General features: G+C 61.9%; 42 protein-coding genes and 1 pseudogene. 19 read left to right on the forward strand and 24 right to left on the reverse strand.

What is annotated here, in order from left to right; all coding sequences use genetic code 11:
• Nucleotides 1-435: 435 nt before the first annotated feature.
• On the forward strand, nt 436-735 hold the full coding sequence (locus tag CHB69_RS19795) for a hypothetical protein (protein WP_141134000.1): 300 nt from the start codon (nt 436-438) through the stop codon (nt 733-735).
• A gap of 323 nt (nt 736-1058) precedes the next feature.
• On the opposite strand, the pseudogene CHB69_RS14675 reads toward CHB69_RS19795, so the two are convergent.
• Nucleotides 1059-1376: pseudogene (locus CHB69_RS14675) on the reverse strand (ATP-binding protein); the annotation flags it as partial.
• 342 nt (nt 1377-1718) lie between these two features.
• On the opposite strand from CHB69_RS14675, the gene dmeF reads away from it, so the two are divergent.
• The gene (dmeF, locus tag CHB69_RS14685; protein WP_089216765.1) at nt 1719-2681 is read left to right on the forward strand and encodes a CDF family Co(II)/Ni(II) efflux transporter DmeF; all 963 of its coding nucleotides are present in this window, start codon (nt 1719-1721) and stop codon (nt 2679-2681) included.
• A 143-nt stretch (nt 2682-2824) separates the two neighbouring features.
• On the opposite strand, the gene CHB69_RS14690 is transcribed toward dmeF, so the two are convergent.
• From CHB69_RS14690 to CHB69_RS14725, 8 genes are all read right to left on the reverse strand, one after another.
• The gene (locus tag CHB69_RS14690) at nt 2825-3739 is read right to left on the reverse strand and encodes an Abi family protein (protein ID WP_089216766.1); all 915 of its coding nucleotides are present in this window, start codon (nt 3737-3739) and stop codon (nt 2825-2827) included.
• Between the two features lie 214 nt (nt 3740-3953).
• Complete coding sequence (locus CHB69_RS14695; RefSeq protein ID WP_089216767.1) at nt 3954-4880, reverse strand: HEPN domain-containing protein; 927 nt, start codon at nt 4878-4880, stop codon at nt 3954-3956.
• A gap of 65 nt (nt 4881-4945) precedes the next feature.
• Nucleotides 4946-5887: a DUF2493 domain-containing protein gene (locus CHB69_RS14700; RefSeq protein WP_089216768.1), complete on the reverse strand. Its 942-nt coding sequence runs from the start codon at nt 5885-5887 to the stop codon at nt 4946-4948.
• Nucleotides 5888-6204: 317 nt separating this feature from the next.
• The gene (locus CHB69_RS14705) at nt 6205-7251 is read right to left on the reverse strand and encodes a DUF7146 domain-containing protein (protein ID WP_089216769.1); all 1047 of its coding nucleotides are present in this window, start codon (nt 7249-7251) and stop codon (nt 6205-6207) included.
• Between the two features lie 245 nt (nt 7252-7496).
• Nucleotides 7497-8459: a M28 family peptidase gene (locus tag CHB69_RS14710; RefSeq protein WP_089216770.1), complete on the reverse strand. Its 963-nt coding sequence runs from the start codon at nt 8457-8459 to the stop codon at nt 7497-7499.
• A gap of 4 nt (nt 8460-8463) precedes the next feature.
• Nucleotides 8464-10062: a hypothetical protein gene (locus CHB69_RS14715; protein WP_089216771.1), complete on the reverse strand. Its 1599-nt coding sequence runs from the start codon at nt 10060-10062 to the stop codon at nt 8464-8466.
• 218 nt (nt 10063-10280) lie between these two features.
• Nucleotides 10281-12368, reverse strand: coding sequence for a ParB/RepB/Spo0J family partition protein (locus tag CHB69_RS14720; RefSeq protein WP_089216772.1), 2088 nt, complete (start codon nt 12366-12368; stop codon nt 10281-10283).
• Nucleotides 12369-12491: 123 nt separating this feature from the next.
• A complete protein-coding gene (locus CHB69_RS14725) occupies nt 12492-12893 on the reverse strand; it encodes a DUF2958 domain-containing protein (RefSeq protein ID WP_089216773.1) in 402 nt (133 codons plus the stop codon).
• Between the two features lie 238 nt (nt 12894-13131).
• Here CHB69_RS14725 and CHB69_RS14730 point away from each other — a divergent pair, with 238 nt between their 5' ends.
• The 12 genes from CHB69_RS14730 (at nt 13132) to CHB69_RS14785 (ending at nt 24739) form a co-directional block, all read left to right on the forward strand.
• Entirely contained in the window at nt 13132-13323 is a 192-nt protein-coding gene (locus tag CHB69_RS14730; protein ID WP_089216810.1) for a DUF6771 family protein, read from the forward strand.
• Nucleotide 13324: 1 nt separating this feature from the next.
• A complete protein-coding gene (locus tag CHB69_RS14735) occupies nt 13325-13654 on the forward strand; it encodes a hypothetical protein (protein WP_089216774.1) in 330 nt (109 codons plus the stop codon).
• 11 nt (nt 13655-13665) lie between these two features.
• The gene (locus CHB69_RS14740) at nt 13666-14175 is read left to right on the forward strand and encodes an SOS response-associated peptidase family protein (protein ID WP_089216775.1); all 510 of its coding nucleotides are present in this window, start codon (nt 13666-13668) and stop codon (nt 14173-14175) included.
• Nucleotides 14176-14189: 14 nt separating this feature from the next.
• Entirely contained in the window at nt 14190-14840 is a 651-nt protein-coding gene (locus CHB69_RS14745) for an SOS response-associated peptidase (protein ID WP_089216776.1), read from the forward strand.
• A gap of 254 nt (nt 14841-15094) precedes the next feature.
• The gene (locus tag CHB69_RS14750; RefSeq protein ID WP_245836830.1) at nt 15095-15856 is read left to right on the forward strand and encodes a helix-turn-helix transcriptional regulator; all 762 of its coding nucleotides are present in this window, start codon (nt 15095-15097) and stop codon (nt 15854-15856) included.
• Between the two features lie 97 nt (nt 15857-15953).
• On the forward strand, nt 15954-16580 hold the full coding sequence (locus CHB69_RS14755) for an acyl-homoserine-lactone synthase (protein ID WP_089216777.1): 627 nt from the start codon (nt 15954-15956) through the stop codon (nt 16578-16580).
• On the forward strand, nt 16577-17455 hold the full coding sequence (locus tag CHB69_RS14760; RefSeq protein ID WP_089216778.1) for a phytanoyl-CoA dioxygenase family protein: 879 nt from the start codon (nt 16577-16579) through the stop codon (nt 17453-17455). Before CHB69_RS14755 ends, CHB69_RS14760 begins: the two co-directional genes overlap by 4 nt.
• Nucleotides 17452-18063, forward strand: a complete 612-nt coding sequence (locus tag CHB69_RS14765; RefSeq protein WP_089216779.1) for a GntR family transcriptional regulator — start codon at nt 17452-17454, stop codon at nt 18061-18063. The genes CHB69_RS14760 and CHB69_RS14765 overlap by 4 nt, the downstream gene beginning before the upstream one ends.
• A gap of 255 nt (nt 18064-18318) precedes the next feature.
• On the forward strand, nt 18319-18927 hold the full coding sequence (locus tag CHB69_RS14770; protein ID WP_170935579.1) for an RNA polymerase sigma factor: 609 nt from the start codon (nt 18319-18321) through the stop codon (nt 18925-18927).
• On the forward strand, nt 18924-19913 hold the full coding sequence (locus CHB69_RS14775; RefSeq protein WP_089216780.1) for a FecR family protein: 990 nt from the start codon (nt 18924-18926) through the stop codon (nt 19911-19913). Before CHB69_RS14770 ends, CHB69_RS14775 begins: the two co-directional genes overlap by 4 nt.
• 99 nt (nt 19914-20012) lie before the next feature.
• Nucleotides 20013-22544, forward strand: a complete 2532-nt coding sequence (locus CHB69_RS14780; protein ID WP_089216781.1) for a TonB-dependent receptor — start codon at nt 20013-20015, stop codon at nt 22542-22544.
• An 11-nt stretch (nt 22545-22555) separates the two neighbouring features.
• A complete protein-coding gene (locus tag CHB69_RS14785; RefSeq protein ID WP_089216782.1) occupies nt 22556-24739 on the forward strand; it encodes a prolyl oligopeptidase family serine peptidase in 2184 nt (727 codons plus the stop codon).
• Here CHB69_RS14785 and CHB69_RS14790 read toward each other — a convergent pair.
• Nucleotides 24729-25865: an asparagine synthase-related protein gene (locus CHB69_RS14790; protein WP_170935580.1), complete on the reverse strand. Its 1137-nt coding sequence runs from the start codon at nt 25863-25865 to the stop codon at nt 24729-24731. The genes CHB69_RS14785 and CHB69_RS14790 overlap by 11 nt on opposite strands.
• A gap of 60 nt (nt 25866-25925) precedes the next feature.
• On the opposite strand from CHB69_RS14790, the gene CHB69_RS20210 reads away from it, so the two are divergent.
• The gene (locus CHB69_RS20210) at nt 25926-26477 is read left to right on the forward strand and encodes a hypothetical protein (protein WP_170935581.1); all 552 of its coding nucleotides are present in this window, start codon (nt 25926-25928) and stop codon (nt 26475-26477) included.
• Here CHB69_RS20210 and CHB69_RS14795 read toward each other — a convergent pair.
• Together CHB69_RS14795 and CHB69_RS19800 are read right to left on the reverse strand one after the other, a co-directional pair.
• Nucleotides 26456-27097, reverse strand: coding sequence for a lasso peptide biosynthesis B2 protein (locus tag CHB69_RS14795; RefSeq protein WP_089216784.1), 642 nt, complete (start codon nt 27095-27097; stop codon nt 26456-26458). The genes CHB69_RS20210 and CHB69_RS14795 overlap by 22 nt on opposite strands.
• 53 nt (nt 27098-27150) lie before the next feature.
• Complete coding sequence (locus tag CHB69_RS19800; protein WP_141134001.1) at nt 27151-27294, reverse strand: benenodin family lasso peptide; 144 nt, start codon at nt 27292-27294, stop codon at nt 27151-27153.
• An 822-nt stretch (nt 27295-28116) separates the two neighbouring features.
• Between CHB69_RS19800 and CHB69_RS14800 the strand changes: the two genes are divergently transcribed.
• A complete protein-coding gene (locus tag CHB69_RS14800) occupies nt 28117-29379 on the forward strand; it encodes a tyrosine-type recombinase/integrase (protein WP_089216785.1) in 1263 nt (420 codons plus the stop codon).
• Between the two features lie 514 nt (nt 29380-29893).
• Here CHB69_RS14800 and CHB69_RS14805 read toward each other — a convergent pair.
• The 10 genes from CHB69_RS14805 to CHB69_RS14850 all read right to left on the reverse strand — a co-directional run bounded on the left by CHB69_RS14805 (nt 29894) and on the right by CHB69_RS14850 (nt 38800).
• A complete protein-coding gene (locus CHB69_RS14805) occupies nt 29894-31540 on the reverse strand; it encodes an FAD-dependent oxidoreductase (RefSeq protein WP_245836832.1) in 1647 nt (548 codons plus the stop codon).
• A gap of 26 nt (nt 31541-31566) precedes the next feature.
• Entirely contained in the window at nt 31567-32988 is a 1422-nt protein-coding gene (locus CHB69_RS14810) for an efflux transporter outer membrane subunit (RefSeq protein WP_089216787.1), read from the reverse strand.
• A complete protein-coding gene (locus CHB69_RS14815) occupies nt 32985-33887 on the reverse strand; it encodes an efflux RND transporter periplasmic adaptor subunit (protein ID WP_245836835.1) in 903 nt (300 codons plus the stop codon). Before CHB69_RS14815 ends, CHB69_RS14810 begins: the two co-directional genes overlap by 4 nt.
• A gap of 9 nt (nt 33888-33896) precedes the next feature.
• Nucleotides 33897-34106: a DUF1656 domain-containing protein gene (locus CHB69_RS14820; protein WP_089216813.1), complete on the reverse strand. Its 210-nt coding sequence runs from the start codon at nt 34104-34106 to the stop codon at nt 33897-33899.
• On the reverse strand, nt 34103-36079 hold the full coding sequence (locus CHB69_RS14825) for an FUSC family protein (RefSeq protein ID WP_141134002.1): 1977 nt from the start codon (nt 36077-36079) through the stop codon (nt 34103-34105). The genes CHB69_RS14820 and CHB69_RS14825 overlap by 4 nt, the downstream gene beginning before the upstream one ends.
• A complete protein-coding gene (locus CHB69_RS14830; RefSeq protein WP_212541939.1) occupies nt 36076-36528 on the reverse strand; it encodes a MarR family winged helix-turn-helix transcriptional regulator in 453 nt (150 codons plus the stop codon). The genes CHB69_RS14825 and CHB69_RS14830 overlap by 4 nt, the downstream gene beginning before the upstream one ends.
• A 35-nt stretch (nt 36529-36563) precedes the next feature.
• Entirely contained in the window at nt 36564-37133 is a 570-nt protein-coding gene (locus CHB69_RS14835) for an MFS transporter (protein ID WP_141134003.1), read from the reverse strand.
• Between the two features lie 125 nt (nt 37134-37258).
• Nucleotides 37259-37879: a glutathione S-transferase family protein gene (locus tag CHB69_RS14840; RefSeq protein ID WP_089216791.1), complete on the reverse strand. Its 621-nt coding sequence runs from the start codon at nt 37877-37879 to the stop codon at nt 37259-37261.
• Nucleotides 37880-37902: 23 nt separating this feature from the next.
• Nucleotides 37903-38364 carry a MarR family winged helix-turn-helix transcriptional regulator gene (locus CHB69_RS14845; RefSeq protein ID WP_170935582.1) on the reverse strand — a complete coding sequence of 154 codons (462 nt, stop codon included), beginning with the start codon at nt 38362-38364 and terminating at the stop codon, nt 37903-37905.
• A gap of 10 nt (nt 38365-38374) precedes the next feature.
• Nucleotides 38375-38800, reverse strand: a complete 426-nt coding sequence (locus CHB69_RS14850) for an organic hydroperoxide resistance protein (RefSeq protein ID WP_089216792.1) — start codon at nt 38798-38800, stop codon at nt 38375-38377.
• A 304-nt stretch (nt 38801-39104) separates the two neighbouring features.
• On the opposite strand from CHB69_RS14850, the gene CHB69_RS14855 reads away from it, so the two are divergent.
• The 3 genes from CHB69_RS14855 to CHB69_RS14865 are packed head-to-tail and all read left to right on the forward strand — an operon-like array spanning nt 39105 to nt 40154.
• On the forward strand, nt 39105-39437 hold the full coding sequence (locus CHB69_RS14855; RefSeq protein ID WP_089216793.1) for an ArsR/SmtB family transcription factor: 333 nt from the start codon (nt 39105-39107) through the stop codon (nt 39435-39437).
• Nucleotides 39434-39691 carry a hypothetical protein gene (locus CHB69_RS14860; protein WP_089216794.1) on the forward strand — a complete coding sequence of 86 codons (258 nt, stop codon included), beginning with the start codon at nt 39434-39436 and terminating at the stop codon, nt 39689-39691. The genes CHB69_RS14855 and CHB69_RS14860 overlap by 4 nt, the downstream gene beginning before the upstream one ends.
• 1 nt (nt 39692) lies before the next feature.
• Entirely contained in the window at nt 39693-40154 is a 462-nt protein-coding gene (locus CHB69_RS14865; protein ID WP_141134004.1) for a hypothetical protein, read from the forward strand.
• An 803-nt stretch (nt 40155-40957) separates the two neighbouring features.
• Here CHB69_RS14865 and CHB69_RS14870 read toward each other — a convergent pair.
• On the reverse strand, nt 40958-41551 hold the full coding sequence (locus CHB69_RS14870) for an outer membrane protein (protein ID WP_089216796.1): 594 nt from the start codon (nt 41549-41551) through the stop codon (nt 40958-40960).
• A gap of 306 nt (nt 41552-41857) precedes the next feature.
• Nucleotides 41858-43276 carry an efflux transporter outer membrane subunit gene (locus tag CHB69_RS14875; protein WP_089216797.1) on the reverse strand — a complete coding sequence of 473 codons (1419 nt, stop codon included), beginning with the start codon at nt 43274-43276 and terminating at the stop codon, nt 41858-41860.
• Nucleotides 43277-43477 lie beyond the last annotated feature (201 nt).

Raw genomic sequence — 43477 nt, forward strand, 5'->3', positions numbered from 1 at the left:
CCTTGCAGCGAGCGGCTCGCGTTCTTTAGTGAGCGCTCCGATCTCGCATTGATGCACGTGCGTCAGCGGACCATGCTCGATGGAGCGATCGGGCGCTTTCGGTCCCCTTCGCCGGTGCGGAACATGATGGGACGAATTGAGGCTGCCACGGAGATGTAATTATCACTTCAATCGAGAAGATCGCGAACCAAAGGCGCATGTCCTTCCCCTCGGCATTTCGAGGGAGTTCTGACCATCGATCATTTCTTTCTATCGCATCCCTCAAGCCAACATGGAGCTTCCGAGACTCTATCGGCGATTGGCAAACAGGGCAGAGCCCCCTATTTGCCATCAATGATATTATCCTGCTCAGAATGAGTTAGAGCCATCCTAGCTACGTTAAAGACATCGAGGACCGGACGCCTGCTGCTATTTTTTGCGGCAGCGTTTCTCTATGTGCTGCAGCCCCTCGATGCTGCCGGGCATCTCGGTGCCGAAGCTGTTGCTGCAGGTTCCAACTCTACGGCTGCCAAGGTCGTCAGCAGCTTCGACGTGCTCGAGGATTCGCTGGATTTCTTCCCTTCGAACAAAGGAACGAGCGAAGCCCATCAGCATCAATTCCATTTCGATCTTCGCTTCGAAGATCGCTCCGTTGCAGACGCAGATTATCGAGCTGCAACGATGGTCGTCGACTTCATCGAAACATTCTTAGCCGAATCGCCGACAGGCTCTCTGCTGCGACCGCCCCGAATCTGACCTCACGCGACGCCGCGCGAACAGCGTGGTCGACGAGGTCCAGATTCGGAGTTTCAAATGCACAAAGGCTTGGCGCGCATGGTCGCGATCATCGTTGCGGGTTTTGCAACCACGTGGTGTGGTTACGCAAACGCGCAAACAATAACATTGTCAAACGGCGTTCAAAAGGGACCCCCGATCGGCGTCGAAGAGGGACCCCCTTTGAGGATATGCTGAGGGTTTGTTGAAGATGGCCTTGCGCTGCGTGCGGCGGAGGGCGGGCGTAGCCCGACCGGAGGCGCGCGCAGCGCAAGATAGATTTTTGAAGGCGCCGAAGGTGGCTGTCAGCTGCGGTTTTTGAAGCGCCAGCTGTCGTTGCCCGTCTCGACGATATCGCAGTGGTGGGTGACGCGGTCGAGCAGCGCCGTGGTCATCTTGGGATCGCCGAACACGGTCGGCCATTCGCCGAAGGCGAGGTTCGTGGTGATGATGACGCTGGTCCGCTCATAAAGCTTGCTGATGAGGTGGAACAGCAACTGCCCTCCCGAGCGGGCGAACGGCAGATAACCGAGCTCGTCGAGCACGATCAGGTCGAGCCGCGACAGCTGCGCCGCCAGGGTCCCGCCTTTGCCGATCCGGGTCTCCTCTTCGAGGCGTGTCACCATCCTATCGGCCCGCAACGATGTCCTGGCCAACATAGCCATTATCGCAGCCGGCATCGTCACGGCGATTACACTCTCCTTCTGGCCTGATCTAATCGTTGGAATCGGTATCGCGTTACTAAATCTCGACGCTGCCAAAGAGGTCTGGGAGGCTTCGGATTCCGAGACCTCGGATCTCGAGGCCGAGGCTTGAACGTGCCAAGTCCAGACGCCTGTCGCGAGGGCACCAAAGACCTGCCCTGTGCTATGTCTGATGCCTTAAAGCGAAGGCGTCAGTCTCCCTCGCAACACTGCGGTCAATCGTCGTTGACCGCCTGTCCTTCTGTCTAATAGGTCGACGCCATGCATCATGATCAGACCCACCCCTCCGTCCATAAGCACGATTTTCTCGGATCGTCGCACGACATTCACGCCCGCCGAACTCGATGGGTCGTAGCGCTTACCGCGGCTATGATGGTCCTCGAAATCGCCGCTGGACTGTGGACAGGTTCCATGGCCTTGTTGGCGGACGGCATTCACATGGCGACACACGCTGGCGCTCTGGGTGTGGCAGCCTTCGCATACTGGTTCGCGAAACGGCATGTCGGCAATCCCCGCTTCACCTTCGGAACGGGGAAGGTCGGCGACCTCGCGGGGTTCGCGAGCGCCTTGCTTCTCGCGGTCTTCGCGATCGGTATTGCGGTAGAATCCTTTCAGCGTCTGCTCGCCCCGGCCAATATTGCCTATTCCGAGGCGATCTGGGTGGCTGTCCTCGGTTTGCTGGTCAACTTGGCCAGCGCATGGCTGCTAGGCGGAGATCATCATCACCATCATCATGGTCATGATCATTCGCACGATCACGGCCACGCGCACTCGCATACCGACAACAATCTTCGTTCCGCTTACCTCCACGTTCTCGCCGATGCATTGACCTCCGTCATGGCGATCGTCGCGCTACTCGCCGGCCGCTATTTGGGATGGGCCTGGATGGACGCTGCCATGGGTCTCGTCGGCGCGTTCGTTATCGCTCGGTGGTCTTGGTCGTTGATGCGCGATACGGCAAGTGTCCTCATTGACGCGGAAGCTGGCCCGGATCGTCTTGCGGAAGTTCGCGAAGCGATCGAGGACGGAGATGCGGTGGTGAACGATCTCCACGTTTGGCGGGTCGGCCCCGGGCACTATGCCGTCATCGTCTCGCTGGTTGCCGATCGTCCACTTGCGCCGCAAGAATATGCCGATCGGCTGGCAATCCATGAGGAATACGCACACGTAACCATCGAGGTGCACTCCTGTGAGGGCGCGCATCGGCTGCGACACGCGGCGTGAAGTGATGCTGCGGTCTACTGCTTCCAAGTCGCTCAGCTTTTGCGCTGCTTCCGCTTAGCTCTGCGAACGACGGCTTTTAGGACCCCATTATATTAGCGGGAATGACCGATGAGAGGCGCAAAGCCGACCAGTCGTCTTGCCAATCAAACTTGCCAAAGTGGCCGCCGCTGCCAGTTCGCAGGAAAGCCCATCGATCGCATGTCGCCCTCGGGATGGGTCACGATGTGCGCCGCCACATCGGCAAGCCAGGTGGATTCCGGCGCCACGGTATTGATGACGTGGCCGATCATGCAGATGCCATTGTAAAGCTTGGCGGGTGCCTGAGTCGCGCTCTGATCGATGGTCGCCTGTAGGGATTTGGGCTTTTGCGCGAGCTTTGGAGGGGTAAGGAAGCCCCGGTTCCACAACCGGCCGTGATGCGCGCAGATGTTACGAATATCCGTCACATGACGGACGAGGGGCACCAGAACCGTCTCCGGCAGACCGAGGGGCGCAGCAATTCGTGTTCGAAGAGCGCGGTCTGCGAGGCTCGAATACCAGCGTGAAAGGTGACCGAAGGACATCATTTCTGCGACCATCCAGACCGGCGGCAAAGCGGGCAGATCGTAGTTTTGCCGATAATGCTTGATATAGGTCTCGTTCGAACGCCCTACTTCGCCGGCCAGTTTCGAGAGGCGAAGATGATAGTCGGTGCGGTCGCTATAAAGACTGGCGTCGAGATAGCTGTGCCCGTCGCCAAGCCCGGCGAGGTGATAAGCCCAGCTCCCGCGCAAGGCCACTTCGACATGCTCGGTACCGCGCATCAGGAGGCGCCGGAGTAGCCGGTCGAAATCATAGAGGGCGGTGACTCGTTCGAATGTCGTGCCGGGAAGGAAGCGCGGCCCCGCCTGTCCCTTCGGATGTTCGAAATAAAGCCAGTAGGCGCTCAGCCGGTAGTAGCTCACATGGCGGAGCCACGCCTCGGCCGCCGGCTCGTCGGCGACGATCATGCCGTTTGCCCGGAGGTGAGCGATTTGCTGCGCGTAGGTGAGAGTCGGTTTGGAATAGGCGCGTGACATTGACCATCGTCATGCGTCAACGGCGCCCAAAATAAAAGACCCGCCCAGTGTGCATATCCTTGCGGACAGAGGCCGGGCGGGTGCGATTGATGCCCACATAGGGCAGACAAGCGAAGAAATCAATAACAAGCGTTGCAGCGCAACACGAAATAGGACCCTTCCACCCCGGCATCATCCGGCCAAGGGAAGGCCGCCCAAAGGCCTCCACTGCATGTCAGGCCGCCGGAATACGAGCCTCCAGTTCGGCGATGCGCTCCGAACAGATCGCATGCACCGCGCGGCCCAGCTCCTCGACATGCGCAGCGAGCCACAGCAGGTCCGTCTCGCTGATGCGATAATGTTTCGAATAGCGGGCCTTCACATAAGCTTCTTTCAGCTTCTCGAAGCGTGAGCGATCGGCCTTCAACGCGCGGGGCCATGCGTCTACCAACCGCATATCGATCCGTTCCGCCTGCGTTCGCAGGAAGCCGAGATTATGGACGTGTGGCGTGTAGAAAGTGCAGACCAGCAAGACGCAGTGGTACAGAAATTCGGAAGATTGGTGCAGATCGAAAGCGGCTGGCTTTAGGTAGCCCTTTTCGCGTCCCATTGCAGACAATTCGAACCGCTGCATGGCGAGCGGAAACCACTCCTCAAAATACTCCCGCGCCATCGCCAATGCCTGCTCGGGCGTCTTCGGCTTCGGCTGATGCAATAACTTGTCGTCATATTCGTAGAGCGCGATCCCGTCGCGCGCGACGTCCATGAAGAAATAGCGCCCGTGCGCCAGCCCGTCGTTCACCTCCTGCAAGGTGTGCACGATGAAGTTCACCGGCGTGTGCAGCGTCTTGTCGATCGCCAGCTCGCGGGTCAGCCGATCCTCGAGCTTCGACCAGAAGTCGATCTTGTCGGTGAGGCGCTTGTCGTTGACGATGATGAGCAGATCGAAGTCGGAGCGATAGCCCTTGGCGGTGTGCGGCTCGTCGACCCAGCCTCCGCGCGCATAACTTCCGTACAGGATGATCTTGTCGATCCGGCCCTTCTTCTTCCAGCCCATCGTCGAAAGCGCGACGGCATCTTCGAATTCTTCGAAGATGATTGCCTTCACGCGCTCGAGTTCGCGCTGCTTATTGGCCGGGAGATGATCGAGATCGATACGCATCGTTCCTTCCTTCTGTGGTCACAAGCTCGCCCGATAGCAAGCATGGTCGGGTCCAGATCGACACCTCATGGCGCCTCGCGGATGCGGAAATCCCAGACCGGAATACCGAACGCCCGCGCCTTGTCGACGAGATTGTCCTGGATGCCGGTGCCCGAGAAGACGATGAGCCCGGCGGGCATGGCGTCGATCATGCGCTCGTTGCGCTTGAAGGGGGCGGCTTTCCGGTCGCGGTTCCAGTCGGGGCGGAAGGCCACCTGCGGCACCTTGCGGGCGTCGGCCCAGCAGGCGGCGGCGCGTTCGGCTCCGGTCGGCGTCGCTCCGTGGAGCAGGACCATATCGGCATGGCGGGCATGAACCTTGTCGAGCGCCGACCAGATATGCCGGTGATCGTTGCACGCGGGTCCACCGCTGAATGCTATGCGCGTCCCCTCGGGGATCAGCGCCTTGGCCTTTTCGCGGAGGCGGCGGTCCATGAAGTCGCGGCTGTCGATCATCGCCGCGGTCATCGTCTGATGGCGGATACGCGACCCGGTGCGCGGGACCCAGGCCTTGCGGGCGTGAATACGATAATGTTCGGCAGCGCATTCACGGAAAAATTCCATCGCGTCGCGCCGCTCGATCAAGGTGATGCCCTCGGCGATCGCACGTTCGAGTTCGACCGAGCGAATTTCGCTGCCATCCTGTTCGCGCTGGAGATCGCGCTGCGCCGCCTCGTTGCGGTCGAGCTCGCGCTCGATCCGCGTGCCGGCGCCGTGGAAGAGATTGACGACGCCCCAGAGCAAATCTTCGAGATCGGGTTCGATCCGCGTGTCGACGAGACAGGCCGCGAGCGCGTCGAAGATGTCGGCGACGGCGCCGCCGGCGAGCCGATCATCGGGTAGCGGCCGCCCATCGGGTTCGTCCTCGAAGGGGCGATAGCCATAGAGCTGCATTTCCTGAAGGAGATATGCGCTGGCGCCGGGCTCGGCGAGCTCGCCGCGTTCGGAAAAGTCTGACAGGTCGGTCATGTCATGCCTCGTTTCTGGTGGCCGCGCCTCTCGCGGCCTTCGCGGCGACGCCCCCGCGGCGGCGGGTGCGGGTTCGCACCGCGCGGCACGCGCGGCCGAAGCACCGGCGGAGGATGGCGAGGGCGCGGCTATTTTGCCTCGCGATGCAAAGGGGCGAAGCCCCGGCGGAAAATAGCCGTGCACCCGCCATTGCGGTGCCCGGACCCGTTGCCGCAGTCGCCCTCCAGCGAAGGCCGGAGGCGCTGCCGCCTCAGGAAAGCAATGGCCAAAACGGCCAGTCGAATGAGGAAGCGGTGATCCCGATGTCCGAAATAGCACTATATATTTCGGACAAGGAAGCGATCTGCGTCGAGCGGCAGCATCCGGGCACGAAGCCGGGCGGCCATCTCTTCCCGGCCCATCCGAACAAGATCGCTGTTGAAATCGTCGAGCCGCGGATCGAGCGGAACGATCGCGATCCCGAGCGGCTCGGCGCGCGCGGCCAATGTCTTCGTCGCCCAGGACCCGGCGGCGTCATCGTCGCGCGCGACATAGAGACGGCGCAGCGGCCCGGGGAAATGGATCGCGGCAAGATGCGCGGCCGACAGACCCGCGATCATCGGGAGGTCCGGCAGCACCTCGCGAAGCGAAAGGATCGTCTCGATACCTTCGCCCGCGGCCATGACGTCCCCTGCAGGTCCGAAACGCACGCCATGTCCGAGCAGAGTCCCCATCGCGCGGCGGGGGCAGGCGACCGGCGCCTTGCCTCCCGCCGGATCGAGCCAGGTGCGATGAACGCCGGAGATTTGACCGGCGTCATCGGTTACCGCGGCGATCATGGCCGGCCAGGCGGTACGGACATCGGGCGCATCGTCGCTCGATGCCCGGTAATAGCAGCGCGGGTGAAGGCGGATGGCGCCATTGCCTGGGTCGATATCGATCCCGCGCGATGCAAGATAAGCTGCGGCCAACGTCCCGGCGACTGGCTTCGACGCAGCCCAGAGCCGCCGCGCCGCCGCAGGCGTTCCCATCATAGCCTTGCGCGTTCGCGGCGATCGCGACCCTGTCGGCTCCGGCATCGGCATGCTCAGAAATCGCCGCGCCTCGGCGAGCGTCTCGCGCAAATCGATGTGACCGCAGCTGGCGGCGATGACATCGAGCAGGTCGCCATGTTCGCCGCTCGCGGCATCGGTCCATTTGCCGACTCGACCGCGCGCGTCATCCGACGACGACAGGAGAAGATAAAGGCTGCGACCGGGCGTACCCCGAACATCGCCGACAAGCCAGTAGCGGCCTTCGCGGCGACCGTTCGGAAGATAATGTCGGCAGACGGCCTCGGCATTTTCGGCGAGGCGGCGCGCCAATTCACGGGCTGGACTTTCCATGCGGGGCTCCTTCCAAGGCCTTGCGCCCGCGCAGATGTCGATCGAAGGGCGATCCGCACGGACAGCTCGGCACCGGCAGCCCCTGCCAGCGCGTAGAGCGTCATTTTCTCACATACGGGATTTTAGATTCAAGCATGATTTGCCCGCCCATCCAGCGGCGGGACCCGCGGGACAGGCGGTGTCGCTGCCGATCCAAACATGGCGGGCAGTATCGGCCCGCAGGCTATGTCGGCGAATGCCGTGCATCAGGTCGGCATGAGCGGACGATAACCCCGGTCAGCGTCCATTTCCTCGGCCCAGAGCGCCATCTGGAAATCATCATAACTGACCCCGCACTGCTCGAGCATCCACGCCGCGAGCGCCGGATGATCGGCGACCGCTTCGACGAAATCGTCGCCATGCCCGCGCCCGCGGTCGAACCACCAGCCGACCTCTTCCTGGACGGCAGGATCGCGCTCGATCACCAGCTGCGACGCATCGAGTTCGAGCATGGCTTCGAGCAATTGCTCGCAATGGACGACATCGAGCGTCTCGCGCGGCCCGTGCTGACGCTGATAGCCCACCGACAGGTTGGTGCATTCGGCGACGATGCCGGCATATTCGTTGGTGTCGGTGTAAACCCCCGTGTCGTCGGGCGCGTAGCGGAACCCCATATTCTGGTGGTTGAGCGCGGCCGCGAGGCTGGTCGCAAAGGCATCGGAGCATGTGCGCCCATAGCTTTGGTGGGTGATGACGTCGCCAAGTCCGGCGCGATCGAGGGCGATCGCCGCGTCGATGTCTGCGAGCAGTTCGGGCGTATGGCGCTCGATCCAGCGCGAGCCGAGGCAGCCCTGCTCCTCGCCGCGGTGGAAGAGGTAGAGGCCGGGACGCGCGGCCGCGATCATGCCGAGCATGATCCACAGCCCCGCGCCGTCGTCGGCGCCGAGCGACATGCCAGCCTTGCCGTCGCACAGCTGCGCGATGCCATGTTCGTCGACGCCCACCGCCTGATGCCCGCCGACGGCCGCGACGGTGTCGACATGGCAGCTCCACAATGTGCGCGGACGATCGCCGATTTCCAGCATCCGGTTGCCGAAGCCATCGGCGCGCATGCCGGGAACTGGATCGAGATATTCGCGGCAGAAGGCGCGTTCGGTCGCACTGTCATGGGGCCGTGCCCAGGACAGTATTTCGAGGAGGCCGGCGCGGCCTGAAAGGTCATGAGACATGGGATCAGGCTCCTGTCTGGCAAGGGGCGGCAATCGCAGCCACGGGCGCTGGGGTGGCGGCATCGAGGCCATCGGCCAGGTTCGGCGTTTCGGGAGAATTGCCGTGGGCGCATCCGCAGGCGCACGGTTCGAGCGGCGGGGATTGCATTGTTTCGAGGCGAAGGCGCTCGGCCGCCTCTTGCTCGCGCCTCAGCCGTTCTTCGCGGGCCCGCTCCCCGGCTGCCTGCCATTCGGCGACCTCGATTTCGATCGCGGACATTTCGTACCGAAACCAGTCGCGGGCGAGGACATGCGCGTTGGCGAGCGATGGATCGTCATCGTCGATCGGATCGGGCAGATAATCTGCGCTGAGCCATTCACCGTGATATTCGGTGAGATCGGCGGCATGAAACCATTCGCCCGAAGCAGCGCATTGCCGGCAGCAGGTCGCGAGCCACCATTCGCCGCGATCTTCGAGAAAGACCGCACCGAAGGCCTCCACATCCTCTTCGAGGACGTCATGCTCGTCGCCATCGGCGAGTATGGTGATGAAGGTTTCGGTAGCGCTATAATTGCGCTCATTGTGGGCGCAGAAGACCGTGTAATCGGTGAAGCATTGATAACACCATTCTTCCGACGAGCCGTCGCGGTAGAAGACGATATCGTGCGGACTCGTGTCGTGATCGCACCGCGGGCAGTACCAGCATCGATCGCCCAGCCCGTTGGTATTTTCGGACGGGATCTCACCATGACCGATGATGAGATATTCGCCGTCGTCGGCGAGGTCATCGCCGGCATCGATATAGGGCACGACGAAGCTGCCGCCGTCGACGAGCCGCCGGATGCGCGCGCCATTGAGGCTGCCCTTGGCATAGCCCGCATTTTCGAGCAGCAGCTTGAGCCGCGATACATCGCCATAGATGCTGGTGTAGATTTTGAGCTCGGGCCACACCACGCTGCGTGCGCGGGCATCGTCGCGGGCGCCGATATAGGCGAGCGCCGTGTCGGGTCCGGCATAGACGCGCACCGGATGGCAGTAGCTTTCGAAGTCGCTAGCGCCATGTGACATGCAGCTCCCGGGGCCGCCGACATAGACCTCCTCGATTTCGTCGGCGTCCTGCGTGATCTTGAGCGCATCTTCCTCGAGCTGAACCGAGAGCCGGGCACACCAGCCCTCGATCGCATCGTTGTCGAGATGGGCCGAGAAGAAGCGTTGGAGATAGCGGCCCGGCGACATGACGAGCTGCCGGTCGACCTCACCCTTCGCGGCATTCTCGGTGAAAGCGATCTTGCCCGCCTGCTCGGTCGAGACATGGCAGAAATGCTCGTCATGCTTCTCCTGATACCAAGGCTCCTCATGCCAAGGCGTCGGCGCATAGGTGCCGTCGGCGAAGCGCAGCTTTTCGCGGACCGGCCAGTCGACGTCGCCGATGTCGGCACCCGCGAGCGCGATACGGAGCTGCGCATCGGGCGCGCGGAGGAGAAGCTGCTTCCGCGCGGCTTCGGCTTCGTCGAACGAGGGCCAAAGATATTGCTGGTCGCCATTGGGCGCGAAAAGAAATTCGATCGTGATCGGCCGCCACTCGGCTTCCGAGTGCGGGCAAAGGATTTGAAACTGTGCCATGGATGGGACTCCGCGCAGCCGCGCGCGTGCCCCCAAAAAGGAGCGAGCGCGGGCTGCATTGTGTTGGGGTGGCGCAGGGTCAGCGAGGGTCTGGGTCCGCGTCCGGACTGCGGGCCGTACTGGCCTCGGATCGCGTCAAGCCGTCAGAGCGCGACTTTGCCGGCCACCGCTGCGCCGTGAAGAAAGATCTGGCGGGAGCTACGCCCCCGCCAGATGGCTCACTCGGCCGCTACGGGCAGCTCGGCGTCGCCGGGATCGCCCCCGTCGGCATCGATGGGCACCGCCGTTTCACCGCCGTCCGGATCGATGCGATCCAGACCCGGCGTTCGCATCGGCGCCGGGAGCCAGGTCGTTTCTGCGACCAGCCTCTCGGCTTCGCGGGCTATGTCGGCTTTCTTGAGATGGCCGATCATCCGGGCAGCTTCGCCTCCGCGCGCCTCGGCGACATCGGCGAGGATCTGCGGTTTGGTCACGTTGCTGAAATAGCCTTCGGCGGTCGGCCGCCAGCCCGCGCCATGCACGTCGAGCCCCGCGGCCAGCGCGAGGACGTGGCTGTGGGCAATCCGGCGCTCGACGCCGTGCGCCGAGATGCGGCCATTGTCATATTTGGGGACGACCTCGGCTTGGGCGTTGACGCAGAGCGACGCGCAATGCGCCAACAGTTGGGACTGCTCCTCACCATCCAGGGTGAGCAGGAAGCTCCACAGCTCCTTGTCGGATTGCGGCAGCCGTGCCTTCCACGCCGCCGCGCGTGCGTCGAGCGCTTGCGCCGGCGCGCAATCGCGCAAACCACTTGGGGCGTTGGAAAAGGAGACCCGGTTCGCCGCGATCTGGACGCAGCACTCGCGGCTGAAGCTGTAGAAACAGCCGAGCACGAGGACGTGAAGCACTGCGGCGAAGGCGAGCGCTGGATCCTGCGCGACCCTGTCCTGCAGCGCGAGAGTGCGCCAGGCCGTGAGGTCCGAGACCAGACGGTCCGGAAGCGGCAGTAGCGCGCCCGGTTCCTCCGTACCGCTTGCATCATCCTGCGACTTCGCGGCTCCGTCGTCGCTGCGGTCCGCCGAAGAGCGGCCATCGTCGCCCGCTTCGGACGCGCCGTCGTCGCCAAGCCCTTCCCGCGGCTGATGCTCGGGCTTCACGAATCCACGCTCGACGCGAACCGACCCATCGCGGTCGATCGAAACGAACGCTCCCGCCGTCGCCATTTCTTCAGCTTTGAAGATCAGCGGCCGGTCGACCAAGGCACCGAGTTCGGCATCGATCGCCTCGATCCGCGCATGGACCTCGTCCGGCACATCATGCACATCGGCCCATTCGTCGCCGAGTTCCTCGCCTTCGGCTTCAAGCTCGGCGACGCGCGCTGCTTCCGCTTCGGTCAGCGCGACCTCTTCGCGGTCGATCTCGCGAAACCCGCGCGTCGCGTCCCACGGCAGGTCGATAGCGGTCGTCACCCATTTCCAGCCCTCGGCGAGGATGCGGGCGCCTTCGGCTTTGAGCTTCGCGTCGACGAGCCGGTCAAGAAGCGCGGGATCGGTGAGCCAGCCGCCGCCATCGGCTTCGAACAGGTCGCGCGCGATGCTGCCGCCCGCTTCAAGATAGGTGTCGAGACCGACGAAGCCGACCCTTTTGTCGCCCGCGCGAACGCTGTTCTCGGTGAGTTTCTGGCGGATCCAGGTCGCCGACTTGTTGAAGCTGTGTTCGAGCTGCTCCCAGACTTCCTCCTGCCGCGCATGGTCGTCGGCGATGGTGAAGGCCATGAGCTGATCGAGCGTCATCGCCTCTTCGGCGTAAAGCGCGTGCAGCTTCGGCGAGACACCGGCGAGCTTCAGGCGCTGGCGCACCGCGGCGGGGGTAGTGTGAAAATGCGCGGCGATTTCCTCGATCCCGGCTTCCTTGTCGACCATCGCCTGCATCGCGCGAAATTCATCGAGCGGATGCAGCGCCTGGCGAAAGCTGTTTTCAGCGAGGCTGTCCTCTTCGGCGAGTATGTCATTGGCCGCACCGCCCACGACACAGGGGATCGGCGCGTCCTTCGCGAGCCTTTTCTGCTTCACCAGCAGTTCGAGCGCGCGAAAGCGCCGGCCTCCGGCCGGAATTTCGAACTGCCCCGTTTCCTGCCCTTCGCCATCGAGCAGCGGCCGCACGTTGAGGCTCTGGAGCAATCCGCGGCGGGCGATGTCCGCCGCCAGCGTATCGAGCGATACGCCTGCCTTCACGCGCCTCACATTGGCCTGCGACAGGCGCAAGCGGTCGAGAGGAATGTCGCGCGACGGGGCGAGGGTGATTTTCGGAAGCGATTTGGCCATGGGCCTTCTCCATGACGGGCCGCCGCGAGACACTCTCCCGGCTCCTGAAACCCGTCACGAAGCCCCGGCTTCCCTCTTCCTCGAACGGGGCCGCCACCGGCGGCCCCGAACAAGTCCGCGGCCTCAGCCCCGCCGCGAAGGCCGGCGCGCCGCTGCGTGCAGGCGCTGCTCGCCAAGGATGATCGAGCCCGCCGCGCGCGCCGCTTCGGCATAGACCGACAGGGGATGGCGTGCTTCGAAGTGGAGATCGCGCTCGATACCGAGCCCGAAGGGCAGGCGCACGCTCTCGAGTTCGGCAACCGAGAAGCTGCCGAGTTCGGGACAACCGAACCCCAGGTCCGCGAGGCCGAACAATATGCCGTCGGCATCGATCTCGGTTGCGAGCCAGGTGGCAGCGCCGACCGGGCTGAAGAAGCGCACGACGGGTCTGGGATCGGGCTCGCGCGCACCGCGCGCAATCGCATCGTGCCGCGCGGCAGCGTTGGCAGCGAGCGCGGCGGCGATGTCGGGAGTGAGGAGTTTCATGCCGCGATCCTCCCCCTGAATTCTTTGCCGCGGCGGCAAGGCTTTGTTTGATGGTTCATTTCGCTTCTCCGCGGGGGACCGGCAGCAAGCCTCTCTCGCCGCACTCCGTCCGCCACGCGGTCCGGCAACGCTCGCGCTCGCGCGCGGCGGCCTGCCGCCGCGGGACCGAGGATCATGGACAGGCCCAGCCGTGCGCAGCGGGCTTGCCATGTTGTTCTTCCTATGTTCTCATATGGACATGGATAGAATCGATACCGCCCGAGTCGCCGAAACGCTCCTCGCCGCTCCCGGCTGGGCGCGCGTGGGCCTCACCGCACCTACCAGTCACATGCGCGTCGAAGCGGCGTTCGAACTCGCCCGCGTCATCGTCGAGAGCGTGGGTGGAAGCCCCGAGCCCGCGCATATCGACCAGCTCGGGCTTTCGCTGTGACGTGGGCGGTTGGACCAGAGAAGGCGGGCGGCGCGCGACGCACCTGTTCGAGGCAGCGGCATGGTATCAGGCGGTCAAGCCGGTGTGCCGCTGCGGCCATAGTGCGACCTTCGATCCTTATGGTCTGTGGTGGAAGTTTCAGCGCAAGATGTGGGACGATGATCTTGGCAAGGCGCGCGACAAATTCTGGTGCGCGCGCTGCAAGGCCCGCACCGGCAAACGCGTTCGGCCGATCCGGCTCGAACTGGTCGCGCCGAGCAAGGACGATATCCAATTGCCCATGCCCGACGAACGCGAATGGAAGCGCGCGCTGAGCCGCTTCCGGGCCTAGGAGACTGTCCGATGGACATCGAGAATGACGACGCGCTGGTGGGGATCGGAAAGCCGCACCGAGTCATGATCTGGGACGGCAATCAGGAACGCGAGAAGGAGCTTCACTGGGGCCTGCCGTCGCGTGATCCCGACATCTTCCAGATCCCGCTGCTCAAGTCCGAGACCGCGATTATCGACCGTCCGTGCCTGCTGCTTGCCAACGAGTTCGGCTTGGTGAAGCGCGGCAAGACGGTCTATTCGGCAAGCCTCATCGGCGAACCCTTCCTATGCATCGCGGCGACATGGCGTCCAGGGAGCCGCGATTGGCCCGACAGTTTCGCGGCACTCACGGTCCCCGCCTATGCCGATCTTGCCCATCATAAAGACCGCCATGTCGGGGTGGTTCATCCCGACGATCTTTTCGACTGGCTGATGGGAAGGCGGCCGCCGCTGGACTTGTTGCGACCCTTCCCCAAGGATAGCTTCAGGATCACGCCGCCGATCCAGCAGAATTTCGACGACCTGCTCGGAGCGGCCTGACGGAGGGCCGCCCGATGTGCAACCTGGTGACGCTGAATTCGACGGTCGACGAGGTAGCATCCTATTTCAAATCGCGTCGGCCGCTGGCCACCAACGCCTCGCCCGGCGATGTCTATCCCGGCGGACAGGGTTTCGTGGTGAGACAGGACGGCGGCGAACGCGTTCTTCAGGCCATGACCTGGGGCTTCCCGGTGCGCCTCAAACATATGAAACCGACCAGCAAGCCGAAGCCGGTCAACAATGCGCGTGACGACAAGCTGATGTCCTTCTGGCGCCCCTGGTTCACCACCCCCGCCAATCGCTGCCTCATCCCTTTCACCTCCTTCGCCGAAGCCGAAGGCGAGAAGGGCAAGATGACGCGAACCTGGATCAGCGTCACCGACCAGCCGCTTGCCGCATGGGCGGGGCTCTGGCGACCGACCGACGAATGGGGCGATTGCTATACCGGCGTGATGGTCGATGCGACCGAGGAACTGTTCCACATCCATGATCGCATGCCGGTTATCCTGCACCCCGAAGATCATGATGCCTGGCTTCACGCACCTGCCGAAGTGGCGATGGCCTTGGTCGCCAAATATCCCGCCGATCTCCTCGCCGTCGCGCGGACCGATGTGCCTTGGTTCAGCCGCAAGGCGCCGCCCGCGGATGCGCCGACCCTGCTCTGACAACGCGCCGTGTCCTGCCGGAATAGATCCAGAAGCGGGTCCAATTGTCGGGGCCGGGCCCTTTACCCGGATTATCAGCCTGTTACATCTTGCTCACCGATTGATCGCCGTGCGCCAGGCTGCGGGAACAGCGGCCGGACATGGCGTGAGGACCCGTCGGAAATTCCCCCGTTCGCCCGCGCCGAGAGGAAAAGGCCCGCGGCGATAGTTGGAGCGGACCGCAGGCGAGCGGGTCGGGAACGCGCCGGCGGCCGATGAACGACGTGAAGCATTATTATCTGACAGAGGAACTCGCACAGGAATTTACAGGAGCAGACCGAGAAGAGCAGCTCTTCGCCGCACTGACCAAGGCTGCGGGCCGAATGGGGTTCGACCATTTCGCGCTTGCCTTCGATCGGCGCGGAGCCGGCGAACCGGCGTCGATCCTCGTGCACAATTATCCCGACGCCTGGGCCAAGGTCTATGTCGGCTTCGATCTCAGCGGAACCGATCCGATCCGCCGCGCCAGCGAGCGGTCGCTGACCGGCTTCGAATGGCGCCACGTTGATCGCTATATTCCGCTGAGCCGCGGTGACCGCCAATTGCTCTCAGTGGCGCGCGAGAGCGGTGTCGGCGACGGCTTCACCGTTCCCCGCCATTTGCCCGGCGAGGCATCGGGGACCTGCTCCTTCGCAGTCCGTCCGCACGCGGACATTCCGGCCGACATGCTCCACGCAGCCGAAATCCTCGGCGCGATCGCCATCGCTTCGGCGCGTGAGTTGATCGGCTCATCTCCCTTACGGCCACGCCCGATACTTACCGAACGGCAACGCGAATGCGTGCTTTGGTCGGCGCGCGGCAAGACCGCCGGCGAGATCGCCGATATTCTCGGGATCAGCGAAGAGACGGTCGTGCGCCACCTGAAGATGGCGCGCGACCGCTATTCGGTGCATTGCCGCTCGATGCTGATCCTGTGCGCGCTGTTCGACGGATTGATCGGCTTCTCGGACATATACGACTGGTGGCGCCCGAACTGACGCGCCGCACATAATCGCAAAATCCTTGCCCAGAAATGGGCATAGCCGCTGCAACGGATCGATGGTCTGATTCCGGCTCCACAGCCAAGGAATCATCATGATCGAACAATCCACGCGGGCGCCGGACGCGCCCGGGAATGCCGCGCTGCGCGGCATGTTTGCCGCGCGAAAGCAGGTCTTCATCGACAAGCTCAAATGGGATTTGCCCGTGCTCGACGGCCGTTTCGAGCTCGACCAGTTCGACACGCCCCACGCCCGTTATCTGATCCTGCTCGACCCCGACGATCTGCGGCACCGCGCATCGGCGCGGCTCCTCCCCACCACGGCGCCGCACCTCCTCGGCGACATCTATCCGCACCTCTGCGCCGATGGCCCGCCGTCCGGCCACCATCTGTGGGAAATCAGCCGCTTCTGCCTCGACCCCGCACAGACGCCCGCCGAGCGCCGCGACGCGCGCAACCAGCTCGTCACCGCCCTCGCCGACCATGCGCTCCACAATGGCATCAGCGATTATGTCGGGATCGCCGAGGCAGGCTGGTACCACAGTATTAGCAAGTTCGGCTGGGCGTGCCGCACGCTGGGTCCCGTCCACCGGGACAGTGCTTGCCGGATCGTCGCGCTCAATATCGCGATCGACGAGGACACGCTCCCCGGCCTCAAGCGAACCGGGACCTATGCGCCGCTCATGCTCAAATATGAGGAAGCCGGGGAGCCGGCGTTATGAAGAAGTATCTCACCGAAGCCGATGTCAGCGCGATGCTGGTCGAGGAATTGCGCCGCACCGGCTATTGCATCCTCCGCAACGAGGCGATCGCCCGCGTCCACGCACTGGCGAAGGATCTCGATCCGATCTTCGACGCGACACCCTTTTGCGATGGCAATTTCTATGGTCGCCGCACGAAGCGCTTCGGCAGCCTCCTCAAGCGATCGGGGCATATGGTCGCACTGGTGCTGAACCCGGTCATCCTTCCCGCGGTCGAGACGATCCTTGGAACGGGGTGCGACCGGATCCAGCTCAACCTCACCCAGGCGATCGAGATCCATCCGGGCGAAGTCAGGCAATATCCGCACCGCGACCAGGAAATGTGGCGCGGCGCCAATGGCACCCAGGAATATCTGGTCAATATCCTGTGGCCGCTCACGCCCTTCACGAAGGAAAACGGCGCGACGCGCATCTTCCCGAACAGCCATGGCGCGGCGGGAATGGCAAAGACCGATCTTGGCGCGCCGATTTTCGCCGAATGCGAACCGGGATCGGCGATCTGTTTCCTCGGATCGACCGCGCATGGCGCAGGCACGAACATCAGCAAGGAGGTGAGACGCGGCGTGCTGGTGAGCTACAGCCTTGGCTGGCTCAAGCCCTATGAGAATTTATGGCTCGCCTATCCGCCCGAGGTCGCGCGACATTTTCCGTCCGACCTGGCTGCGCTCGCAGGCTATGCCCAGCACCGCCCCAATCTCGGCAATTATGAAGGCCAATGCCCGTCGGTCTTGCTGCGGGATGAACGGCCGGCCCATCTCGGCGCGATCGATGCGCTGCGCCCCGACCAAGCCGAGGCGGTCGCCGCCTTCGCCGCTGCCGAAAGGACAGGCGCATGAGCCCCGCGCATGTGTTCGAGCCGACCTATGAGGCGATCAAGCGCCGGCTGATGACGGGCGAATGGACGACCGGCGCCCGGATCGAAGCCGCACGCCTCGCCGATGACCTTGGGGTGAGCATGACGCCGGTGCGCGACAGTCTCCACCGCCTCAATGGCGAGCGCATGGTCGATTTCACCCCGGGCGAAGGCTTCCATGTGCACCGTCTTACCGAGACCGAGTTTCGCGACCTGCTCGAGTTGCACCTGATCCTGCAACTCGCCGCGCTCGCGACGGCGCCGAATGGACTGGCAACCCCGGTTAGCACCGATCAGCCCTATCCCGATCGCATCGCCGACCTTTTCCTCGCCATGGCGGATCGATCGTCGAACTCAGAGATCGTCGCCAGCATCGCCGCAATCGGCGACCGGCTTCAATTCTCGCGGCATTTCGACGCCGCGATCCTCGGCGATGTCGAGGCCGAATTTGAATTGCTCAAGGCCGCCATTCTCGACGCCGCGCCGCAGACCGAGATGCGGGGCCTGCTGCTTGGCTATCACGAGCGGCGCGCGCGTGAGGCCACTGCCTATGCGCGCACGCTCGCAGCGCATCGTGGCCGCCAATCCTGAGCGGGCATTTTTGCCGCATCGATGCTTTTACTTGTCATATGCAACCTCAATTGACATGATTCAGCCGCGCGGGAGCAATGCTGGCAGCTTTCGCGCGGACTAGTTCGCCAGGCATCAAATGCGCCAGTCCTTGACCGGACCGGCGGCCGCACCGGACCCTGGATCGCATCGGCGACCGAACGGCGGCACAGCACTGGGAGACGAGCATTTCGCTTCGGCGGGATCGCTCGGCTCGTGCCTTCGGGACAATTTGCTGTGTCTTCCTGCACCTGCTGCGAGAGCGCCCCGCCGCGTCATCCCTTGTCGGTGTCGTCGGCCTGCCATGCGCATCCCCATGATCGTCCGCCGACGGTCGAAGGACGGCCCGTCATCGGACAGGATCTGGAGACGGTCTATCGCACGCACCGCTCGTCGCTTTTTCATTTTCTGCGCCGCAAGGCAGGGCCCGAGGAAGCGCCCGATCTGGTGCAGGAGGTCTTCGCGCGTGCGGCGGGCAGCGAGCAACGGCATCACCTCGTCAACCCGGGCGGTTTTCTTCGCCGCATTGCCCAGAATCTCCTGATCGACCGGGCGCGGCGCCGCAAGTCGGCGCCGATCGCCATGTTTTCGCTGCGCGAGGAGAGCGATGCCGTGACCCCCGCCTCACAGGAATGGAATCTCGAGGCGGCGGACCTTTTGGAGCTTTACGAAAAGGCCGTGGACGCGATGTCGCCAAAAACGCGGCGCGTCTTTCTGATGCACCGGGTGGACGAGCTTTCCTATCGCGAGATACATGAGCAGCTCGGCATCAGCATCGCGACGGTGGAATATCATATGATGAAAGCGCTCGGTCAGATCGCCAAGGTGGTGGACAGCGGAAAATGACGAAGGCCGGCGACGACGAATATTCGGTCGACGAGGTCGCGCGGGCGTGGCTCGTCAAGCTGCGCGGCGAGGATGCGGAGGCGCTGCGCGACGAGTTCGACGCGTGGCTGCGTGCGTCGGCAGAACATCGCGAAGCCTATCGGCGCGCCGAGGCGCGGATGGCGGCACTTGCGATCCTCAAGACCTCGCAGCGCCACGGAACGACGCATGCCGAGGCGCGCCGCGGCCGCATGCGCGGCTGGTTCACATGGGGAGCAGCCGCCACCGCGCTCGCGCTCCTGATCATCGCGATCGGGGCCGCAGGTGCGCCCTTTCCCGGCCAGCCAGGCGGCACCGCGACGGCCTTTGCCGCTGAACCCCTCGAGACGCAGCGCGGCGAGATCCGTACTTTCCGGCTCGTCGATGGTTCGCGCGCGACGCTCGACACCGACAGCCGGCTCGACGTGGCCTTCTCGCATGGCGAACGAAGCGTTCGTCTCGTGAGGGGCCGGGTAAGACTGTCGGTCGCGCCGGGCGATGTTCCACTCCGGATCGAGGCTGGGCGCGGAGGGGCGACGGCAAATGATGCAGAAATCGATCTGAGTCTCGCCGCATCGGGGAGAGTGGTCGCGTCGCTGCGCCGCGGCGCAGCAGAGGTGCGCGCCGATGCAAACCTCGATCAGACCATGCCCCTCAAGGCGGGAAGCGCTCTCGCCTATGGACCCGGTAGCCGGTTGGAGCCTGTCGCGGCGCCGGCGGCCGTCATTCAGCCAGACTGGACCGAAGGGTGGGCAGAGTATCGATCGATCAAACTCGGCGCGCTCGTCGCCGAAGCCAATCGCTACGCCGCGGTGCCGATCGTGATCGACGACACCGACATAGCCGCGCGCGAAGTGTCGGGTCGCTTCCATATCAGCCAGACCGAGGCGTTTGCCGAACGGATCGCCATATTGTTCGGCCTCGCCGCCGAACGGAGGACTGACGCCATCCACCTCCGCCGCCGATAATTTTTTCACCCAGCGACTAAGGTCGCTCCCATCTTCCCGTCATCGCAACCCCACTGGCCGTCTGCCTGATGCACGGCCCAGAATATTGGGGGAGTGAAAATGTCGATTAAATCCCGTTCGCTGGCCGCGCTGCTCGTCGGCACAGCAGCCTTGCTTTCGCCCGAAGGCGCGCAGGCCATGCAGGCGCCGCGCCAATCCTATGATATTCCGGCGCAGGATCTGGGCGACGCACTGCGCCGCGCCGCCGCGCTCGCCGATATCGAACTCTATGTCAGCTCACAGGACATCGAAGGGAAGAGGGCGCCCGCCGTGCGGGGTCAGCTGACGCCGCGCGAGGCCATCGAGGCGCTACTTGTCGGCAGCGGCCTCACGGCGCGTTTCGAGAGGCGGTCGGTCATTATCGTGAGCGACGCCGCCGTTCCGGCCATCACCGCGGGCGATCCCGCCGTCATCATCGTTACCGGTTCGCGCATCGCGGGCGCTCCTGCCGCCGCGCCGGTTATCGACATCAGTGCCGAGGATATTCGCAATGCGGGCCATGCCGACCTCGGCGAGGTGGCGCGTAGCCTGCCGCAGAATTTCGGTGGCGGGCAAAATCCCGGAATCGGATCAGGTCAGGGGGTCCAGAACCAGAACGTCAATGTGAACGGGGCATCGACCTTCAACCTCCGGGGCATCGGACCGAATGCGACGCTGACTTTGCTCAACGGCACCCGCTTCGCTTACAGCGGAACGCAAAGCGTGATCGATGTTAGCGCCATTCCGACCGCCGCGGTCGAGCGGATCGAGATCGTTACCGATGGCGCTTCCGCAGTCTATGGTGCCGACGCCGTTGCGGGCGTCGTCAACATTCTCCTCCGCAAGGATTACGAGGGCGTCACCACGAGCGCCCGGATCGGCGGTTCGACCGATGGCGGAAACTTCCAGCAACAATATAATGTCGTCGGCGGAGCCAAATGGTCGAGTGGCGGCTTCCTCGCCACCTATGATTTTTTCGACAACAGCGAGATATTAGCCCGCCGCCGCAGCTATTCGGCGACGAGCAATCCGCTCTCGACCTTCTATCCCGATCTGAAGCGCCACAGCGTCCTGCTTAGCGGTCATCAAGAGCTGGCATCTGGTCTCCGCGCCAAGGCCGATCTGATCTACAAGCGCGGCGACATGACGTCGGTGCTCGGGCTGTTGGTTGACCGGCCGATCCGGACGCGCGGAATTGTGGTCCATAATGAATTCGAGACGCTTGGCTTCGCGCCGACACTCGAGGCCGACCTTGGTGCCGACTGGAGCGCTCGTATCTCCGGCTTCTACGGAACGGACAAGACCCGTGGCCTCACTCAGAATTTCACCAACGACGTTGCGCGATTGTCGCCTCGGATTTTCAACAACCGCAGCCTGAGCGTCGAGGCGGGTGTCGACGGACCCCTCTTCGAGCTTCCGGCGGGAAGCGTCCGCCTCGCGGCAGGGGGCGGCTGGCGCAGCAATCATTTGAACGCCCTGATTGCAGGCCGCGCGTTCGCGCCGACGCGCGAGAATCGCTACGCCTATGGCGAGCTCTTCGTCCCGCTCGCCAGCCCCCGGCAGCAACTTCCCCTTGCGCACCGTGCCTCGCTGACGGCGGCAATGCGTATAGAGGATTATTCGGACTCGGGCAGTATCGCCGTTCCCAAGCTCGGCTTCGTCTATGCGCCCTCGCCCGAGATCAGCCTTGGCATTTCGTGGGGCAAGTCTTTCAAAATGCCGACGCTGAACCAGCAGTACAGCGGATATACGCCGGTCCTTCTGCCCGTCACCGGCTATGGATCGATGTTTCCGGCAGGATCGACCTATATCTATCTCGGCGGCCCCAATCCGGAAGTCGGCCCCGAACGATCCGAAAATATTACGCTCAGCGCGACCTTCCGGCCGTCGGGCCGGTTGCAGATCGTGACGAGCCTCTTTCGGATCGATTATCGCGACCGGGTCGCGCCACCGTTCGGGTCGCCGCTCGGCATTCTTACCAATCCCCTGTTCGCCAATCTTGTCACCTTCAATCCCTCGCCGGCCTTGCTGGCGGCTGCGATCGCCGGGGCATCCGATCCGCTCGGCAATGCCACATCGGGTCCCTACGACCCCGCCAATGTCATCGCGCTGATCGACGGGCGCGACCTCAACATCGCCTCGCAGCGGTACGAAGGCGCGGATTTGTCGCTGCGCTATCGCGCGCCGCTCGGCTCACAGACGCTCACGCTGACCGCCAGCGGCACCTGGCTCGACAGCCGGCAGCAATTGCTGCCGGACCTTCCAGTGACCGATCTCGCCGGAACTATCTTCAACTCGCCGCATTTTCGCGCCCGCGGCGGCGCATCCTTCGGCGATGAACGGTTCAGCCTCGCGTCCTTCGTAAGTTTTACGGGCGGCGTCACGGATCGGCGCCGCGCGGTCCCGGTGAAAATTGCGTCGGTCACGACACTCGACCTGTCGGCCCGTGCAAGGATCGGCACATTGGGCGAGATCAGCATCAATACGCTCAATGTCTTCAACGCAAAGCCCGACAGGATATCGGTGGCGTCGCCTAGCGACACACCCTTCGATTCCACAAACTATTCGGCGGTCGGACGTTTCCTCGGCGTCACGATCAGTCACAGCTGGTGAGGAGGATTTCCATGCGGAACCACCTCCGAGCCGGCCTCCCGGTCGCGGCGCTCCTTGCAGCTGCGGCGCTCTCCCCTGCCAGCGCGGCAGGGGAGAGCAAGGGCAGAGCCTGGACGCTGGAAGACATTCTCCTCGTCCCCGAAGTCACCGACATCGCGCTTTCCCGCGACAAACGGTTCGCAATCTATTCGGTGGAGGCGGCCGATTCAACCGCCGGTCGTCCTCGGGTCGCCCTGCGCCTCGTCGATGTCACTGCGCGAACGCAGCGAACCCTGCTGACCGCGGATGCGGTGAAGCTGCTGCGGCCAATCCCAGGAACTGACGACTGGAGCGGCTTGATGGATTTGGGAGAAGGGCTTCAACTCTACCGCATTATGGCATCGGGGGCCGTCGAGCCGCTGCTTGTCAACGTCGACACCGTGCCGGTAGGCCGCGCCGATTTGTCTTTGGCCATTGGTGGAGGAACCGTCCCGCATAGAGTTGGCGTACTTGCCTATGATTGGGCGCCGGACGGCCAATGGCTCTGGTACGCCTTGTTGAAGCCGGTCCCGAACGCGCGTCATATTCGCTTCGACGAGGAGGTTCGCCCGCTCCAAGCACGACGGCGATCCTCGGTTGAAGCCGAGATCGACTATTATTTGCGCGGCCCGGATGGCCGCAGCGACAAGGTGATGACACGGCCTTCAAGCGATCGCATGGCACTCCACGCCGCGGGCAATATCCTTTGGCACGGGGACGAGATCCAGTTTCGCATCGAGACGCCGGGCTCCAGTGCCGGCGGGACCTATGAGGTTCGCGCCTGGAACCGCGTCACAGGAAACATGCGCACGCTCGCCGATGAACATGATCTCCAGACGCTCTGGATACTAAGGGGTCCGCGCGGGGGCACATTGGGAACCACCGAGACCGGCGACAGGCTCGAACTTGCCGAAACCTTCGCGGACGGCAGGCGATATAGTTACGGCCATTTCGGCTTCACGATCGGCGATCTTCGTTCGGCGGGCATCACGGTGAACGCGAAACTGCATCGCGCGGTGCTCGGAACGCGCAGCCTCGGCAATCCACGCTACGGGCTCGCTGTCATCGACAAGCGGGGCGTACTCGAAATCCGACACGACGCGAGTCTCACTCGTTGCGGGTTCGACGCGGCGCTAACGGTCGGCATATGTGTCGAGGAAGGCATGTCTCGTCCGCCTTCACTTGTTCAAGTCGATATCGCGAAGGGCTCGGTTACACGGCTCGTATCTGTTTCACCGCGCCACGACGAAATCGCGCCTCTCGTTGCGCGGCCGCACATCTGGCGCAATCGGGACGGATACAGGGCTGCCGGCTATGTCGTGCTGCCGCGCAATTATCGCGCCGGCACGCGCTATCCTGCGATTGTCGTAACCCATGGTGGAGACGCCGATGATCGCTTCTCCGAGATTGGCAATCAGTGGAATTACCCCGTCCAGCTATTTGCCGAGCGGGGCTATATCGTCCTTCTCGTGAACGACCCCTGGCCGCAGCAGTCCGACGAGCTTATGGCCGCATACAATGCCTGGATCCGCGGCAGCGGGCCGCCCGACCCCGAAACGCTGCAACGTCTTTTATGGATCAACGGGGTCCGCAGCTTTGAAGATGCGGTGCTCGATTTGTCTCGTGAAGGACTTGTCGATCCTGGCCGGGTCGGGATTGCCGGCTACAGTCGCGGTTCCCAGCTGGTCAATGTCGCAGTGACGCAATCGAAGCTCTTCCGGGCGGCATCCAGCGGCGACGGAGGTTTCCTCGAGCCCGCAGGCTATCTCTATTCGGCCGCAAGCTACGATCCCGTTTATGGAGGAGGACCGCTGAGCGATCATATCGACGCGTATCGCAAGTTCGCGCCATCGCTCAACGCCGCGAAGGTCTGTACGCCGGTACTGCAGCAGGTCGCGTCCGCCTCGCCGCCGCAAATCGAGCTTTACGATGCCCTGCGCGCGGCAATGGTGCCGACACAGATCAGCTATTATCCGGGCGCAAGTGCGGCGTCGGATGAAACGCATATCTTCCATATCCCGTCGAACAGGATGCTGGCCATGCGCGAGAATATCGCTTGGTTCGATTTCTGGCTGCGCGGGATTGGCGATGGCGATGCCCCCTTTCCCGGGCGCCTGGGACAATGGGAGCAAATGGCGGCACGGGCGCAGCCCTGCCCCCCACCGGTCACGCCGTAGGTCCGCTCCACCAGTCCACCCAGTTTTCCGCCGCAGCCAGGTCGAGGATTCGCTGGATTCTCTCGGTCCCACGCCAGGTCGGATCTTCGGCTTGGTCGAGCAGGGCAGGGTCCAGAACCCCTGCCTCGGCGAGACGGCCGTGGCGAAGACGGTCGATAAGCGTCGCGCGGTGGCGCTGGTAGATGGCAAGATCGAACCCGCCCGGCCCGCCCTTCTGTGTCCGCCGCAGAATGAGCGGGGGGAGAATTCCCTCGAAGGCCAGTCGGGCCACCGCGCGATTCATGCCCTCGGCGACCCACATCCAGGTAGGTATCGAGAGACAAAGTTCTACGATCGGTTGCGACTGCAGCGGTGCGATGTGCGGGGGCGATTCGTCACGAGGATAGAGTTCGATCCCCTTCTGGCTCCGCATCAGATAGGCAATGTGTACCGATTTCCCCGGCAGCGCATCCGGCGGTACTACGAGCCATGGATGGCTCGGTCCCTCAGACTCGATTTCCGCCAGAATATTGGCGGCGATCCCCGCGCCATTATAGCGCGCGTTATGGAAACCGCCGTTTCGCCGGTAACGATCCCACGCATGGCGGAGGACGGTCGTCCGGTCGGCGCCCGTCACCAAGCATATATCGCGCAGGGTATCGGCAAGACCGAGGCGGGGTCCTTGGGCAAGGTAACGGTCGAGAAACGGCACTGCACTGCGGATGCTGCAGAATATCCCGTCACCTCCATTACCTGAAAAATGGGCATCGATCGGAAGCCCCTGCGCAATACGACCGTGGGTCGCTTCATTGGTCAGCTTTCCGATCGACGCGACCGGCCATGGATGATGGGGCGACGGCGCGCGCGTAACGTCGATGTCGTCGATCAACCGCGGCATCTCCAGCAAACCGAGGCCAAGCGCCTCAGTCAGTGCGCGGGCATATTTACGTTCGTCACCAGCGGGGTCGGGTCCGAAAAGGGTGAGGCAATTAAATTGGCACGCCCTTGGTGCCGCAGCAGCAGCCACGATCGACGAGTCGAGGCCGCCTGAGACACCAAGCAGGATCGACGGAAAGCAATCCGCCCAGGCTCCGACGCAGTCGGTGATTGTCTCACGGAGACTGGCGGCGGCCTCAGGGGCTGCCATGCTTCTCGTCGGCGCCACATGGTGCCATGGCGTCCACCAGCATTCTGTCCGGATGTCGCTTTGGCTGACGACAAGACATTCACCGGCGATCAGTTCATCGACGTTTTCAATGCATGTACGTCGGCCTCGAGCGTCCCCGCTCGCCAGAAGCCTCGCCACCTCCCGAAAATCCACCCGTTCCGGTCCGGGCTCCGCCAGATCGGCGACGTCACCGGCTATCGTTACACCAGCGTCACCGCGCCGGACGTAGCAGGGCAGGATTCCGGAAGGATCACGCAAGACCAAGATCCGCCCGTCGGCGCTTTGGTGGACCAATACATAGCCGCCCCAATAGTCGGCCAGCAGCGCGCGGCCGCGATCCGCCAGAAGCTTTTCTCCCCCGATCTTCTGCAGGTCGGTGACGCGCCGACTGGGAGGTCCTCGCCTGAAGAGGTGGCCGAGAAGGACCGTATGCTCATCGATGGCAAGGAACGGCTCGGTGGCTCGGATCTGGAGATTGCCACTTGTCAGGATCTGCGGCCTCTTTGGTCCGCAATTGCCGGCTGTCGATCCAGGTCGCCGCGCGATGTGAATATGGAATCCTCCGGCCATCAGATCGCGAAGATCGGCTGATAGCGAAGGACAATGTCGAGGGGATCGGTCAGTACCGTATCACCGACCTGCACCCAGCAATGGGCCGCGAAGGGCATGGTAACGCCGAAGACAAGGATCGAGGCGCGGCCGCGCGCCAAGAGAAGTCGCTTCATGGCGATGCTTCGGGCGAGGCATTGATCGGCGGCAGGCAGATAGCGAGCAGCGCGCAAGAAAGCTCCCGCAAGATCGGTGCAATCAATTGAATCGGGCGACCCTGCGCCGGCAAAATCTGAATGCAATCCCCCGATGACGTGGGCGAGCTCGTGTCGACGCAAATCACGTCTCGCCGAAATCTGGGCCGTCAAACTGGCGATCGTCGCGCGAACACTGCCTTGCGGCAGCGGGTTATCGACGAGGCTCCGAGTGGGCGGAAGAACTTGGTGGTTCTTGGGACACGATCGGCGGTCCGCCGACGATATCAACCCTTCGCTTTGCAGCGCCTCGATATCGTCTTTCCGCCCCCTCCCCGCCACGAAGCGTTCGAAACGCTGCGCCCGGCTGCCGCTCAGCATGAAATAGCGATCGAGGGGTAGGTCGAAGAACAGGATGATGTTTTCGAATTGGCGAAAAAAGAGACCAGGGCGAAGCGCGGGAGTCATAGATGTGGACCTAGCGGTCGGCGTGCCGCGGTGAGGCGGCACGCCGCTCGCAGTCAGTCGTCGGCCGTGATGCCGCCCGAGAGGAGGAAGTGATCGCCCGTGGCTTCGTCGCGCGGACCGACAGGCTCGATCCCGCGGGTCTCGGCGCTGATCGCGCCGAGTTCGATCAGTTCATCGCTGGTATGCAGTTCCTTCATGGCAAATTTCCTTTCCAAACAAGCGACCGGATGAGTCGCCATCAGAAAGTTATGCCTCGATGAAATCGACTGCCATTTAATAATCGGATTATTATTCTCGGGTGATTACTCAAAAATGTGACCGAGACAAGGAAACGTGCGTCGAGAGCTCGTACCGCCACCTTTAGCATACGCCTGGACATACGTGGCGGATCCCGGTCACTCACCCGAGTTAGATGCGGGCGATCGCAGTTTCTTGGAACCGCCACAGCATTTTGCAACGCCAACTGGAACCGATTATGGACGCATTTCATTGTTCGACGGCGTCGCTCGGCGCCATCATTGCTTTCTGAGCCTTTACAAATCGAGGATCGGCCCCGCTAGGGTCCCTGCCTTTGCCCGCCGGGCCTCCTCTGCGAGACGTGTCACCATCCCGCTCGCCGGCGGCGTTACGGCCAGCCTTGCAGATTCTTTCCGATGCCACGACCCCACGCGGTGACATTATGGGGACAAACGTCCCCACAGACAGCTTTGTCACCAACTGCGACAACGTGCACGGCGATCTAAATGTCTGAAAAATAAGGAAAAACTGGAGCGGGCGAAGGGATTCGAACCCTCGACCCCAACCTTGGCAATATTATCTGGTGCGCCGTCGGCAGCCACCTAGTCATGCGCAGCTCTACTATTATCTTTGATAATACAGATATTTGCTACGATCTCGGTTACTTTTCTACCGCCGTCCACCGCCCTCTCTGCGATTCAATATGGATACGAATTGGATATGAGGGTATAAGGGGTGGATACGAACCTTCGAAGGTTTTACTCAAGGCTTAGGAAGTTTGGATGACCGGCTCGCAGCGCTTGACGAAGAAGATGATCGATGAGGCAAGGCCGGTCCCTGGCAAGCCGACGTTCCTTTGGGACAAGGAACTTCGCGGTTTCGGATGTAAGATCGAAGGCGCAGGGACCAAGTCGTTCGTGCTTCAGTATCGAAATTCCGAAAAGAGGAAACGTCGGCTGGTCCTCGGGCGCTATGGAGTCATGACGTTGGAGCAGGCGCGCTCCGAAGCTCGCATCAAGTTGGGTGACGTCGCGGCTGGCATGGATCCTGCGGATGAAAAGCGAACCGCTCGGGATGCTGCGACAGTCGGTCAGGTGTGCGACTGGTATCTTTGTGAAGCCGAAGCAGGAAGGATACTGGGACGCAAACGGACACCGATTAAAGCGTCCACCCTCACGATGGACCGCAGTCGCATCGAATCCCATGTCCGCCCACTAATCGGCCAGCGAAAGGTCGTCGCTCTTCGGCTGCCAGACATTGAAGCAATGCAACATGACATTGCCGCTGGAAAAACAGCAAGGCCTCGAGGCGAAGGGCGCGGTGGGGCCACCCAGGGCGGCAAGGGCGTGGCGGCCCGATCAGTATCGATGCTGCACAGCATCTTTGCGCATGCGAAGCGCGCAGGATTGATAGAAACGAATCCTGCTGTTGGAGTCCGAAAGTTCCCAGACCAGAAAAAAACACGAAGGTTGAGCCGAGATGAGCTGCGAGAGCTTGGCCAAACAATGCGCGACGTTGCTGACATAGAACATCCGGTCGGCCTCGCGATCATACGCTTACTCGCCTTGACCGGCCTGCGATTGAACGAAGCTCAAAGCCTCGAACGCAGCTGGGTCTTCGACGACGGGTATATTGCATTCGGCGATACGAAGTCCGGCCCGCAAATCAGACTGATAGGCAGCCCCGCCTTACAGCTGCTGCGGGATCAACCATCCATAGGTGATGAGCCGTTCATCTTTCCGTCAGACGGCGGGCAAACCCATTTCGTTGCAGCGAGCGGCGTACTCGGCAGGATAAACCAGAAAATAGGTTGGGCCGACGTGACCCCGCACACCTTAAGACACACGTTCGGCAGTATTGCGGGCGAGTTGGGTTATTCCGAACTGACGATTGCCGCTACACTTGGGCATGCCGCAGGGTCCGTCACCGGACGATATGTGCATATAGATGAAGCCGTCAGATCGGCCGTGGAACGGGTTTCGAAGGAAATTGCTCTTCTATTGAATAGTGCTCCGCTTAATGAAAGTCAGCCGAGCCAACTTTAAAATACCGCATTTGGATCGTGATCTCACTTACACCGTGTTCGATTTGGATCGATCGCTTCCCCGTTAGGACGGACTAGCCGACTTATTCTTCGTTTGCGAGTGGACCACCCTGATGGGGCGGCCACCGCCGCCGCGCGCAAGTCTGGTCTGTAGGCTCGATGCCTCACGGTTCCTGTCCCGGGTAGCGCATAGCGAGCTCGAACGGCTCGAGGAAGTGCTGAAGTAGAGTTGAAGTGTTTAGGGACGGAGTATTTTGCTCCGTCCCTGTTCTTTTTAAGCCGGGCATAATATCTGTAAAGCGCCAGATTTTCGTTCTGGTCGGTGGCAAATCCGGATAGGGTCAAACAGCAGCCTGACGCTGCCTCTGGGCGGTAACAAGCAGGGACGCACGACGCCTTCCCATATATGAATAATTGGAAACGCGCTCCACAGCTATAGGTCCTTTTCGATAAAGAGAGGGTCGGCTAAACTTGCACGCGAGACGCGCTTCATATGCACGGATGATCGCGGTATTTCACCGGCAGCCAATCGTTCGGTCTAGCTTGTCCGCGAGACGGAGCGCCAGCGCTGTTATAGTGAATGTCGGGTTCGCCCATCCTGCCGTGCAGAATACGGAGCTACCTGCGATATGCAGGTTGTTCGTGCCGTGCACACCGCAATGCGGATCGACGACGCCACGCTTGGGATCATCGCTCATTCGCGTGCCGCCCATATGGTGATAACCCGCTATAGGATGGTTGCCCACCGTAGGGTCCACTGGCCAAGCATGGCCCAGCTCTGATAACCATTCGCTGGGCACAACAAAGCCATCATAGAGCCGGCTTGCCTCATCGTTAAAAACGCGCGCGAATACGCGTGCTGTATGCTTGTCGAGCGCGGAAAGTTGCCATGACAGATCGGCGCCTTGCTGGCCCAGTTCGTCCCGCCGGTCGGACAACACGACCCGGCTTTCGGGGTTGGGTGCCTGCTCGCCGCGGATCATCAAAAAGAGCTTCGTCATTCCTGCATTCGCCATGGCCATTTCGACCTGCGTTCGGGCCACGCGATGAAACCATGCCCGAATCTGGCGATAGTTATGATTAAGTGCGCGCGCCGTCCTGTTCGGACTCATGGAATGCTTGATATGGTGGTAGAGCTTGTTGCCAAGAGGGACGCCCTTTTGAGGAGGTCGTTGCAGCTTGAAGGTTGCGATCGAATTCAGCGTTTCCTCGGCTTCCTGCAGCGTGTCGGCAAGGCGCAGAACCGGGGCGAGCGGTGGCCCCATTTTCATGAAGCGCTTCTGATGCGTAGACCACAGCCTGAAGGGCTGCGCAATTTCGACCTTACCGATACGGCCGTTCGGGTGTTCCATGAAAAATCGCCCAAGCTGATCGTAATCGTTGCCGATACCATTCGGCATCACGTCTGACGACGACATCAGAAGGCGGATGTTCTCGATAGCGCCGCATGCAATCACATAATGTGTCGCCTTCAGCTGCGCGCTTGGGCCATCGATAGCCTTTAATGCAATGTGATCGACCGCAGAGCCATTGTTAATGAGCTGTATCCGCACGGCATTGGCGTGCAGCAGCAGCGTAAGATTGCTTGCAGCTTTCAAATCTCCGGCATTAGACGCCCCAAATCTTTCGCGCGCGACATCGAATCGCCACAGGCCGGTCGTGAATTTTTCAGGATCGAAATCCTGATCTGGAATACCGCATAGTTCATAGGCATTGTCCCACGCGAATTCACCGATTTCAAAGATATCCTGTGCCTTGCGATACCAAGGCATGAGCTCCTTGCGAGTAATTGGCCAGCCCGAATGCGGAACCCAGTTTCGCCTGCGGAAATCGATTTCGTCCAGCACGGCGCATCGCCCGCCCCAAATCGCAGCGGTCCCTCCGAAGAAACGGAGCCGACTTTGGTCGAGATCGTAATATTCTTGCCCAATATTTCGCCCAGCATACAACGCTTGGGTGCGCGAATCGAAATCGAGGCCGCCGCTTTCGACAAGGCAAATATCGTGCCCGCGTCGCATCAGCTCGCGCGCGATTGTGATGCCTGCAGGCCCTGCCCCGATCACGGCAACATCGTAATGCCGCCCAGCGGCAGCCGGATGTTTCAGAAAATCAGCGATCATTGAAAACAATTGCCCCATCGCTTCGCCAATGGACGGCGCCACCTGGTTCGTGCCGAATGCTCCCGATCCTAATTCCAACCGCCTCCCAACGCGAGAAAGATACGCACCCGATCCGCTGCGAGCTTGGCGTTCGATGACGCCAAAGCGGCTTCGGCATTGGCCAAAGAGCGTTCCACGTCGAGCACTTCGAGGCTCGCCGCAGCGCCGCCGCGCGCAAGTCTGGTCTGTAAGTCCGATGCCTCACGGTTCCTGTCCCGCGCAGCGCGCAACCGGATGTTTTCATCAATGTCATTGGCATATTGCGTGAGCGCGCTCTCTGCCTCTTGAAGGGCCCCCAGCACCGTGCCGTCGAATTCGGCCAGCGCCACCTTGGCCGACGCGCTCGCCTGATCGATCCTGGCCCGCGCGACGCTGCGATTTGGAAAGCTCCAGGAAATCAGCGGGCCGATGCTGAATTGCAGCGCCGAATCGCTTGTCAGGCCCTCGATTGTGCGGGATGTCGTGCCTGCTGAAGCGCCCAGAGCGATGGTGGGATAAAGGGCCGCAGTCTCGACGCCGATGCGGGCGGTAGCGGCGGCTAGCCGGCGCTCGGCTTGCCGGATATCGGGCCGCCGCCTGATCAGGGCCGTCCCGTCACCGGCGGGAATCGGCCGCGTAAGCGATGGTATCGATGCGCAGTCGATAAGGCTAGCCGGATAGTCCTGCGGACTTCGGCCGAGCAGCACGGCGAGCCTGTAGAGCGCAATGCGCCGCGCGGCGGTATATCCGGGCAATGCGGCCTCAAGCTGCGCGAGCAGCGCGCGCGAGCGCGTCGCGTCGATGGGCGCGAACACGCCGCCCCGCACGCCTTTTTCGGTGAGGGTCAGCGATTGCCGCTGCAATGCCGCGCTACGTTCGGCAACCGAAAGCGAAGCACCCGCCGCACAGGCGTCGGTATAGGCACCGACTACGGCTGCCGCGACCGTGGTGCGAGCAATATCCAGCGCGGCCGCCTGCGACCGTTCATCGGCCGTGGCGGCCTCGATCGCACGGCGGATACGACCGACCACGTCCACTTCATAGGAGATGCTGCCGCCAAGGCTGAACAGGTCGTGGACGCCGGCAGGATTGCCGATCCCCAGACTGGACGTTTCTCCGACGCTCGCAGACCCGTCGAGCGAGGTCTGGACGCCAGAAGCCGCCCGCACTTCGCGCGTCAGTGCCTGGGCGCGTTCGAGATTGGCGGCGGCGGCGCGCAGGTCGGTGTTCGCGGCAAGCGCGTCTTCGACCAGCGCGTCGAGGCGCGCATCGTCATAGAGCTGCCACCATCTGTCGGGCAGCGGTGCACTAGAGATGGCGCGCGACGCGCTGGCCTCGAAGGCACTGGTCTCGCCGTTCGCCATCCCTGCCGGCAGGGGTGGCGGCGCATAAGCGGGACCGACAGTCGTGCAGGCCGACAGGACAGCCAGGAGCGCCGGAGCAAAGTGTCTCGATCGCATCGCCATGCTCATAGAATATGCTTCGGGTGGAGGTGTTCGTCTGCGCCGTCCAGAGTGACGGTAACCGTGCGCCCTGCCACCAGCATCACGCCGTCGGGCACGTGGTCGATAGCGATCCTGACCGGCACGCGCTGGGCCAGACGCACCCAGCTGAAGGTTGGCTTGACATCGGCAAGCAGGGTGCCCGCAGCGGTGGACCGCTCGCTGTCGTTAATGGCCGAGGAGACGCCGACGACATGGCCGTCCAGCGTCCGATCCTCACCCATCAAACGTATTCTTGCGTGCAGGCCCGGACGAATCTGGGCTAGTTTGGTTTCCTCGAAATAGCCCGATACATAGTAGCTGTCGCGATCGACCAACGACATTACGGGTTGCCCGGCATTGGCATAGATGCCCGGCCTCAGCTGAAAGTTTGTCACGATGCCGTTGACGGGAGAACGCACCTCGGCGCGTTCCAGATTGATCCGGGCAAGATCGCGGTCCGCGATCGCCTGCGCCAACCTGGCCCGCGCTTCTTCCGCCGCTGCCTGGCGCGTATCGCGATCCTGATCCGATACCACGCCGGCCAGCGCGGCGTAGCGTCGAGCCTCGCGCTCGGCCGAGCGCAGCGTGGCCCGGGCAGTGGCGATAGCGGCCTCCGCCTGCGCCAGCGCATTGCGCAGCCGCACCCGGTCGATGGTGAAGAGCACCTGCCCCTTTTCCACCACATCGCCATCCTGCACGAGCACCGAATCCACGCGGCCCGCTTCATCGGTGGCGATGGGCACGACATCCGCGCGCAGCTTCCCGTCCCGGGTCTGCGGCGCATAGGTGTAGTAGTTGTACAGGTGCCACAGCACCAGAGCGGCGAGTACGGCAAGGACGAGCGTGAGTACGACCTTGAGGCTGCGTATGAGAGTTTCCCGGGTCAAGAACATGGATCAGGCCGTTATTATGCGCAGGCCCGCAAAGGCGAGCCAGAGAAAGAGGAAGAACAGGGCGAGGTCGAAAAGCGGCCGTTGCCAGACAAATCGATAGATGCCGAATTGATCCAGTAGCCGTGTTGCCAGCAAGCGCGCGAAAAAGGCGATGACAAGGCACAACAATAGTGGCGAGACGAAAACGCCTGCTATGTCGATTTCGCCGATCATCCCGCCGGCATCCATGGCGGGCTTTTTTCGAACAGCGCCAGACGCAGGCCGAGAAGACCGCGCACCAGCGGATTGTTCTCTCCGGTCGCGCTGTTCAGTGCCGCAGACAATGTTTCGTCTATGCTGCCGAGCAGGGAATGGGATGGCGTGTCCCGGCCCGTCTCCTGACGGATCACCGTCAGCAGGCGCTCGGCCGCCTGTCTATCTTCCCCGGACAAGCCGTTGGCGGCATGACGCAGGTCGGCGATATCCGCCCCTGCGCGCAAACGGCGAAGCAGTCGTAAACTTTCATCTGATCCATCCGCCGCCTCAAGCCGCGCGGTCAAGGCCCCGATACGATCAAGCGAGCGGGCTATGTAAAGGTCGCGGTCCCGCGCAGTGGCATGTCTGGTAAGCGCGCGTATGTCAGCACGCGCCATCTTCGTAAAGCGCTCTACAGCATGCTCAGCGCCCATTCTGCGAGCCATGTGCAACCAGAAAAATCCAACAAAAATGCCGATCAGCGAGGCAAGACTTGCATCAATGAAAGTGCCGAAATCGAGTGGCTGGTATTTGCCCTGAAGGTTGATGGTGCTGAGCGCGAAAGCCAGCAGCAGAAGCGCAAGGGGATTGCTGACCGACCAGGCGGCGATCGGCATCATGAATAAGGCCATGACGACGAGAAACGCTCCGTAGTCCGTCGCCATCGGCAACAGTGCATAGCACAACACGGCAGCGGCAGCAGTGGCCAGGACCGCGAACCGTGCGAACTTCGCTACTGCCGCGCCGGCCTCATCCACACCGCCGAAGAAGGCTATCGCCACCGACCCGATCAGCAACGCGCCGGGCGCCTGCTGCCATCCTGTCAAATACGAGATTCCAGCCAAGGTGGCATAAGTAAGCAGGATTGCAGCGGATACCCGCCAGACGATATGATAATCGGGGTACAGCGGGAAGGCGCGTGCGCGCTCGGTTGCTGCGTCCAGCGACGGAGATAGCGCAGCCCCGCTGTCGAGCGCTGAATCGAGCGCTCGGATTTCCGACCAGAGGTTAAGCGCATCTGCCATGATAACCGTCAGATTGCGGTGAACGAGGCTTTGCCAGCTTCCCGGCGCTTCTTCATCAAGGGCATCCATGCGCCCCGCGAAATCGGCAGGAGGCTCCTCTCCATCGCGGACCAGCCTCGACGCTTCGGCCAATGCCGGCGTCAGGGCCTCACGAAACGCATCGCCTCCGATCGGGAGCCGTGATCCGATCGCGGAGATCAGGGGAACCAGGCGCAGCATCCGCTGCTGAATCGCAAAAGCGATCTTGCGCTCGCGCCGCGACACCATCGGGTCGTATCGCAGTTGCCCGGCCAGCACCGATAGCGCAGTGACATCGCCGATCATCCGCAACCGGTCGGCTGTCGCCTCGGGGTCGGTTTCGCGTCCCGCCAGCGCCTCTTCGAACCAACGTTCTACATCCGGTATCCATGCGTGGAGCCGGTCACGAATCTGCGGGCCGAGCGAGCGCGGCGCGATGATGCTGTCGATGATCGAGCAACAGATCAGTCCAAGCCCGATTTCCGTGACGCGGGCGACCGCCGTGCCGAACATATTGCCGGGCTGGTTGATCTCCGGCACGGCGACCAGCATCATCGTTACGCCGAACAGGAGGAAACCGTAGCTGCGTGGGGTTCGGTCGATCAGGGAAATGGCCAGTGTGGCAGTGGCCACCAGACCCGTAACGCCGACCAACAGCACCGGAGTATTTACGAAGACGCCCGCAAGCGTAAGTGACGCCACGCCCGCGCTGACAGTGCCCATGAAGCGATAGATCGCCTTCGATCGAATCGCACCGGTCATGGGGTTCATCAAAACGCAGCAAGTGACGAGCGACCAATAGGGCTGCGGCAGTCCGATATGCACCGCAATGGCGAATGCCAGCATGGCGGCGATGAACAGCTTTGACGCGAACAGCCAACGGGGAAGTGAGAAATAGGGCGGTGTCACACCTGCTCTCGCTGCATATAGGCCTGCGCGCGTTCTTCTAGGGTCCGCAGGATATGCTTCGCGGTTTCGATGTCTTGCGCCGGAAGATTGCCCAGGAGTGCCTGCCTCAATTCAACCAACCTACGTTCGATGGCCTCGGCCAGTTCTTCACCGTCGGGAAGTAGGCTCACGGTATTGCTGCGGCGATCTCCGGATGCCGCATTGCGTTTCAGCAGCCTTGCCGCCTCACCCTGATCCAGAGTGCGGACCAGCGCCGCCGGATTGACACCAATTTCAAGCGCGAGTTCTTTTTGAGGCACCGCCGGGCCCAACCGCGAAATCAGGACGATTGCAGTTCCGAGCGAGCTGGAGAGTCCCAGCTCGGTCATCACGTTACTGGCCACCTGCACCCAAGCGCGCCGCACGGGCTGAAGTGCATTGGTCAGGTCGAATAGCGAAGCATCGGTCATTAGAGCCGAAAATTGCCAAAGCAATAGTTGCTTTGTCAATGGATATTGTCCGATTGTTGTCCGTCGTGACGCGCGCACCCCACGATCAACAAATTGCTATATGGTTCTAGCAGTATCGACCCGCCGATCCACGATCCGATGAGCACGCCCTGCTGATAACCCAGAAAGACGAAGCCAATAGCGTGTTCAAATGCTTGAAACCGGACGGCTTGATGATGAGGACGCTCACCCGCGGAGCAACCCCGCCAGAGCGCGTCCATCGTCGCCGTGACGGTGATCGTCGATTCTGCCGTCACCGGCAGCGCGACAAAGCAGACGATGGTGATCGATTGCAACAGAAAGGCGAGCGCGAGCAAGCGCTTCTGGCTAAAATGGGTGCCGAGATCGTTAGCGATCAGCGAGCGGACGGCATTTCCAAATCCGATTATGCCCAGCGCGGTCGCGCTGGCTGATACCCCAAACGGGACTTTGAAGCGCCAGCCCGAATCCCAAAGCCGATGCCGAGACGCCGAGGTCACGCTTGATCTTCGGCAAGAAGGGGCCGAAGCTCGGATCCCTCTGCCGATCGACAAGATGAACGTTGCCGATGCCACCACGACAGCCATCTTGGAACGCCTCCCGGCGTATATTGGGCCGAGGGCAAAGACCCAATGCCAGGCATCGGGCCGCCTAACATGGGCATCCTCACCCTAACGGCCCCGGAAAATCGCCGGCGTTGCGGACGCCAGAGTCAATCTAGGGGGATCTGCAAGTCGGGATCGGCTTTTTTCATGGCACGTTCGAAGGCGGGGCGACTGGCAATGCGGCGAAGATAGGACCGGATTGCTGGATAGGGCGCGAGATCGACTGGCGCAAAAACGCGCATGGTCGTAAGCGGGAAAGCAATCATTATATCGGCAACGGTAAAGTCCTCGCCAGCCAGCCAGGCATGACCCTCCCCCAGATGAGCCTCGAGTGCCGCCAGGATCCGCTCGGCCCTGTCCCGCATGAGTCCTGCCATCTCTCCGCCAACCATCAGCATCATCATGGTGGGCATGAAGGAACCGTTGGCGCAATGATACCAGTAGAGGAATGTGGTAAAATCCCGGTGATCCAGCGGCAAGACTAGCCTTCCGCCGCCGTGACGCGCGACGATATAGTCAATGATGGCGCCTGACTCCGCGAGGCGTAGATCGCCTTCAGTAATGATGGGTGCGGTACCCGCTGGGTGCAGGGACTTGTAGTCCGCTGGCGCCAGCCGTGTTACCGGATCGCGTTCGTAGCGGATCAGTTGATAGGGGATCTCCAGTTCCTCGCAGAGCCAGACGATACGATCCGACTGGGACATTCCGAGGTGATGGACAGTCAGCATATTTGCCTCCAATTTAATTGCGGTCAGTCCGCGTCGACGAACGACCCGTGCAGGGCGGCAACCAGAGCGCGAACCCGGTCACGCAATTCCGCGACATCGCTCTCATCGATCGCAAGGCCGTCCGCCAGCGTTTTAGGAACCTTTTCGGCAGCTTCTCGCATTTCGCGTCCCGCCGTGGTCAGCTCTATCAACACCCGCCTCTCATCGCCGGTGTCGCGAACGCGGCTTATCAAGCCCGCCTGCTCCATCCGCTTGAGGAGCGGCGTCAGTGTGCCACTATCGAGATAGAGCTTGTGCCCCAGCGAACCTACTGTCTGCGGCGTCTCTTTCCAGAGGACAAGCATGACGAGGTATTGCGGATAGGTCAGCCCCAGTTCCGACAGGATAGGCCGATAAAGCCGCCCCAGCAGGTTCGATGCAGCGTAGAGCGGAAAACAGACCTGCCGGTCCAGATCGAGTGGATCAGTATAGCCCGGCAAGTCCATGGTCTCCTCCTCAGTTCACCGACACGCTGATGCCGACATCGATATTGCCCTTGACCGCGTTGGAATAGGGGCAGGCGGCATGGGCCTTCGCGACCACGTCTTCCGCGGTAGCCTGATCGAGGCCTGTGATTGTCACGTCGAGTGCGACCGTCAAAACGAACCCGCCATCTCCGTTCGGTTCCATCCCGACATTTGCGACAACAATGATTTCGTCGTCCTTTACCTTGTCAGAGGTCGCATGCGTCACATGAATGACCGCGTTTTCAAAGCAGGCTGCGTAGCCCGCCGCAAAGAGTTGCTCGGGGTTGGTCGCCCCGCCCTTTCCGCCCAAGCCCTTGGGCAGCGCCAACGGCAGGTCGAGCAGGCCGTCATCGCTTTTGACGGACCCCGAACGTCCGCCGATGGCGGTCACATTGGTGCTGTAAAGCGTACTCATCACAAAACTCCTTCATTTGCATTCCAGCATATAGATAGTGCGCAATTATATTGTGTCAAATTATTTTCGTGACATGCCGCATCGGACGAGCGACTGCAGCAGGTTGCGCCCCGGAAAAGCTCGCTCGACGACGAGCCCGCACGTGTGGTTTGACGCAAGGAATACCAATCTTAGCAGTGTAGTTCTTGACGGGAATTGGCCCGCTTCAATTGAGAGGCGCGAGCCCAGCGAGGCTGGCTTCCAAGCAACCTCGACAAATGAAATCTATATTGCATATGTCAGAAATACCTGACATATGCATCCGATGTCCAATGCATTAGCCACTGGCGACGACCTGCTTCGGCTTTTGGCTGCCATGGCCAATCCTCATCGTTTGCGCATCGTTGCCGCACTCAGCCGCTATGGCGTACGCCATGTGAGCGATCTGGCCAGGCTCGTGGGCATCAGTCGGCCGCTGCTCTACCTTCATCTGGAAAAGCTGGAACAAGCAGGCGTAATTCACAGCCACTTAGCCCTATCAGACGATGGTAAGGCGCTCCGCCAGGTCGGCATTCTCCCGTTCCACGTCACCCTGTCGCCCGATTTGATCGCGCGGTTCGCCGATACACTTACCGATTTCAAGGAGAAGAAGGGATGAGTCCCGGCATCTATATACTCACGATATCGCTTTTGCCGCTGACCGCGATAATCGTCTTCGCTATGAAATACGCGTCATCCCTGGCAGCTGCGCGTGTACGGATCGCCGGCGACAACGAGCTAAGAGATCTGATCGCGCGCCACGCCGAAGAGCTCGCCTCCATGCGTAAGACCTTGATTCGAATTGCCGATGATCAGGCTAAACATTCCCAAAGCCTCTTGAACATCGACAGAATCCTGCGGGAAGTCGGTTGAAATGAACGAGGGCTCTTTGCCAGTGTCCGCACTAAGGCTTAACATGTTGCGCGCGTATTACGCACTTATGGCTGCCGGGTCGTTGGCGGTATTCTGGCCCCACCTCGTATCGCATTCGCCGGAATGGGGGATAGAGAGCGGTGCGCAATATGCGCTGCTAGGCGCGCTCGCGCCTCTGTCGATGGCTGGCCTGCGCTACCCGCTGAAAATGATGCCGCTCATTCTATACGAATTTCTCTGGAAAGCGTTGTGGTTCGTCTTCGTCGCCGCGCCGCTCTATGTCGAGGGCCAGATGACCGATGGCGTCTTGAGCAACATCTTCGCCTGCGGGATCGCCATCGTGTTGACGCCGATCGTCATGCCATGGCGCTACTTCTGGCACACATACATCGTAGCGCGCGCGGAACCGTGGGGCATTCGTCAAATAGAGCAAGGCGTCGCAGCGAGCGAAGCAAACGGCTGATTTGGAACGGCTCGGGTCTCGACTCGCCAGTCCGCTTCCAACCAGTTGCGGCTTGCGGTTTCGGACGTCATTCCGCCTTTCCGGCGGCCGAATTTCCTATAGAAATTGAAACCGAAGACGGTGTGCTCGCATGAAGGCACTTTGCCGTCGGCCAACGGAGTTCATCCCAATAGCGCAGACCATAGTCCCGGCGAATCGCCGCTAGCCATTGTGCGATGGCCGCCGGGAGCCGCGGATCACCACGTCGAATCAACTAAGTATTCGCCAACCAGACCGCGGAGATCGCCAGTACGGAAACGGCAAGAGAGACGATCCAATGCGGTTGTCTTGCGCGCGATCGGCGCGTGGGGTTCAGATCATGCTTCAGCCGCATATAGTCGCGCATGGTCCTGAACTGGGGCGATTTTCAGACTGTCGGCTGGTAATGGTCAGCTATAAGTTGAGTGTGCGTTCACGGCGCTGCATCCCGGCGCCGGCGGTGATCAGGGCCGCCACGGGCTGTCCGTCAACCTCGTGCCGGCGGCCGAAAATATGGAACAGATTCTAGATCCGGCCGGACACGACACGGCCCTCGCAGGCATGGGGGTGTGCTCCATGAAGAAGCGCCCCACCAGGTCACAATCGTTCCCCAGCCCGGCGCTCTGCACGGATTTCGATGCCAGAAGCAATCGGGGATGACCAAGGTCTCAAAAGCCCCGATGCACGTCGCACTGTCCTGGAATTTACCGCGCACCCATCGGCCCATGCGCACGATTGCAATTGGCGGCGCCATAGAGGTCATACGGCGCCGCTCGTTCTGGAGTTCAGAAATGATAGGCGACGCCCAATAGGGCCTTGTGACGGTCAAAAGTTTCGCCACTGCCTCCAAGATCACTATACCGGTATTCGATCCGGGCAGATATCCTGTCAGTCAAAGCTCGCTCGACGCCGCCGCCGACGCTCCATCCATCGAAGTTGTCGTGGCCTCGAAGGGTTCCGTCCGGACCCGTCATCCTTACAGATGCCCGGCTATTTTCATAGCCGCCACGGACGTAGATCAAGGACCGTTCATCCACCAGGTAGCCGGCCCTCGCCGAGACATCGAACGTGTAATCGGGATCGACAACCGCAAAGCCCCGGCGGACATCGTCATCGGCTGCGATTTCGAAGCCTCCTTCGACCCCGAGCACAACGCGGGGCGCTACCTTGTGATTGTAACCGACAAAGGCGCCTCCGGTGAAACTGTCTTCCGAATTTCGGATATCGATCGAGCCGATGTCGGTATCGGGGCGTCCGATCTTGTCGTGATTCCAGCCCACTTGTGCCCCGGCATACGGTCCATCGAACACCTGGGCCGAAACTGGCAATGCGGTTGCGGCGGCGGCCAAGACTACGGCCGCTGCGATCAGTTTTCTCATTGTATTTTTCCTCTTTCCTGCACTTCCTACCTGAGGATCGGAGTGAGCGCTCACTCCGATCCTCAGGTAGGAAGTGGCCCGTAGGGGTTCAAGGGCCAGCGAGCAGGGAAGTTTTGCGCGCGAGCCATCATCGCGGCCGAAATTCGCGCAGCCCAAACGAGAGCAATGCTACCGTGCTGTCGAAGCACGCACCGCGCTCTGGCCATGGCTTGCGAACGGACGAACGAACCGCCCTGCGAAAACTTATCCTGCGATAATTTTCGTCCGCCAGTGCTCGTTGTCAGCGGCGTGGTTTCGGGCCTGCAATCACTTCAGACCGCCGCCGAGCGCCCTGTACAGTTCAACGGCGTTGGCTTCACGAACATAACGCGTAGCAAGCAGGCTCTGCTGTGCGGCGTAGTATGTCCTCTGCGCATCGAGGGTGGTGAGAAACGAGTCAATGCCGGAACGAAACCGTGCCTCTGAGAGCCGATAAGCTGAAGCCGCTGCCCCTTGCAGGGAGGTCTGGGCCTCCAGCTGGCTGGCGATGGTACCGCGGCGGGCCAGCGCGTCTGCAACCTCGCGAAAGCCAGTCTGGATCGATTGTTCGTACCGGGCGACCATGGCGTCGCGGGTTGCTTCGGCGTACCGAAGATTTCCCTGGTTCCTCCCGAAGTCGAAGATGGGCACAGACGCGGCAGGCGCGACTGACCAATAGTCGCTGCCATTGCCGAACAGGTTGGACAGGCCGAGGCTGATCGTGCCAAGCGCCGCCGTGAGGGATATGCGTGGAAAGAAGGCTGCGCGCGCGGCACCGATATTGGCATTTGCTGCCCGAAGCTGATGCTCGGCCGCAGCGATGTCCGGGCGGCGCAGCAAGACTTCGGAAGGAAGCTCAGCCGGAAGCTGCGCAAACGTGGCACCTGTCTCAGGCAGTTGTTCGGGAAGAAGTTCGGAGCGGACTGTCGTGCCCGCCAGCAGGTTGAGTGCGTTACGCGCCTGATCGACACGCGTCGTGCCCTCGGCAATATCCGAACGCGCCTGATCATGGCTTGTCTGGGCCTGACGCACCTCCAACTCCGACGCGATACCTTTCGCAAAGCGCGCCCGGGTGAGCGCCAGCGTATCTGCGAACGCCTGCTCGGTCTCTCGCGCAATCCTGAGCCGTTCCTGATCGGCTGCCAGTGTCAGCCAGGCCGTTGCGACCTCCGCGATCAAGGCAGTCTGCGCTGCGTTGCGGTTTTCGACCGATGCGAAATACTGTTCCAGAGCGGCCTTGCTCAGATTCCGCGTTCGGCCGAACAGATCGATTTCCCAGGAAGAAATGCCGACACTTGCGGTGTAGATGTCGTTCCTGCCGCCAAGCGCGGTTCCTCCGCCGGAGCCGCCGGCACCCGAGACGCCACCAGGATAGTCCTGATAGGTCGCGCTGCCGTCGATGCCGATCGTCGGCAGCAGGTCCGCGCGTTGCACGCGGTAAAGGGCGCGCGCCTGTTCCATGGTGGCCAATGCCACCCGCAAATCGCGATTATTGTCGAGAGCGATCCGGACCACATTTCTGAGCCGCTGATCGGTAAAGAATTCCTCCCATGCGACATCAGGGGGATAGGCAGCTGTTTCGCTAACTGTCCCCTCAACCGCCAGTTCGTCGGGCACGGGCATGGCGGAAGGGACATATTTCGGCGCCATGCAGCCGGTAAGGCCGACGCTCGCTATAGCCGCGAGAAAGACATGTGATTTCTTCATGGCTCAGTTCTCCGACCGTACGTTGTCTGGCGCAGCCGGAGCATGCGCCTGCCGGCCCTCCCGACCGTCACGATCCTGCCGAAAGAGCCGTTTCACCAAAAAGAAGGGGAATTATATACTTGACTCCCGAAACAAATTAGGGTAGTTATCTTCTTGTCGGAAGCGGAAACGCTTGGATTTGAAAGGATAACACGATGTTCA

It is taken from the genome of Sphingopyxis indica, from assembly GCF_900188185.1.
Classification (GTDB): Bacteria; Pseudomonadota; Alphaproteobacteria; order Sphingomonadales; family Sphingomonadaceae; genus Sphingopyxis; species Sphingopyxis indica.

What these genes read in the sequence shown, in the direction of transcription:
- CHB69_RS14715 (WP_089216771.1), bottom strand. Translation starts at nt 10,062, where the DNA reads ATGGCACAGTTTCAAATCCTTTGCCCGCACTCGGAAGCCGAGTGGCGG.
- CHB69_RS14780 (WP_089216781.1), top strand. Translation starts at nt 20,013, where the DNA reads ATGTCGATTAAATCCCGTTCGCTGGCCGCGCTGCTCGTCGGCACAGCA.
- CHB69_RS14855 (WP_089216793.1), top strand. Translation starts at nt 39,105, where the DNA reads ATGTCCAATGCATTAGCCACTGGCGACGACCTGCTTCGGCTTTTGGCT.
- CHB69_RS14755 (WP_089216777.1), top strand. Translation starts at nt 15,954, where the DNA reads ATGATCGAACAATCCACGCGGGCGCCGGACGCGCCCGGGAATGCCGCG.
- CHB69_RS14840 (WP_089216791.1), bottom strand. Translation starts at nt 37,879, where the DNA reads ATGCTGACTGTCCATCACCTCGGAATGTCCCAGTCGGATCGTATCGTC.
- CHB69_RS14835 (WP_141134003.1), bottom strand. Translation starts at nt 37,133, where the DNA reads ATGGCTGTCGTGGTGGCATCGGCAACGTTCATCTTGTCGATCGGCAGA.
- CHB69_RS14720 (WP_089216772.1), bottom strand. Translation starts at nt 12,368, where the DNA reads ATGGCCAAATCGCTTCCGAAAATCACCCTCGCCCCGTCGCGCGACATT.
- CHB69_RS14775 (WP_089216780.1), top strand. Translation starts at nt 18,924, where the DNA reads ATGACGAAGGCCGGCGACGACGAATATTCGGTCGACGAGGTCGCGCGG.
- CHB69_RS14710 (WP_089216770.1), bottom strand. Translation starts at nt 8,459, where the DNA reads ATGTCTCATGACCTTTCAGGCCGCGCCGGCCTCCTCGAAATACTGTCC.
- CHB69_RS14830 (WP_212541939.1), bottom strand. Translation starts at nt 36,528, where the DNA reads ATGACCGATGCTTCGCTATTCGACCTGACCAATGCACTTCAGCCCGTG.
- CHB69_RS14790 (WP_170935580.1), bottom strand. Translation starts at nt 25,865, where the DNA reads ATGGCAGCCCCTGAGGCCGCCGCCAGTCTCCGTGAGACAATCACCGAC.
- CHB69_RS14765 (WP_089216779.1), top strand. Translation starts at nt 17,452, where the DNA reads ATGAGCCCCGCGCATGTGTTCGAGCCGACCTATGAGGCGATCAAGCGC.
- CHB69_RS19800 (WP_141134001.1), bottom strand. Translation starts at nt 27,294, where the DNA reads ATGAAGGAACTGCATACCAGCGATGAACTGATCGAACTCGGCGCGATC.
- CHB69_RS14725 (WP_089216773.1), bottom strand. Translation starts at nt 12,893, where the DNA reads ATGAAACTCCTCACTCCCGACATCGCCGCCGCGCTCGCTGCCAACGCT.
- dmeF (WP_089216765.1), top strand. Translation starts at nt 1,719, where the DNA reads ATGCATCATGATCAGACCCACCCCTCCGTCCATAAGCACGATTTTCTC.
- CHB69_RS14730 (WP_089216810.1), top strand. Translation starts at nt 13,132, where the DNA reads ATGGATAGAATCGATACCGCCCGAGTCGCCGAAACGCTCCTCGCCGCT.
- CHB69_RS14795 (WP_089216784.1), bottom strand. Translation starts at nt 27,097, where the DNA reads ATGACTCCCGCGCTTCGCCCTGGTCTCTTTTTTCGCCAATTCGAAAAC.
- CHB69_RS14875 (WP_089216797.1), bottom strand. Translation starts at nt 43,276, where the DNA reads ATGAAGAAATCACATGTCTTTCTCGCGGCTATAGCGAGCGTCGGCCTT.
- CHB69_RS14845 (WP_170935582.1), bottom strand. Translation starts at nt 38,364, where the DNA reads ATGGACTTGCCGGGCTATACTGATCCACTCGATCTGGACCGGCAGGTC.
- CHB69_RS14690 (WP_089216766.1), bottom strand. Translation starts at nt 3,739, where the DNA reads ATGTCACGCGCCTATTCCAAACCGACTCTCACCTACGCGCAGCAAATC.
- CHB69_RS14865 (WP_141134004.1), top strand. Translation starts at nt 39,693, where the DNA reads ATGAACGAGGGCTCTTTGCCAGTGTCCGCACTAAGGCTTAACATGTTG.
- CHB69_RS14800 (WP_089216785.1), top strand. Translation starts at nt 28,117, where the DNA reads ATGACCGGCTCGCAGCGCTTGACGAAGAAGATGATCGATGAGGCAAGG.
- CHB69_RS14760 (WP_089216778.1), top strand. Translation starts at nt 16,577, where the DNA reads ATGAAGAAGTATCTCACCGAAGCCGATGTCAGCGCGATGCTGGTCGAG.
- CHB69_RS14700 (WP_089216768.1), bottom strand. Translation starts at nt 5,887, where the DNA reads ATGACCGACCTGTCAGACTTTTCCGAACGCGGCGAGCTCGCCGAGCCC.
- CHB69_RS14850 (WP_089216792.1), bottom strand. Translation starts at nt 38,800, where the DNA reads ATGAGTACGCTTTACAGCACCAATGTGACCGCCATCGGCGGACGTTCG.
- CHB69_RS14750 (WP_245836830.1), top strand. Translation starts at nt 15,095, where the DNA reads ATGAACGACGTGAAGCATTATTATCTGACAGAGGAACTCGCACAGGAA.
- CHB69_RS14860 (WP_089216794.1), top strand. Translation starts at nt 39,434, where the DNA reads ATGAGTCCCGGCATCTATATACTCACGATATCGCTTTTGCCGCTGACC.
- CHB69_RS14740 (WP_089216775.1), top strand. Translation starts at nt 13,666, where the DNA reads ATGGACATCGAGAATGACGACGCGCTGGTGGGGATCGGAAAGCCGCAC.
- CHB69_RS14870 (WP_089216796.1), bottom strand. Translation starts at nt 41,551, where the DNA reads ATGAGAAAACTGATCGCAGCGGCCGTAGTCTTGGCCGCCGCCGCAACC.
- CHB69_RS14820 (WP_089216813.1), bottom strand. Translation starts at nt 34,106, where the DNA reads ATGATCGGCGAAATCGACATAGCAGGCGTTTTCGTCTCGCCACTATTG.
- CHB69_RS14785 (WP_089216782.1), top strand. Translation starts at nt 22,556, where the DNA reads ATGCGGAACCACCTCCGAGCCGGCCTCCCGGTCGCGGCGCTCCTTGCA.
- CHB69_RS14810 (WP_089216787.1), bottom strand. Translation starts at nt 32,988, where the DNA reads ATGAGCATGGCGATGCGATCGAGACACTTTGCTCCGGCGCTCCTGGCT.
- CHB69_RS14745 (WP_089216776.1), top strand. Translation starts at nt 14,190, where the DNA reads ATGTGCAACCTGGTGACGCTGAATTCGACGGTCGACGAGGTAGCATCC.
- CHB69_RS14705 (WP_089216769.1), bottom strand. Translation starts at nt 7,251, where the DNA reads ATGGAAAGTCCAGCCCGTGAATTGGCGCGCCGCCTCGCCGAAAATGCC.
- CHB69_RS14695 (WP_089216767.1), bottom strand. Translation starts at nt 4,880, where the DNA reads ATGCGTATCGATCTCGATCATCTCCCGGCCAATAAGCAGCGCGAACTC.